Raw genomic sequence first — 57,379 nt, 5'->3', positions numbered from 1 at the left:
GTCGCGCCGGGTGGGCGACGGCTGTACCCGGCCATGCCCTACCCGTCCTACGTCAAGCTCAGCGACGACGATGTGCGGGCGCTCTATGCGTTCTTCATGAAGGGCGTGCAGCCGGCCGCCGAGGCCAATGTCCCCAGCGACATTCCCTGGCCGCTGAACCTGCGCTGGCCCATCGCCCTGTGGAACGGCCTGTTCGCGCCGACCAGCGCCTATGCGCAGAAGGCCGACCAGGACCCGCTGTGGAATCGCGGCGCCTACATCGTCCAGGGCCCCGGCCACTGCGGCAGTTGCCACACACCTCGGGGCCTGGCCTTCAACGAGAAGGCCCTGGACGAGAGCGGCGCACCGTTCCTCGCCGGCGCCCTGCTCGATGGCTGGTACGCGCCGAGCCTGCGCCAGGACCACAACACCGGACTCGGGCGCTGGAGCGAGCCGGAGATGGTGCAGTTCCTCAAGACCGGACGAAACAAGCACGCGGTGGTGTACGGCTCGATGACCGAGGCGTTCAACAACTCCACGCAGTTCATGAGCGACGACGACCTGAACGCGATCGCCCGCTACCTCAAGTCGCTGCCCGGCGACCCGGGGCGTGACGGCGCACCCTGGCAGTATCAGGCGGTAGCCGCGGGGCTCGACACGCCGGGGGCGCATACCTACGCGACCCGCTGCGCCAGCTGCCATGGCCTGGACGGCAAGGGCCAGACCGAGTGGATGCCGCCGCTGGCGGGTGCCACCTCGATGCTGGCCGCGGAAAATGCCTCGGCGACCAACATCACCCTCAACGGCTCGCAGCGCATCGTCGCCGCCGGGGTGCCGGATGCCTACCGCATGCCGGCGTTCCGCGAGCAGTTATCGGACCAGGAGATCGCCCAGGTGCTGAGCTTCGCCCGCAGTGCGTGGGGCAATCACGGCGGCGCGGTAGAGGCCAAGGCGGTGGGCGCGTTGCGCGGGCATACCGACCCGGCCAGCAGCAGCCCGATCATCCTGCATATGCGCTGAGCAGCGCTGTGGGAGCGGGTTCACCCGCGAAGCCGGTGACGCGGTGGATGGCACCGGCTCTGCCGGTGTTCGCGGGTAAACCCGCTCCCACAGGGATCGTGTCAGCTTTTAGACATTGAGCAAGACCGTTGCTCCCACAGGCACTCGGCAACACGAGGTTTCATACACCATGGAAAGCATCGACCTGCTGGTCCTGCGCACCACCCATGACTGGCTCCAGGCCGGCCACCGCGTGCTGCTCGCCACCGTCGCCCGCACCTGGGGCTCGTCGCCGCGTCCGGTCGGTTCGATGATGGCCCTGCGCAACGACGGTCGGGTGGTCGGCAGTGTATCCGGCGGTTGCATCGAGGACGACCTGATCCACCGCTACACCACCGCCTACGGCGGCCCCGGCCTGCCCGAAGGGGCACCCGAGGTGATCCGCTACGGCATCAGTGCCGACGACGCCCACCGCTTTGGCCTGCCGTGCGGCGGTACGCTGGAGCTGATCCTCGAGTTCATGCCCGCCGCCGCCTCGCTGCGACAACTGCTGGGGCAACTCGACAACGGCCAGCTGATGCGTCGCCAACTGACCCTGGCCGACGGCGCGGTCAACCTCGAACCCACCGCCACCCCGGAACAGTTCCGTTTCGACGGCCGGCAGATGACCAACACCCTCGGCCCCGGCTACCGCATGCTGCTGATCGGCGCCGGGGCGCTGGCCGAGTACCTGGCGACCATGGCCCTGTTCAACGGCTTCCGGGTGGCGGTGTGCGACCCTCGGCCCGAGCACATGGCCACTTGGTCGGTCGCCGGCGTCGAATACCTGAAGGGCATGCCGGACGATGTGGTACGCGACTTCAAGGCCGATCTGCGCACCTGCATCATCGCCGTCAGCCACGATCCCAAGCTCGACGACCTGGCGCTGCTAGAGGCCCTGCATGGTCCGGCATTCTACATCGGCGCCATCGGCTCGCGACGTAACAGCCAGCTGCGCCGCGAACGGCTGATCGAGCACTTCGGCGAAACCGAGCAGTCGCTCGAACGGCTGCATGGGCCCATTGGCATCTACATCGGCAGCAAGACCCCGGCGGAAATCGCGGTGAGCGTGATGGCCGAAGTGCTGGCGGCGAAGAACGCCGTGAGCTTGCCGGGGGCGGTGAGTGTGTCCAAGGCCAAGCGCGAGCGTGATCATCAACCTTTGTAGTGCCTGAACCGGCCTCATCGCGGGGCAAGCATTGGCCACACACCTGCCAACCAGTGTCTATGCTTCTTCTCGCATACACCCACCGGTATCGACCACAAGGAAGACAGGCCAATGACTGCCACCCTCGCACGCGCTGTTGCTTTCGCCTCGCTAGTGTCCGCCGCCAGCCTCACCGCCCACGCCGCCGAACTGCCCATCGCCAGCGAAGCGCTGGAAAGCCATGTCACCACTGAAGTGACCAGGATCGACCTGCCCAACCGCCAGGTCACGGTGAAGGGCCCCCACGACAAGGACGTGACCTTCCAGCTCACCGAACAGGCCAAGGCCCTGCCCAATCTCAAGGTGGGCGATCAGGTCGATATCAAAGTGACCCGTGCCATCGCCTATGTGCTCAACACCAATGTCGGCGGCGCTCCCAAGGCCTCCGAGGAATCGGGCACCATCCGCGCCACCAAGGACAACCCCAACCCGGGTGGCGAGGCGTTCCGTCAGGTCAAGGTCACCTCGCAGATCAAGAAGATCGACCTGAACACACACGAAGTCACCCTGCTGCCACCGGAAGGCAAGCTGCAGGTGGTCAAGGTCGAGGACCCCGAACTGCAGGCACGCATGAAGAATCTCAAGCTCGACCAGACCGTAGAAGCCATCTATACCGAAGTGCTGAGCGTGGAGACCTCGCGCCCAGCCCAGTAAAACCTTTGGCCGGCCCGCGCATCGAACATCATGTGAGCCCTTCCCCCCCTTCAGGAGGTTTCCCATGGCGATGCGCCTGGCCGTGCCGTTTTGCTGCTGCCTCACCCTCGTGCTCATGGGCTGCACCAGCGCCCGCGATGAGCCGCCGCCCACCACGCAGCAGGTCGAACTGCAGCGCTACCAGGGCACCTGGTACGAACTGGCGCGCCTGCCGATGTTCTTCCAGCGCCACTGCGTGCAGTCCGAGGCCCATTACGGCCTGCGCGAGGACGGCCGTATCGACGTGACCAATCGCTGCCTGGAGCAGGACGGCCAGTGGAACGAAGCCCTAGGCGTCGCCGAGCCGCAGGTGGCCGGACGCACCGACAAGCTCTGGGTGCGCTTCGACAACTGGCTCAGCCGCCTGGCACCGAACCTGACAAAGGGCGAGTATTGGGTGCTCTACCACGACCCGGACTATCGCGTGGCACTGGTCGGCCACCCGAACCGCGAGTACCTGTGGCTGCTGTCGCGCTCAGCGACCGTCAGCGCCCAGACCCGAGAACAGCTGCTCGAGCTGGCACGCCGGCAGGGCTATCCCACCGACCAACTGATCTGGCGACAACCAGCCCCCCAGTGACGGCCGCCATCCGCCCCTGTAAGGTGAGCCACCCGGCTCACCCAAAGGATTGCGTGCAATGATCACCTGCCACCTCAAGTACATCATCGACCCCTACCAGATCCCGGCCTTCGAGGCCTACGGCAAGCTGTGGATCGGCCTGGTCAACCGCATGGGCGGCACCCACCACGGCTACTTCCTGCCCAGCGAAGGCGCCAACAATGTTGCCTACGCCCTGTTCAGCTTCCCCAGCCTGGCCGCCTACGAGCAGTACCGCACAGCCTCGGAAACCGATCCGGAGTGCATCGCCGCCTTCGCCCTGGCCAACGAGCAACGCTTCATCCTCAGCTACGAACGCAACTTCCTGCGGCCAGTGCTCGATTGACCTTCACAGGCCCGCGAAAAACCTGGTACGCATCACCGGCGTGCAGGCCCGGCGCAGGGTTTCAATAACGCGCTTTCGGCTGCCAACCCTGGAGGGTCTCGATGAAACTGTCCAAAGGCAGGCGCAGCGCAGGCCAGTCCTCCCTGTAGTGGTGTTCGATCACCACGGCGTCCTCTTCGAAGGCAACGTGGTAGGCGTTGCCGCTGTAGGCCTCCACCACTCGGTTGCGACGTGCGGCCAGGGCCTTCTCGAGCAAATGCTCAAGTGCCACGGCCGTCACCTCGTCGTCGAGAAACTGCTGCAGGCCTGGGGGGCGGGGATTGGACATGAGCAGGCTCCTTTGCCAGGGATACGGAAGAGCCGGGCATGATGCCCGGCCCTGGTGAGGGTGACGCAGGATCAGTAGTCAGGATAGGCGGTGGTCACCACCGTGCCAGCCCCATTCAGATATCCGACGATGTTGAACGATGCGCCAGGGTTGCCCGCCACGCAATGCGCCCCCGACGGCCCGCGGAACTCGTTGCCGTTCAGCGAGGTGCGGTTGTTGTAGGCATTCTGGATGGCCGCCACCACATTGGCTTGCGAGCAGCTGTCCGGGAACATGGTGGAGATGGACTTGCTCGCGGTCACGCCGTTCTGGGTGATGTTGAAGCTGCGCAGGACATAGATCCCGGCCGGCCCGACCGGCGTATTGGTGGTCGCCGCGGTGAAGGCCACGGTGGCGGGCAACTGTCCGCCAGGCCTGCTGTGGAAGCCCTTGGCCCGGTTGTTGGCCACCTCGCCGCAGAACACATGCTGTTGATTGACCGCCGGCACGCCGCCCGAATTGGGCTGTGGGCATGCCACGGCGGCCTGGGCGGACGCCACCGGCACCAGGCTGAACGCCAGGCTGCCGATGACCGCCAGCCCAGCCAGCGCGACGCGTGCATGTGGGAACACGAAAGTCTTTTTCATCATGAAGCTCCTTTTTTACGGTGACAGGACGTTGTTGTCCTCGGGTTCCGCCGCTGCCGGCGAAAAGGGGGAATGGGGTTCAGCCGACCAGCAGCCACCTGGCCCGGGCGAGGTACGCGGCGCGGTCGTCCAGGCCGTTGAAACCGCCATTGACCCGGCGGGTAACCTCACGCAGGTCATCCTTGTCGGCCCAGTCGTTGAGCTTGCGGTTGGCCCAGAACCAGCCGGCGACGTCCACCGCCAGGGCCGGGTCGCTGCTGACCAGGGAGGGGTCGTCCTTGTTCTCGAAATCGCGCTTGCAGTACTGGCCGTACTGGCGGTAGTTGGCGCGACCGGTCAGCTGGATCAGCCCGCGCCCCTTGAAGCGCGGCCCGTCGCCCGGTTGCAGGTTGCCCAGGTCCTTGCGGCCCTCGTAGGCACTCCCGCTGGCCAGCTCCTCGGTGTAACGCAGGCAGCCGCTCTCATGGGCGATCTGGGCAAGGAAGTGGGCGATGCGCAGCGGCGTGTCTATGCGGTAGCGGGTCAGCACGTCGAGCACCGGCTGGTGGAAGGCATCGATACGTGTGCCGCTGGCATTGATCAGCGCCAGCCACAATTTGGGCGCGACCAGCCCACCGGGCAGGCCCACGCGCAAGGCGGCCAGGGTCGCATCGCCCGGCGCCACCGGCTTGCCCTGCGGGCTGCCGATAAGCTGCTGGAAGTTGTCCAGCGCACTGCGCGTGCCGCCCCCCCACAGGCCATCGATGCCAAGCGCGCAGCTGAAGCCGCGTTGACCGCTGTTGAGGTTGAGCAGCAGCTGCAGGCTGCGCACATCGGCGGTGGCGTTGTTGCCGCCCGTCCCTACGGTGTTGGTGATGCACATGGTCAGCTCCTTTTTTCGGGCAAGCCGCTCCCCGTGGGGCAGCGGCCAGGCCGTGCCTTGATGGCGAAGCGAATGGATGTCGGTTGCTTGTGGCGGCTACCTGGCGGGCGGCACCAGGGTGGCGCTGTAGGCGAGCTTGTTGGCCTGGGTGAACAACTGGATCTGCAGGCCGTCACTGCCCTGGCGACTCTGCAGGTAGCCCAGGGTCAGCGGCCCGCAGCGGCCCGCCCCACCGCCTTTGAGGCTGTAGCTGCGCTCCGGCCCGTCTGCGCCGTTGAACTCCAGGGCGAAATCGCACGCCCATCCCGCGCCGAAGCGCACCTTGCCGGCGTTCTTGCCCAAGCCCGCGCCAGGATCGATGTTCAGCAGCACCGGCACGTTGGTGCCGTTGTCCTTGAATGTGCCCTGGTACTCGTCGGCCCACGCCGATCCCAGGCCGGCCAGTGCAAGGGCACCGGCCAGTGCGGTTGCCAGATGTCTCATGGTGACTCTCCTTGTTGGGTGATTCATGGGTTCAGAACGCCAGCACCAGCCCCGCCCACTTGGCGATGGCCAGGGCCAGGTCGGGCTGGATCGCCCCCAACGCCACCAGCGCCGACAATGCGGCCGCGCCGATGGCGCACAGCACGCGTTTGCCGGTGGACATCCGAGCCGGTTGGCCTGGTTTGTTCTTGAGAATCGTGCGCATGGTTCGGGTCTCCTGGGTTGAAAGCAGCAAACGCATCGAGCGCTCAGTCGGCCTGGCCATCACCGGGCCTCCCGTAGTGGCCGAACAGCTCGCCATCGAGGCAAACGACAATCGCCTCACCGGCATCGCCGGGCACGTTGATACTCAGCTCATGCAAGGTTTCATTGCGCCGTGGCGCGCGACCGACACGCAGCGCCAGACTCCCCGGCGCATCGCCGGGCTCGAGGGTGGCGGCCAGCACCACCTGCATCTCTGCGATCCGGATCCCCGGCCAGCGTTGCCCGGTGGCGTGCCGCGCGCACTGCACGGCGCCGCCCAGCGCGTGGACGAACTCTGCGAAGTGGTTCATCACGAGGCCTCCTGTTCGTCGGCCAGCCAGAACGGCCGACGGGCGAAGCCCACGTGGTAGATGAGTGACTGCAGCACCACCTGGTGCTCGCCGATGTTGAGCAGGTTGAAGGTTTTCTCGATGCCGACGATGCGCCCCTTGGGCGGTTCGCTGAGGCAGCGGTTGAGCAGCGCGGTCTGCGCCTGGATCAGCTCGTGCGACGTCAGCTTCTCCGGATCGGTGCTGCCGACGACGATGCGTTTCACATATCCCACGTCCGTTAGATCGAACATCACGGAACTCCTTTCCGGAAAAGTCTGACGGCCAACCCCTGGCTAGCGCTCACACGACCACAGGGCTGGCATTGGGCCGATCACCGCTTACTGCTGGGTGATGGCTTTGGGCGCGACCGACTGCGAGATCATGTCCAGCACCCGGGCCAGTCCTTCCGGCATACCGTCGTCGGCCGCGTGGACCTCGACGTGATACTTGGCCGACTGGTCGGTCGAACGGGTGTTCTCCTTGTGCGAAGACACCGAGCCGGAGATGTTGACCTTGGCGCTGAACGGCCCCCAGCCCACGCTGGCCTCGGCCGACATCGCCGCCTGGGCGTCGGTGGCTTCGCGCGATTGCTCGGAGTTCTTCACCTCCATGTCGAAGGTGATGTCGACCTTGTTGATCGACAGGTTCGGCACCTTGACCACCGCCAGCAGCGGGACTTCGAGCTCCACCCGTTCCATCGGGATGGTGCCGTCGTCGGGCTTGCTGGTGGACGGACGGTCGAAGCGGAAGCTGACCGTGCGTACATCGCCCACCGCGTTGGGGTCGGTCGGGTTGTTGGGGTCAGGCAGGAAGCCGATTACCTTGATGAAGTCGGCGGTGGCATTGGCCAGGCGGACCTGGGCGTCGCAAGCGGCTGTGAGAGGACCGCCGATCAGGTCGCCCATAGGCAGGCCGCGGAACTGGTCACCCATCGAGAAGTTAGCCATTTGTGTTTCTCCTAGATCAATTTATCGAGGTTTTGCAGCAGCCGAGCCATCCCCTCCGAAGGGGGCTGGGTTTCGACTTTGAGGGTGACGCGCGCCAGTGGCCCGCCTTCACCATTGCGGCGAACGCCCAGGTCGACGTTCAGAGCCTTGTGGGTCTCGCTCGGCCAGCCCGAGTCGTCATCACCGGCAGTCGCCGGGCCGACGTTCGCGGCCGAACCGTCATCGGCGTTCAGCCCTACCTCGAACGAGATTTCCATGTCCTTCACGGCCATCAGCCGCGCCCCCACCAGCGACAGCAGCGGGACCCGTACCACGCGCTCCTCGCCGTCCCTCGCCTCGGGCGAATGGGACGGCAGGCGCACATCGATGCTGACCGGCCGGTTGTCCTCGTCGAAGTACTGGCGCACGGTCGATACCTGGAAGCGCTGGATCTTGTCCTGCGCCTCGGCGACCGCGCCGGCGATGCTCTGGATGAGGTGATGGAGGGATTGATTCGCCACGACCGACGCTCCTTGTCTCATGCGGTGCCGATGCCGTCCGGGTGGCTTCGGTATGCCCCACGCGTTGCAGGGTTCAGGCCCTGACGACGGCACCGGGTTGGATGGATGGTTGGGTTACCAGGTGAGTCCAGATTACGGATGGGCCCGGGGGGTGTCCCGGGGCGTGCGTCCCGAAAACAGGGTCAGCCGTCCCGAATCAATGACTGGCCAACTCGCGTAGCCAACGCGCCATCGAGGGCGGCTCGCCAACCCGCGCATCCGCGCAGGCCAGCTCGCCCCGCTGCAAGGCGGTACGCGCCGCGCGTGGAGACAGGCCGAAGGCCTTGCGGAACACCTTGCGCAAGTGCGCCTCATCGGTAAAACCATGGTCGTAGGCCAGGTCGCCGATGCGCCGCCCGGCATTGCCGGGCTCGCCCAACGCTTGCAGGTAGCGGCGCAGGCGCCGTTGCAGCAGGTAGTGGCGCACCCCGCCGAATCGCTCGAATGCCCGATACAACTGACTGCGCGAGGTACCCATGGCCTTGGCCAGCACCGTCGGGGTAAGGTCGTTGCGTTGCAGGTTGCGCTCGATGTAGCTGCGCGCCCGTCGGCCGAGGTCGCCCTGTGTGGGCGAGGCCCTGACCTGGCGGCCAGCTGCCGCGCTGATCAGGCAGGCACCGATCACTCCCACCAGCGGCTGGCCCAGGTGTAGCAATTGGTCCTGGGTCAGTTGCGGCGCGGCCGTGGCGAGCGACGACAGCAGGCTGGCGAGCAGGCGCCCCATCGGGCTCTCCCGTCCCAGGCGCAGGCCATGCAACTGCCATGTGGGGTGCGCCAGCGCGGTACGGGGTATCACCAGGCTCAGGCCTTCGCCGCCGGCCATGGCAAAAGCCGCCGGCTGTGTCAGGTCCAGCACCACCACATCCCGCGCCCGCACGCGCATGCCATTGCCAGCGGCCAGGCCACGTTGCAGCGGCAGGTACAGCACATAGTGATCGAGGTCGCACCCGTCCAGACGGTGCGCGTCACGGCCATAGCGGGCGCCCTCCAGGTAACCACGGCACAACAAAAATCGCTGGCAATGAAAGACCTCGAGCGAGGCACTGAATGCATCGCCTGCCCTGGTCGCCGTGCTGAAGAGCACGTCGACCGCCAGGCGCCAGGCACGCAAGTGCTCCGTTGTGATGTGCAGGAGGGGCAGTTGCGTGTCGCGGGGGGCAGTGCTGGTGCGCTCGGCTTGCGTTACGTGAATATCCATGTGTTTCGGCTCTTCTATCCATAGTCGAGCCGGAAAAGTGGTTCACTTCCGATTAGCCTGTAGCCTTTTGCCATTATTCGTGTCAGGTATCTGCCATCAACCTGTCGTCGAGAAACACGGCAATTTTCACAAAACAACACCTGCTCCCCGCGAAACAGATATTTTTTCTGTAACGAAAATGTAAAATTCGTTTTCGCATACCTATAACAAGTTGGGAGCTTCACATGTTTGCCTTCTTCCGCCCTGCCGCGCACCAGGCGCCGCTGCCCGACGAGCGCGTCGACAGCACCTATCGCCGCCTGCGCTGGCAAATCTTCGCCGGGATCTTTTTCGGCTATGCCGGCTACTACCTGCTGCGCAAGAACTTCTCCCTGGCCATGCCCTACCTGATCGAGGAAGAGGGCTACACCCGTGGCCAGCTGGGCGTGGCGATTTCCGCCATCGCCATCGCCTACGGCCTGTCCAAGTTCCTCATGGGCCTGGTCTCGGACCGCTCCAACCCGCGCTACTTCCTGCCCTTCGGCTTGCTGATCTCGGCCGGGGTGATGTTCATTTTCGGTTTCGCGCATTGGGCCACATCCAGCGTGACGATCATGTTCGTGCTGCTGTTCATCAACGGCTGGGCCCAGGGCATGGGCTGGCCGCCGAGCGGGCGGACCATGGTGCACTGGTGGTCGCAGAAAGAGCGCGGTGGCGTGGTCTCGGTGTGGAACGTCGCCCACAACGTCGGCGGCGGCCTGATCGGCCCGCTGTTCCTGCTGGGCCTGGGCTGGACCAACGACTGGCACGCCGCCTTCTACGTGCCCGCCGCCGTGGCGGTGCTGGTGGCCGTGTTCGCCTTCGCCACCATGCGTGACACCCCGCAGTCGGTCGGCCTGCCGCCGGTCGAGCAGTACAAGAACGACTACCCGGAAGGCTACGACGAAAGCCACGAGCAGGAGTTCAGCGCCAAGCAGATCTTCGTCGAGTACGTGCTGCGCAACAAACTGCTGTGGTACATCGCCCTGGCCAACGTGTTCGTCTACCTGCTGCGCTACGGCGTGCTCGACTGGGCGCCGACCTACCTGAAGGAAGCCAAGCACTTCAGCGTCGACACCACCTCGTGGGCGTACTTCTTCTACGAGTGGGCCGGCATCCCCGGCACCCTGCTGTGCGGCTGGATGTCCGACAAGATCTTCCGCGGCAACCGCGGCCTGACCGGCATCGTGTTCATGGCCCTGGTGACCGTCGCCACCCTGGTGTACTGGCTCAACCCGCCGGGCAACCCGACCGTCGACATGATCGCGCTGTTCTCCATCGGCTTCCTGATCTACGGACCGGTGATGCTGATCGGCCTGCAGGCGCTGGAGCTGGCGCCGAAGAAAGCCGCCGGCACCGCGGCCGGCTTCACCGGCCTGTTCGGCTACCTGGGCGGCTCGGTCGCGGCCAGCGCGGCGATGGGCTACACCGTCGACCACTTCGGCTGGGACGGCGGCTTCGTGCTGCTGGTGAGCGCGTGCGTGCTGGCGATCGCGTTCATGGTGCCAACCCTTTGGCACACCAAGGCGGCAAGTGCCAGTCGTGAGGCGGTGGCCTGATCACTGTGGGGCGCGCCTTTGAATTGGCCCGGATGAGCGGCCTTGCGCGCTTCACTTGAGAAAGGTTTGTCGTTTATCGGGGCCGCTTTGCAGCCCTTCGCGGGCAAGCCCGCTGCCACAGCGGTTCGCGCAATACCTGTGGCAGTGGGCTTGCCCGCGAAAATGATGTTTGACCGCGCTACAGGTTCGAGACGGGTAGCTTCTCGATCTCATCCAGGCTGGGGTTGCTCCGCTCGATCTCACTGCGCATCTTGTCGAAGGCCGCCTGTGTGGCTGGCGGTTGTACCTCGCGTACTTCGACCACTGCGCCTACGACCTCGTCTATCGACTCACTTGTGAACAGTCCATCCGATACGGTTCTGGATATCACTCGACCGTCACTTATCAATTCGGCCTCCTTTCCGGGCGGCAGCGCCGCTTTGAATTGCGCGAACTCAGTATCGAAGGTTGCCTTTCGTATCCTGGGGATCTTGACGAACTCCGGCTCCGCCCAGCGCGGTCCGAAGTGATACACCGCGCCATACATGACCTTGGCTTGAGTCTCGCCGATTCCAGCGGCTCTCATGCCCGTATAAAAAGCCCTATGGGTATCCTGCCAGCTCCTCGTTCGCTTCACGCACGCCACATCGTGGATGATGGCCGCCTGCCGATACTGGCCATCCAGCGGCCCCCCAACCACGCCCCAGGCTACTTTCGGTATCGAAGCGCCATCGGATATCGTGTCTTTGGGCGCCAGCCAGAACAGTTTCCCCGGCCTGGGCCCGGTATAGGTGAAGTCCTGAAGCAAGCGAATATCTCGATTGGTCTTCATTAACTCGACATTGAGGGGGCTGGAAAACTTGCCCCAATCCTGGGCGATAGCACCTGAGCTGAGCACGAGCATCACAGCCAGTAGTTCCACTCTCATCTTGACACCTCCCTGTTCATGCGGACTGACAGACCCTTCCAAGAATAGAATCAAAAAGCCACCACTGCCTTTTCGCCGCCAGCCGGCCTCTCGGATTAGCCAGGCATATCGGGCTTCGCCGCATCCGGCGCCTGCGCCGGCGCGCTGTACCAGCGCTCGGGCGGCACCCACTTCTCCTGTGCCGGGTCGCCCAGGTAATGCGGCGACATGATCTGCACGCCGTATTCGTTGAACACATCCTGGATATTGGCGTGCAGCAGGCTCAGCAGCTCCGCCCGCGGCCTCGGCTCGCTCGGCACCGCCTGGGCGACCAGGCGGTATTCCGGGTAGAAGTCCGACAGCCCGGTCTGGAACACCTGCGGCCTGGGACTGGCGAGGATGCCGTCGGTGCGCCGCGCCGCCTCGGCCAACATCGCCTCCACCTGGCGCCAGGGTGTGTCGTAGCCGATGGTGACCACGGTATCGACGATATAGCCCAGCCCCTGCACCGCCCGTGAATAATTGCGGGTCACGGAACCTGTGATCATCGAGTTGGGCAAGGTCAGCACTTCCCCCAGCCCGGTGCGGATGGTGGTGTTGAACATCCCCACCTCGGTCACCGTCCCCTCGTGCTCGCCGACCCGCACATACTCGCCGGCCTTGAGCGTGCGCGAATAGGTGAGGATCAACCCCGCCGCCGCCTGGCCGACCACGCTGGAGGCGCCCAGGGAAATCATCAGGCCCAGTAGCACCGACAAGCCCTTGAACGCATCAGTGCCCGAGCCCGGCAGGTACGGGTAGGCCATCACCAGGGCGAACAGCCAGATGGCCAGGGAGGTCAGGCGCGTGGTCGGTTGCAGGGTCTCGCCGGTCAGCCAGGGCACGCTGCCGGGGCGCGCCAGGCGCTCCAGCAGGCGGCGACTGAAGCTGCTGATGCCACGGGCGATGAAGAAGATGGTGATCGCCACGGCGATGCCCGGGATGGCATGGACGATCCCGTCGAGCAGGTAGCGCAGCAGGTCGAGCAGGTGCAGGTTGAGGCTCTCGCCCCAGGGGCGGGTGTAGGGGAATCGCGACAGCACGAAGCTCAGCCACTGGTAGCTGAACAGCGCCACCAGCAGCCAGTAGAACAGGCGCAGCAAGCGGTCGACCAAGGCATAGACGTACTGCATGTCGAACAACGGCAGTTGCCCCACCTTGAGCTGGTAGGCCCGGTTGCGCATCAGCCTGGGCAAGAGGCCAGTGAGCTTGCGCCGGGCAACATGAGTGGCCTTGAGCAGCGCGGGGTAGATCAGCGTGGCCAGCAGCGAGTAGCCCAGGGCCACGAACAGGAAATGCAGGCTGCGCGCCTCGCCGGTTTCGTCCACCACCTGGCGCAACACCATGGCGGCCAGCTCGGCGGCCGCCCGGGTATCGCCCGAGCCGCCCGGCAGGTCCTGCGGGGCGACGATGAAGGCGCGCCGGTCACCAATCAGGACCAGTTGGCTGTCCATCATCGGATCGACCCGCACCTGCAGCCCCTCGGCACCGCGCAGGGCCTCGTCGACCACCGCCCGGGCGCGCTGCGCTCGCACTGTCGGGGGTTCGCCGAGCACGCTGGCGTGGAAGGTGAAGACCGTGCGGTTGGCCACCGTCAACTGCGCCGCGACAGGTGCTGTGCCATCGGCGTCGTCGGCCATGGCGGCGGGGATCAGCGACAACAGCGACAACAGCAGGTAGTACAGGCATTTCATCAGGCAGCTCCCTGGCCTTGCGTGACCTATAGCACGCAAGCGTAGCTGCTCGTTGCGGGGGCTTCAGGCTGCCTGGTGTCCGCCGCAAGCCTTGCAGCGCCTATCAGATCGAGCGCCGCCCGCGCGGCGCATCGCGACGCAAGGCCGCTCCTACATTTGTTGCAACGTGCCGAACCTGTCAGGCCATGGTTGCCCGCCTTGGCGCATGCCTTGAGACAGGTGGGACGGCAACGATGCCCACACTGAAACCGCGTCGTGCCAACAAGGCGGCCCAGGTAATGGCACAGGATTGACTGGCCCGAAACAGATGTAGGAGCGGCCTTGCGTCGCGATGCGCCGCGCGGGCGGCGCTCGATCTCACAGGCGCTGAAAGGCTTGCGTCGGACACCTGGCGGCCCTTACTCGGTCCATGTCATAGAGCATGGCCCGCCGCAGGCGGATTGCGGCATCCATCCGTCTCAGTCCATGGCTACCGGCCACAGCACCGCCTGGGCAGCCACTACATATCCCTTGCTGCTATCGAAGGTCACACTGGGCGAACCATAAAGCTGATAGCCCAAAGCCAGGCTCTCGGAAATACGCTGGCAGAAACTGGCGTCGTCCTTGCCGGTGATCAGGCGATAGACCGGCAGGCCGTTGGGTGGGGTCGAGGGCATCTGAGTATTCCTTTCATGGCAGGCGTCTATCGCGTGCGCGGCCGGGCATCATGCCATAGCTGCCACGTCGATTCGCCTCGGTGGGGCCTGAGCGGGCATGCTCCATACGGATGGCACCGGCTGCGCCGGTATCGCGGGACAAGCCCGCTCCTACAGGGTCTTTGCTTGGCTGGAAATCCTGTCTCAGACACTGCACAGCACCTGTAGGAGCGGGCTTGCCCCGCGATAGCGCCAGCGCGGCCACCCACGCAGCCAACGTCAATCATCGCCAGACATGCCCACTTCAACCACTGCATCCCACGCCGGATGCGCAAACTCAATGGTGTGTCTGCACCTGTGCTGGCACCTGCGCCAACGCGCAGTCCAGCAGCGCGCGTACCGTTTCCATCTCGTGCACCGCCGTCAGCGCCAGCGTTGCACCAAGCGAATGCGGATGTGAGGCCAGCACCGACTGATGGGCCACGATCAGGGCGCAGCGCACGTATTCCGCTGCCTGGATCAGGGTGTCTTCAATGTGATGAGGGGAAGGATTGGATGGCGGTGGATCGGGGACGATCTTCAACATGGCGCTGCTCCCTTTGCTTGGAAGATGCCGCCATTCACTACCTTGCAAGTAATGGTGGCGGTCGTGTGCAGGGCTGCAAGACCGGGGCAATAGGAGAAAACCCGGCTGGCCCGAGGGCCACCCACACACAACCGCCATAAATCAGCCACAGACATACGTCGGCGGCCTAGCAGTTAGCGCTAGGCTCTGTACGAAATGTATCTGCACTCGCCCATACTGCGTTGAAACGGGGCTCGGAATGCTCATGTACTCCAGTACACTCCGCTTCTTCCCCCCGTTTCGCCTTGTCTGGCCTTCGCGCAGACACATTTCGTACAGACCCTAGGCTTCCTATCACACACAGGCTTGCAGACCCGGTCGCTGAATTGGCAACGACCGAAGGAGCGTAGATTGCTGAGAAAACCGTAGCAATGGCTGGGGAGGGGCCAAAGGATGATTCGGAAATGGACTACAAGCAATGAGGAAAATCTGATCGTTCTGCGGATGTAGGATTAACTTTCAGGCAGCTAAATTGTGGCTTTCACCTGCCTGTTCGGGTATCCAGCATGGATGAAACGACAGTAGCGGCAAGCTGATCCACCATAGTAGCGTCTTGCCTCTAACGCCCGGATGGGTGAGCACGCACTGGAGCGCAAATGGAATTTGTAGAACGTCTCAACGCGATGGCCGCCAAGGTCAACCAACTGGCTTCGAGCATTCAAACTGAAGAAGCCACTAAAACGGCATTCATCATGCCCTTTATCCACTCCGTCCTGGGCTACGACGTTTTCGATCCGTCCGAAGTTGTTCCAGAATACGTCTGTGACGTGGGCACAAAGAAGGGTGAGAAAATTGATTATGCCATTTTGAAAAATGGTGAAATCCAGATCCTCATCGAAACGAAGAAAATTGGCGAGCCCCTCAACATCAACCATGCGAGCCAATTATTCCGCTACTTTCACGTCACAACGGCCAGAATTTCAATACTGACGAATGGGCGGCATTACCGCTTCTTCACAGACCTTGACGCACCGAATAAAATGGATGAAAAGCCATTTTTGGAAATCGACCTTCTCGATATTGATGAGCACGTTATCCCGGAGCTGCAGAAACTTACAAAATCAGCCTTCGACGTTGACTCAATAATCAATGCGGCAGGAGAGCTCAAATACGTCGGGCAGATCAAACGGGTCATCGCGTCACAATTCAGCCAACCTGACGATGACTTCATAAAATTCTTCGCCTCACGCGTCTACGATGGCGTCATCACTCAAAAAGTAAGAGAGCAGTTCAGTTTGCTGACTCGCAAGGCAGCATCTCAATTTTTGAATGACCAGATCAACGATCGCCTGAAGTCAGCCATGAGTGGTGTTTCTTACCCAACCCCTGCTGAAAAGGTTGTTACCGAAACCCAGAGCGAGTCCTCGGATAATGCAGAAGATCGCATTCAAACCACAATGGATGAGTTGGAAGGTTTCCACATAGTCAAAGCTATTGTCCGTACCACTGTGGACTCCAAACGTGTCATCCACCGAGATACACAGAGCTATTTCGGGATTCTACTAGACGACAACAACCGGAAACCGATCACCCGGCTTCACTTCAACCGCTCACAAAAATACATCGGTATTTTCGACAAAGATAAAAATGAGACACGCCACCCCATTAACTCATTAGACGACATCTACGAATTCGCTGATCAGTTAAGGGACACCGTGGGCTACTACGAGTAAAGAAAAGACGCCCTCGCCACTGGAGTGCAGCCAGGGCAAAGGCAACCCTACCTTCTCACCATCAACTGCTCCCCGCCCGATCCCGCACCGGACACTGCGCCCGGTGCAGGTTCAACGCCGTATTGATGATCCCGATATGGCTGAACGCCTGCGGGAAATTCCCCAGCATGCGCTTCCCCGCCGGGTCGTACTGTTCGGCCAGCAGCCCCACGTCATTGCACAAGCCCATCAATCGTTCATACAGCACCTGCGCCTCGTCCTGCCGCCCCAGCAGCACATACACATCCGCCAGCCAGAACGAACACACCAGAAACGTCCCCTCCCCCGGTGTCAGGCCGTCGCTGCAATTGTCGCTGTCGTAGCGCAGCAGCAGGCCGTTGCGCAGCAGGCGCCTTTCGATCTGTTCCAGGGTGCGCAGAAAGCGTGGATCGTCGGCCGGCAGAAAGCCGGTCAGGGCGATCTGCAGCAAGCTCGCGTCCAGCTCCGCCGAGCCGTAGGCCTGGACGAAGTGCCGACCGCCGGCGTCCAGCCCGCGCCGGCAGACCTCGTCACGGATCTCGTCCGCCACCTGGCGGTAATGCCGGCTGCGCTCACGCCCTTCCTCGGTGGTATCGGCCAGACCCGCCGCCCGGTCGAAGGCGACCCAGGCCATGACCTTGGAGTGCACGAAGTGCTGGCGACCGCCCCGTACCTCCCACAGGCCCTCGTCCGGCTCGCGCCAGATGCCTTCCAGGTACGGCAGGATCGCACGGGCGATGGCCGCGCCGCGCGGGTGGCGCGGCAGGCCGCCCTTGATCGCCTGGGTCATGGCGTCGGCCAGTTCGCCGTAGATGTCCAGCTGCAACTGGCCGGCGGCGGCATTGCCGACCCGCACCGGCTGCGAGCCCTCGTAACCCGGTAGCCAGGGCAAGGTAAATTCGGGCAGGTCACGTTCCCCCGCCAGGCCGTACATGATCTGCATCTGCTCGGGATTGCCGGCCACCGAGCGCAGCAGCCATTCACGCCAGGCCTGGGCCTCGTCGAAATAACCCAGGTTCATCAGCGCCAGCAGGGTCATGGTGGCATCGCGCAGCCAGCAGTAGCGGTAGTCCCAGTTGCGCTCGCCGCCGACACGCTCGGGCAGCGACGTGGTGACGGCGGCGACCATGCCGCCGGTAGGCGCGTAGGTCATGGCCTTGAGGGTCAACAGCGAACGACGCACCCGGTCGGTGTAGGGCCCGACATCAGGGCAGCGGGCGGCGAAGGCCCGCCACTGCTCGAGAGTCTGTTCGAAGTCGTGGTCGATATCGCAATCAGGCTGCACGGGCAGGTGCGAGGCCTGGTGGCAGAGGCTGAACACCTGGCGCTGCCCTGCGCACACGCGAAAACGGGCGACGCTGTGGTGGTCGCGGCCATGGGTTTCGGTGCTGCTGCGCAGGATCAGCCGATCAGGACCGGCGACGGCGCTCAGGGTCAGCGGATCGATCTTTTCCACCCAGGGCACGCTGCGGCCGTAGTCGAAGCGCAGCACCAGGTCCATCTCGAAGGCCGTCTCGCCGGCCAGGCCCTCGACGATGCGCAGCACGGCGTTGCGCTCGCCCAAGGGCATGCAGTCGAGCACCCGGGCGCGGCCACTGGCGGTGGTCCAGGTGGTTTCCAGTACCAGGGTGTCGTCGAGGTAGCGGCGAGTGCTGTGCTCGACGGGGTCGCTGGGGGCGATGCGCCAGCGGCCGTTTTCCTCGTTGCCCAGCAAGGCGGCGAACACCGCGGGGGCGTCGAAGCGCGGCAGGCACAGCCAGTCGAGGGCGCCGTCGCGGTTGACCAGGGCGGCGCTGCGGCAGTTGCCGATGAGGGCGTAGTCTTCGATCGGGGCAGGCATCGGGGATCCTCTGGCGGGTTGGCCTGGGTTTGGATGCTTCGCTGCGGCTGGTCGTTCCACTGAGCATTGGTTTAAGCCCTGCGCTGCGAAAAATCCTACATGAAATCAAGACCGTTCCTGTTGGGAGGTCTCCGCCCGCTTCGCCCTAGAGTAAGAACGCCGACGCCTAATGCCAGTCAGTTAGCGCTTCATCGCACTTGTTGGGGCTGCTTTGCAGCCCTTCGCGGGTAAACCCGCTCCCACAGGATTGCGCAAACGCTGAATCGAGCGCTGTACCTGTGGGAGCGGCTTTAGCCGCGAACACCGGCATAGCCGGTGCCAGGCACCGCAGCGCCTGCTTCGCGGGCAAGCCTGCTCCCACAGAGATAACAGTTCCCTACGCGATCTCCTATGGAACAACACGTAACTCAGCACTTGAGTTGTGCCGCTGGCGACACGCAGGAACATTGATCCACGGCATTGGTTCGCGAATACCCTGTGCTAGAAATATGCCAGTCAGTAGGCGTCACCGGGGCTGCTACGCAGCCCATCGCCGGCAAGCCGGCTCCCACGGATACAGCGCAGGCTCAGGGAATGCACGCGCCCTGTGGAAGCCGGCTTGCCGGCGAAAGGTCGCAGAGCGGCCCCCTTTCGCTTGACTGGCAAGCATCAGGCCAATGGCTGCTTACAAGGATGAGCACGCCTCCACTCATGCGCACATACCGCGCAGGATCAACCCCCTCAACAAGGACGTTATATGAAGATCGTCGGACTTTCCGCAATACTGCCGTCACGCCAAGTCACCAACCAGGACGTCATCGACCTGGTCGAACAACACTCCAGGGACACCTTCCAGGAGGACTTGCCGAAAACCTTGAAGACCATCGGCAAGTTGCTGGAAAAAAGCGGCAGCGACACCCGCCATTGGCTGGCGGCTGACGAGACGCCGATGGCACTGATGGAAGCAGCGTTCGACGCGGCGCTGGCCCAGGCCAATATCAGCAAGGCCGACCTGGACCTGCTGATCTATCCCAACGTTACCCGCGGCTTTATCGAGCCGGCCAACAGTACCTTCATCGCCAAGGCGCTGGGCCTGAACTGCCGCAACTTCGATGTGGTCGATGCCTGCAACGGCTGGGTGACGGCCATGGACGTCATCAACAGCAAGATGCAAGCCGGTGAAATCCGCTACGCCGCCATCGTCAACATGGAGTTCGGCATGTCGGAAGGCGGGCCGGTGATGCCCAAGAATTTCTCGCTGCAGTCGCCAGCCGAACTGGCCTACAAGTTCCCGAGCTTTACCATTGGCGAGGCCGCTGTCGTCACCATCCTGAGTAACGAGGCACCGGGGAACTTCAAGTTCTCCTATATCAACCGACCTGACCTGAGTGACTTGTCGACGATCTCCTTGCCGGACTGGAAGCTGTTCTGCAACGAGGCCGATATCGCCAAGATCGAACCGACCGGTGGCCAGTACCAGTTCAACTCCTATGCCGCCGCCTTGCACGAAGACGGGCGCAACGAAGCTATAAAAGTCTTCAACATGCAAAACCTCACCGCGGACGACGTGCACAAAGTGTTCATCCATACCGGCTCGCCAAAGATGTGGGAACACATTGGCCAGATGATTGGCGTCGATCACAAGTTGCATCACGTCGGGCACAAGACCGGCAACATCATTACCGCGTCGATCCCCTTCGGCATCTTTGATGCCATGAGCCGCGGCGAAGCCGAGCCAGGCCAGTTCTGCATGGGCTGGGCGGGCAGTGGCGGGATGGTGTTCTCGGCGCTGTCGTTTACCTTGTAGGGCTGCTCTGAAGACCTGCCGCCGTGCTGCAACGGCGGCAGGTCGCTATCCCCGCTGGCGTCACCCCAGCGTGTGCCACTCGCGCTTGTCCCGCGCCAGCAGCTCGTCGCCGGCCTCGGGGCCATCCTCCCCCGCCGCATACCCGTGCACTTCACCGCCCTCGGCCGCCCAGGCATCGAGGAACGGTTGCACCGCGCGCCAGCCGTTCTCGATGTTGTCGGCACGCTGGAACAGGGTCTGGTCGCCGGTGAGGCAGTCGTAGATCAGCGTCTCGTAACCGGTCGCCGGGGTCATCTTGAAGAAGTCCTTGTAGGCGAAGCCCATCTCGACATTCTCCATCACCAGCTCCGGCCCCGGGCGCTTGGCCTGCAGGTCGAACCACATGCCCTCGTTGGGCTGGATCTGGATCTTCAGGTAGTTCGGCTTGGGCCGCTCCAGCTCGCTTTCGCGAAACTGCGCGTAGGGCGCCGGCTTGAAGCAGATGGCGATCTCGGTGTCGCGCACGCTCATGCGCTTGCCGGTGCGCAGGTAGAACGGCACCCCGGCCCAGCGCCAGTTGTCGATCATCACCTTGAGGGCGACGTAGGTCTCGGTCTGGCTGTGCGCGGCGACGTTGGCCTCCTCGCGGTAGCCGGGCAACTGCTTGCGGCCCTGCTTGCCGGCGCTGTACTGGCCACGCACGGAATTGCGCAGGGCCATCTTCTGCGACCAGGGGCGGATGGCGCCGATCACCTTGGCCTTTTCACCGCGCACGGCGTCGGCGCCGAAGGCCGCCGGTGGCTCCATGGCGACCATGGCCAGCAGCTGGAACAGGTGGTTGGGCACCATGTCGCGCAGGGCGCCGGTGTTGTCGTAAAACGCCCCGCGCGTCTCGACGCCGACGGTCTCGGCGGCGGTGATCTGCACGTGGTCGATGTAATGATTGTTCCAGAACGATTCGAACAGGCCGTTGGAGAAACGGCTGACCAGGATGTTCTGGACGGTCTCCTTGCCCAGGTAATGGTCGATGCGAAAGATTTGCCGCTCGTTCATCACCTTGAGCAGGCGGGCGTTGAGCGCCTCGGCGCTGGCCAGGTCAGTGCCGAAGGGCTTTTCCACCACCACCCGGCGAAAGCCTCCGCCCGACTCGTCGAGCAGGCCGGCATCGCCCAGCCGCTGGGCCACCTCGGGGAAGAAGCGTGGCGAGGTGGCCAGGTAGAAGATGGCGTTGCCGTGGCGCGTCTTGTCGATGCGCCGGGCCAGGGCCTGGTAAGTCTGCGGATCGAGGAAATCGCCGGTCTGGTAGTCCAGGCGCTTGGCCAGGCGTGCCCAGAGCTTCTCGTCCAGGCACTTGCCGGCGTCGCGCTCGGCCATGAAGGCATGCAGGCGCTCGGCGAACGCCTCGGCCGTGGCGGCGTTGTGGTCGACCCCGACGATGCGCATGTTGCGATCGAGCAGGCCGTCACGGCTGAGGTTGTACAGCGCCGGCATCAGCAGGCGCTTGACCAGGTCGCCGCTGGCGCCGAACAGGAACAGGGTGCAGGGCGGCGCAGCGGGGATGGTCGATTTGCTCATTCAGTCCTTCTTCTTCTCGACGTGGCCGCCAAAGCCCAGGCGCATGGCGGAGAGGATCTTGTCACCGTAGGTGCCCTGCTGTTGACGCGAGCGGAAGCGGGCGAACAGCGCGCTGGACAGCACCGGCACCGGCACCGCCTGCTCGACGGCGGCGTCGATGGTCCAGCGGCCTTCGCCACTGTCGGACACCGAACCGCTGAATTCGGTCAGCTGCGGGTCGGCGACCAGCGCGTCGGCGGTCAGGTCCAGCAGCCAGGAGGTGACCACGCTGCCACGGCGCCACACTTCGGCGATCTCGGCGACGTTGAGGTCGAAGCGCTGGTCTTCCGGCAATTCCGGGCCGCCCTTGCTGCGCAGCAGGTCGAAGCCTTCGGCGTAGGCCTGCATCAGGCCGTACTCGATGCCGTTGTGCACCATCTTCACGTAGTGGCCGGCACCGGGCGGGCCGGCGTGGATGTAGCCGTGCTCGGCGCGCTCATGCTCGCCGCTGCGGCCCTGGGTGCGCGGAATGTCGCCGACGCCCGGGGCAAGGGCCTTGAACAGCGGTTCCAGGCGCTCGAACACGGCCTTCTCGCCGCCGATCATCATGCAGTAGCCACGGTCCAGGCCCCACACGCCGCCGGAGGTGCCGACGTCGAGGTAGTGCAGGCCACGCTTGCCCAGCTCGGCGGCGCGGCGCACGTCGTCCTTGTAGAAGGTGTTGCCGCCATCGATGATGGCGTCGCCCGGCTTGAGCAGGTCGGCCAGCTGGGCGATGGTCTGCTCGGTGATTTCGCCCGCCGGCAGCATGACCCACACGGCCCGTGGCGCCTCGAGCTTATCCACTAGTTCTTTCAGGGTATCGGCGCCCACCGCACCTTCGCCTTCCAGGGTGGTGATGGCTTCGCGGTTGCGATCGTGGACCACAGTGCTGTGACCTGCGCGCATCAGGCGCCTTGCGATATTGCCGCCCATGCGGCCAAGCCCGATGATTCCCAGTTGCATGTGACGACGCTCCCGTTGGTTTTGCTTTACAACAATTGACGATTTCAGATTAGTCCAGCGTTCTGGCGTAGGGTTCACCGACGAACGGGGCGACAACGATAAACAAAAAAGTTCCCAAGGGCCTGCGAAGAATTCAGAATGCGCGCCGCGCGAAGCGACTACGCTTCAAATTGTCACCAGCCATGCGAGGTGTGCCATGGGTACCCTGATGCCAGCCACTCCCACCCAGACCCTCTACGTCACCGTGCGCCGCGACGAGCTGCGCCAGTTGAAGGACGAACGTGACCAGCTGCGCCAGCAGGTTGCCCAGCTGAACCTGCTGCTGGAACAGGCCCGCGTGCAAGGCAAGGCCGCCGGTCTCTGATTCACCCTTCCCGTGTGGGAGCGCCCTGGCTCCCACCCTCTCGCTGACGCCCTTTCCTGTTGCCGTATCGCGCCCGTCGCGGGTCGAACCCGTTGCGTTGCGCTGCGACCCTCATATTTTGCAACAACTCGCCAACGTTTGCGCGGACAAACGCCCTCGAGAAAAATGACCAACGGGTCACTTTTCTCGCATTTCGTCTCCTACACTCCAGTTTCGGCCCGCGTTTTGCTCATAAAAAAGTGACGTAAAAAAGTCGAACTTTGCAGAACACGGGCAGGTCAGGACTTAAGTGGGCCGACGCAAAAGGACTTCCTCACGTCAGGCCCGCCCACCCCAACCAGTTCATACGTCTTTCGGCCGGAATGCCGAACGTGCCGTGCCTGCGCGCACGTATCTGGGGCAAGGACCGCACTACGAAGATGCAACAACGATCAGAGAGCACACCCACGAGCCAACGTTAAGCACACACCAGAACAAGGGACGGAGAGAAGTATGATCAGTGCCGCTGTCGAACCTCACGTAGAGTCATTCAACCCGGATAGCCGCGAGCCGCTGCCATCGGCGCTCGCCCCGACAGTCAAGGCACCCGGCGCCCAGCGCCAGCACAATCCGAACAAGCGCAAGATCCTGTTCGTCACCTCGGAGATCGCCGACCTGGTCAAGACCGGCGGCCTGGGCGACGTGTCCTCCGCCCTGCCCCGCGCCCTGGCGCACCTGCACGACGTGCGGGTGCTGATCCCCGGTTACCGCCAGGTGATGGAAAGCGACAACCCCATCCATATCGTCGGCGAACTGGGCGGCCATGCGGCCCTGCCACCGTGCAAGATCGGGCGCATGGACCTGGCCGACGGCCTGGTGATCTACGTGCTGATCTGCCCCGAGCTGTACCAGCGCGACGGCACGCCCTACGGCGCCAACAACGGCCGCGACTGGCCCGACAACCATATCCGCTTCGCCCGCCTGGGCCTGGCGGCGGCGGAAATCGCCGCCGGCGAAGGCATGGCCCACTGGCGCCCCGACCTGGTGCACGCCCACGACTGGCCGGCCGGGCTGGCCCCGGCCTACATGCACTGGCGCGGCCTGAGCACGCCGACCCTGTTCACCATCCACAACCTGGCCTACCAGGGCGTGTACAGCCGCGGCTGCAGCCCGGAGCTGGCGATCCCCGACCACGCCATGCAGCAGGAAGGCATGGAGTTCTACGGCAAGCTGTCGTTCCTCAAGGCCGGGCTGGCCTACTCCAGCCACATCACCACGGTCAGCGCCACCTACGCCCGTGAGATCACCACCCCCGAGTTCGGCTGCGGCCTGGACGGTTTCCTTGCCAGCAAGGCCCAACAAGGGCTGCTCGGCGGCATCCCCAACGGCATCGACGAAAGCTGGGACGCGGCCACCGACCAGCACCTGCACCACAACTTCAGCCTCAACGACTGGGCCGGCAAGGCGCGCAACGCCCAGCAGGTGCGTGAGCTGTTCGAACTGGAGCCGTCGGACGGGCCGCTGTTCGCCGTAGTGTCGCGGCTGGTCTACCAGAAAGGCCTGGACCTGACCCTGGGAGTGGCCGACTACATCGTCCAACAGGGCGGTCAGATCGCCATCATCGGCCGCGGCGAACCCGAGGAGGAACAGGCCATGCGCGAGCTGGCCCTGCGTCATCCGGGGCGTATCGGCGTGCGCATCGGCTTCAACGAGACCGACGCCCGGCGCATGTTCGCAGGCAGCGATTTCCTGCTGATGCCATCGCGCTACGAGCCCTGCGGCCTGAGCCAGATGTACGCCCAGCGCTACGGCTCGCTGCCGGTGGCGCGCAACACCGGCGGGCTGGCCGACACCATCGAGAACGGTGTAACAGGCTTTCTGTTCGACGACTCGACCGTCGACAGCTACCGCGAGGCCCTGGCCCGCGCCTTCTATGTGTACGGCAAGAAGAACCTGCTGAACGCCATGCGCTGCCTGTCGATGACCCAGCCGTTCAACTGGTGCCAGGCGGTGGAGCCCTATGCACGCCTATACGAGGACTTGGTCAAGCAGGCGCGGCACGTCCACTACTGAGCGGAGAGCTGGCGATGCACAAGCATGGCGCACAGTTGATGGACGCCACGTCGGCGCGCTTCGCCCTCTGGGCGCCGGATGCGCGCAGCGTGAGCGTGGAACTGGAGCATCAGCCGGCGATCGAGCTGTTGCCCGACGGTGACGGCTGGTACACCGGCGTGGCCCCGTGCCGGGCCGGTGACCGTTACCACTACCGTATCGACGGTGCACTGAAGGTGGCCGACCCGGCCTCGCGCTACCAGCCCGATGGCGTACAGGGGCCAAGCCAGGTGGTGGATGTGGCCAGCTACGCCTGGCGACACCCCTGGCAAGGCCTCCCCTGGCACGAGGCGGTCATCCAGGAGCTACATGTCGGCTTGCTCGACGGCTATGTCGGGGTGGCCCGGCACCTGCCGCGTCTGGCCGAACTGGGCATCAGCGCCGTCGAACTGATGCCGCTGGGACAGTTCCCTGGCGAGCGGAACTGGGGTTACGACGGCGTGCTGCCCTATGCGCCGCAAAACACCTATGGCAGTCCCGAGCAATTGTGTGAGCTGGTCGACCAGGCACATGGCCATGGGCTGATGGTGCTGGTCGATGTGGTGTACAACCATTTTGGCCCCGACGGCAATTACCTGCAGCAGTACGCCAGCCCATTCTTTCGCGAGGATCGGCAGACTCCCTGGGGTGCAGCCATCGACTTCCGTCGCCCGCAGGTGCGCGAGTACTTCATCCAGAACGCCCTGATGTGGTTGTGCGACTACCGCTTTGATGGGCTGCGCCTGGATGCCGTGCACGCCATCGACCAGCCCGACTTCCTGATCGAGTTGGCACAAAGGGTACGCGCGGCTGTGGAGCCGGGCCGCCACGTATGGCTGGTGCTGGAAAACGAGCACAACCAGGCCGCGCTGCTGCAACAGGGCTTCGACGCGCAGTGGAACGACGACGGCCACAACGCCCTGCATGTGCTGCTGACCGGCGAGACCGAAGGCTACTACGCCGACTACAAGGAGCGGCCGATCGACCAGCTGGCCCGCTGCCTGGCCGAAGGCTTCGTGTTCCAGGGCCAGCCCGACCGCCACGGCACACCTCGGGGCGAGCCCAGCGGCCACTTGCCACCGAGCGCCTTCGTGCTGTTTTTGCAGAACCACGACCAGGTCGGCAACCGCGCCCTGGGCGAACGCCTCACCCGCCTCTGCCCGCCGCCGGCCCTGCGCGCTGCCACCGCGCTGTTGCTACTGGCGCCGATGATCCCGCTGCTGTTCATGGGTGACGACGACGGCAGCCGCGAGCCGTTCCTGTTCTTCACCGACTTTCACGATGAGCTGGCCGACGCGGTGCGTGAGGGGCGGCGCGGCGAGTTCGCCCATTTCGACGCCTTTGCCGACCCGCACAAACGCGAACAGATCCCCGACCCGAATGCCGAGGCGACCTTCACCTCGTCCCGGCCCCGGCACCAGGATGTGCTGGCCGGCTGGCACGGCCTGTACCAGCAACTGCTCGACCTGCGCCGGCGCCATATCATCGCGCACCTGCCCGGCACCCGCGCCCTCGGCGCCGAGGTGCTCGGCGACCAGGCGCTGACCGCCCGCTGGCGCCTGGGCAACGGCTGCGAGCTGCGCATCGACCTCAACCTCGCCGCCCAGCCCCAGCCGGTCGCGCTGCCCGCCCTGCAACGGCGCCTGTATGACAGCAGCGACAACGCCCACCCCGATTCGACCCTTGCCGCGCACAGCTGCGTGGTCAGCCTGCTACCCCCCGACCAGGAGACGCCATGAGCGAACAGCCCCTCCACCGCCTGGCCGCGCGGGTCGGCCTGGCCCGCGACTGGATCGACGCCAACAACCGCCCGCAGCAGGTCAGCGACGAGGCATTGCGCCGGGTGCTAGCAGGCCTCGGCTACCCGGCCGACGATGCCGCCGCCATCGCCGCCAGCCTGCGCGCCGTCGAGCAGGCCGAGGACAGCGAACACCTGCCGCCGCTGCTGACCGTCGATGTCGGCCAGCCCCTGGACCTGCAGCGCTATTTCAGCGCCGGTCGCCAGGCACATTGCACCCTGGAGGACGGCAGCCAGCGCAACCTGGCCCTGGACGCCCAGGCGCGCCTGCCGGGCGAGCTGCCATTGGGCTACCACCGCGTGGACATCGATGGCCGCAGCTTCAGCGTGGCCGTGGCGCCGCCGCGCTGCCATGCCCTGGCGGACCGCGTCGAGCAGCAACCGCCGCGCTGCTGGGGCATCGCGGCGCAGCTGTACAGCCTGCGCCGCCCCGGCGACGGCGGCTACGGCGACTGCCTGGCCCTGGAGCAACTGGCGCGCAACGCCGCCGAGCGCGGCGCCGATGCCCTGGCGATCAGCCCGATCCACGCCCTGTCGGCGTTCGACCAGCGCCACTTCAGCCCCTACTCGCCGTCCAGCCGGCTGCTGCGCAACGTGCTCTATGCCAGCCCCGGTGTCGTCTTTGGCGAGCGCGAGGTGCGCATGGCCATCGAGGCCTGCGACCTGCAGGCGACCCTCGACACGCTGGAGCAGCAGGCGCTGGTGGACTGGCCACGGGCCGCCGATGCCCGCCTGCGCCTGCTCGAGGCGCTCTACCGGCAGTTCAGCCAGGGCGAGCACCCGCTTCGCCAGGACTTCGACAGTTTCCGCGCCAGCGCCGGCGAGCAGCTGGAGCACCATTGCCGCTTCGAAGTGCTGCAGGCCGAAGCGGTCAGCACGGGCCTTGGCGCCGACTGGCGCCGCTGGCCCAAGGCCTGGCACGATCCCTATCACCCTGAGGTCGAGGCCTTCGCCAACGCCTACCCGGCGCGGGTCGAGTTCCACGCCTTCTGCCAGTGGTTGACCGAACGCAGCCTGCAACGGGCCCAGGACGCGGCGCGCGGCAACGGCATGGCGGTGGGTCTGATCGCCGACCTGGCGGTGGGGGCCGACGGCGCCGGCAGCCAGGCCTGGAGCCGCCAGGACGAACTGCTGGCCGAGCTCAAGGTCGGCGCGCCGCCGGACATCCTCAACCGCTCCGGCCAGGACTGGGGCATCTGCGCCTTCTCCCCCGAGGGCCTCAGGCGCAAAGGCTACCGCGCCTTCATCGAGATGCTGCGGGCCAACCTGGCCCATGCCGGCGGCCTGCGCATCGACCATGTGATGGGCCTGCGCCGGCTGTGGCTGATCCCCCGTGGAGCCACACCCAGCGAAGGCGCCTACCTGGACTATCCGCTGGACGACCTGCTGCGCCTGCTGGCGCTGGAGTCGGCGCGGCACCAGGCGATCATCCTCGGCGAGGACCTGGGCACCGTGCCCGAGGGCCTGCGCGAACGCCTGGCCGACAAGGCCGTGCTGGGCATGCGCGTGCTGCCGTTCGAGCAGGCCGCGCCCGGGCAGTTCAAGCCGATCCTCGACTGGCCGGACAACGCCCTGGCCACCACCGGCACCCATGACCTGGCGCCCCTGGCCGGCTGGCTGGCAGGCCGCGACATCGACTGGAGCCACCGCCTGCAACTGATCGACGCCGCCACCGAACTGCACTGGCGCCATACCCGGGCCCTGGAACGCGATGGCCTGCGCCGCACCCTGGAGCAGAACTACGGGCCACTGCGCGGCGACGACGCGCTGATCGACGCGGCGATCCGCTACATTGGCCATACCCGCGCGCCGCTGGTGCTGGTGCCGCTGGAGGACCTGCTGGGCTGCGACGAGCAGGCCAACCTGCCCGGCACCACCGAAGGCCACCCCAACTGGCGCCGGCGCTTCCAGGCGCCGGTACGCGACCTGCTCGACGACGAGGACGCCGCCCGCCGCCTGGAGCTGCTGGCCCAGGCCCGCGAACAGGCCTGGGAGCGTGATCGATGAAACCGTTGACCGCTACCCTGCGCCTGCAGCTGCACAGCGACTTCACCCTGGATGACGCGGTGCCGCTGGTGCCCTACTTCGCCCGGCTAGGCGTCAGCCATCTGTACGCTTCGCCGATCCTCACCGCCCGCGCCGGCTCCCGGCATGGCTACGACGTGGTCGACCCGACCCGGGTCAACCCGGAGCTTGGCGGCGAGGCGGCGCTCAAACGTCTGGTGGCCGCCCTGCGCCAGCACGGCATGGGGCTGATCCTCGACACCGTGTCCAACCACATGGCCGTGGGCGGCGCCGACAATCCCTGGTGGCAGAGCCTGCTGGCCTGGGGCCGGCGCAGCCCCTATGCGGAATTCTTCGATATCCAGTGGCATTCCAGTGATCCGTTGCTGGCCGGGCAGCTGTTGCTGCCGTTCCTTGGCAGCGACTACGGCGCGGCTCTGAAGAGCGGCGAAATCCCACTGACCTTCGACGCGCCACAGGGGCGTTTCGAGGTGACCCACCATGAACATCGCTTCCCGATCTGCCCGCTGGACTACGGGCGCATCCTCGGTCAGGCCGAGGACCCACGCTTGCAGGCACTGGCCGCGCACTTCAGTGCCCTCGGCGAGACCGACGACCCGCTGGCCGAGGCCCTGCCCCTGCACCGCGAACTGACCCGCCTGAGCGCTGCCGGCGCGAACCTGCAACCTGCCCTCGACGCCTTCGACAGCCGCACCGAGGCCGGCTTCAAGCGCCTTCACCTGCTGCTGGAACGCCAGACCTACCGCCTGGCCAGCTGGCGCACCGCCGCCGACGACATCAACTGGCGGCGCTTCTTCGACATCAACGAACTCGGCGGCCTGCGCGTGGAGCGCGCGGTGGTGTTCGAGGCCACCCATGCCAAGCTGTTCGAGCTGATCGAACGCGGCCTGGTGGACGGCCTGCGCATCGACCATATCGACGGCCTGGCCGACCCGCGCCGCTACTGCCGCAACCTGCGCCGCCGGGTCGACCGCTTGCTGGCGCGACGGCCACTGGATGCCGCGCTGGCACACTTCCCGATCTATGTGGAGAAGATCCTCGGCACCGACGAACACCTGCACCGTGACTGGCTCACCGACGGCACCACCGGCTACGAGTTCATGAACCAGGTGTCGCTGCTGCAGCACGATCCCGCTGGCGAGGGGCCGCTGGGCGAGCTGTGGAGCGCCGTCAGCGAGCGACCTGAATTCACCGAGGAGGTGCGCAGCGCCCGCCACCTGATGCTCAACGCCAGCCTGGCCGGCGACTGCGAGTCGGTGGCCCAGGCCCTGCTGCAGGTGGCCCGCGACGACCTGATGACCCGCGACCTCACCCTCGGCGCCATTCGCCGGGCGCTGCAGGCGCTGGTCGAGCACTACCCGGTGTATCGCACCTATATCAACGCCTGTGGCCGCCCCGCCGAGGACGAGGCGTTTTTCCAGCAGGCGCTGGCCGGGGCGCGCCAGTCGCTGGGCGAAGCCGACTGGCCGCTGCTCGAGCAGCTCGAGCGCTGGCTCGGTGGTCAACCGTGGCGCCGCCTGCCGCCGGGCCGACCGCGCAAGCACCTGCGCCATGCCTGCGTGCGCTTCCAGCAACTGACCGCGCCCAGCGCCGCCAAGGCCGTCGAGGACACCGCGTTCTATCGCTCGGCCCGCCTGCTGTCGCGCAACGACGTGGGCTTCGACGCCGAGCGTTTCAGCGCCGCGCCGACCTGGTTCCACAACGAAGCCCAGCGCCGCCTGCGCGATTTTCCCGACAACCTGCTGGCCACCGCCACCCACGATCACAAGCGCGGCGAGGACTGCCGGGCGCGGTTGGCCGTGCTCAGCGAGCACGGCCCCTGGCTGGCCAGCCGCGTCGAGCACTGGCGCGAGCTGGCCGCGCCGCTGCGCGAGGCACTGGACGATGGCGAGGCGCCCAGCCCTGGCGACGAACTGCTGCTGTTGCAGACCCTGCTCGGCAGCTGGCCGCTGACCCTCGACCTGCAGGATCCGGCGGCCCTGCGCGCCTATGCCGAACGCATCCGCCAATGGCAGCGCAAGGCCCTGCGCGAAGCCAAGCTGCGCAGCAGCTGGGCCGCGCCGAACGAACGCTACGAGCAGGCCTGCGCAGCCTATGTCGACGGCCTGCTGCTGGACGACGAGAACCAGCAACTGCGCCAGTCCCTGCACGAAGCGGCGCGCCGCCTGGCCTGCCCCGGCGCCCTGAACGGCCTGGCGCAATGCCTGCTGCGCATGACCACGCCTGGGGTGCCGGACCTGTACCAGGGCAACGAGTACTGGGACTTGTCCCTGGTCGACCCGGACAACCGCCGCCCGGTGGACTACCCTGCAAGACGCGCCAGCCTGGACGACGCCACGCCGCTGGCCGAGCTGCTCGCCCACTGGCGCGACGGCCGTGTGAAGCAAGCCCTGGTAGCCCGGGTGCTGGACGCCCGCCAGGCCCACCCCGAACTGTTCCAGCGTGGCGCCTACCTGCCGCTTGCCGTGCGCGGGCGCCATGCCGACAAGGTGCTGGCCTTCGCCCGCCTGGGCGAGGACGCCCGCGCCATCATCGTCGTACCGCGGCTGGCCAGCACCCTGCTGGGCCCGGCCGCCACCCCGTTGATCCCGGCACAGAACTGGGACGATACCCGGCTTGTCCTGCCGTTTGCCTTGTCGCCTGCCAACTGCTCGGGACTTTTCGGCGGCGGTGCTGTCACCCCTTCAAGGGAGCTGATGTTGAGCGCCGTGCTGATGGAGTTTCCAGTCAACCTGTTGATTGAACATGCCTAACTGCATTCAGGAGCGTCGAGATGAGTGTCGAAGAAAAGCGTATTCGCGAGTTTGCGTATCAGATCTGGGAGTCGGAGGGTAAGCCGGCGGGCCAGGAGGACCGTCATTGGCAGATGGCACGCAAGCTGGCCGAGGCCGAGGCATTGGCGCCAAAGGCTGCGCCGCGCAAGAAGGCGGCGGCCAAGCCGAAGGTAGCGGCGCCGGTGGAGAAACCGGTGGCAGCCAAGAAACCGCGGGCGGTGAAAAAGCCCGCTGCCGGCTGATTACTCCACTGGCCTCTTCGCGGGTAAACCCGCTCCCACAGGGGAGTTGCATGCACCTGTGGGAGCGGGTTTACCCGCGAAGAGGCCCGCATTGACACCCAGGCAACGCCCCGGACCATGAGGACCGCCATGAGCCCCCGCACCCCGAAGAAGACCCGCTCCGTCGCCCCGTCGCGCATCCGCGAAGGCCTGCCCTTTCCGCTCGGCGCCACCTGGGACGGCCTGGGGGTCAACTTCGCGCTGTTCTCGGCCAACGCCACCAAGGTCGAGCTGTGCTTGTTCGATCCCAGCGGCGAGGAGGAAATCGAGCGCATCGAGCTGCCCGAGTACACCGACGAGATCTACCACGGCTACCTGCCCGACGCCCACCCGGGCCTGGTCTACGGCTACCGTGTGCACGGCCCGTACGAGCCCGAGAACGGCCACCGCTTCAACCCCAACAAACTGCTGATCGACCCCTATGCCAAGCAGCTGGTCGGCACGCTGAAGTGGTCCGAGGCGCTGTTCGGCTACACCATCGGCCACCCCGACGCCGACCTGTCGTTCGACGAGCGCGACAGCGCGCCGTTCGTGCCCAAGTGCAAGGTCATCGACCCGGCCTTCACCTGGGGCCGCGACCAGCGCGTGTCGATCCCCTGGGAGCGCACGATCATCTACGAGGCCCACACCCGCGGCATCAGCATGCGCCACCCGGCGGTGCCCGAGCACCTGCGCGGCACCTTCGCCGGGCTTGCCAACGACGAGCTGCTGGCGCATATCAAGGAACTCGGCGTGTCGAGCATCGAGCTGCTGCCGATCCACGCCTTCGTCAACGACCAGCACCTGCTGGACAAGGGTCTGAACAACTACTGGGGCTACAACAGCATCGCCTTCTTCGCGCCCCATCCGCGCTACCTGGCCAGCGGCAAGATCGCCGAGTTCAAGGAAATGGTCGCGCACCTGCACGACGCCGGGCTCGAGGTGATCCTCGACGTGGTCTACAACCACACCGCCGAGGGCAACGAACGCGGCCCGACCCTGTCGATGCGCGGCATCGACAACGCCTCGTACTACCGCCTGATGCCCGACGACCGGCGTTTCTACATCAATGATTCGGGCACCGGCAACACCCTCGACCTGAGCCACCCCCGGGTGCTGCAACTGGTCACCGATTCGCTGCGCTACTGGGCCGGCGAGATGCACGTGGACGGCTTTCGCTTCGACCTGGCGACCATTCTCGGCCGCTATCACGACGGCTACAGCGAGCGTCACGGTTTTCTCGTCGCCTGCCGCCAGGACCCGATGCTCAGCCAGACCAAGCTGATCGCCGAACCTTGGGACTGCGGCCCGGGCGGCTACCAGGTGGGCAACTTCGCCCCCGGCTGGGCCGAGTGGAACGATCGCTTCCGCGACACCGTGCGCAGCTTCTGGAAGGGCGACGAAGGCATGCTCGCCGACTTCGCCTCGCGCATCACCGCCTCGGGCGACCTGTTCAACAACCGTGGCCGGCGTCCCTATGCCTCGGTCAACTTCGTCACCGCCCATGACGGTTTCACCCTGCGCGACCTGGTGTCGTACAACGACAAGCACAACGAGGACAACGACGAGAACAACCAGGACGGCACCAACAACAACCTGTCGTGGAACTGCGGCGTCGAAGGCCCCACCGACGACCCGGCGATCAACGCCCTGCGCATGCGCCAGATGCGCAACTACTTCGCCACCTTGCTGCTGGCCCAGGGCACGCCGATGATCGTCGCCGGCGACGAGTTCAGCCGCACCCAGCACGGCAACAACAACGCCTACTGCCAGGACAGCGAGATCGGCTGGGTGAACTGGGACCTGGATGAGGATGGCAAGGCGCTGATGGCCTTCGTCAGGCGCCTGACCCGCCTGCGCCTGGCCTACCCGATCCTGCGCCGCTCGCGCTTTCTGGTCGGCGACTACAACGAGGCGATCGGGGTCAAGGACGTCACCTGGCTGGCCCCGGATGCCAGCGAGATGACCGTCGAGCAGTGGGAGGACCCGCACGGGCGCTGCCTGGGCATGCTGATGGACGGCCGCGCCCAGGTCAGCGGCATCGCCCGGCCGGGCGCCGAGGCAACCATGCTGTTGATTGTCAACGCCTATCACGACGTGGTGCCGTTCACCCTGCCGGCGGTGCCGGAGGGCGACTACTGGAGCTGCCTGGTGGACACCGACCGACCCGAGCTGCGCAAGCCGCAGCACCTGGCGTTCGACACAGTGTTCGAGGTCAAGGGGCGGTCGTTGCTGTTGCTGGTGCTGCAGCGGGAGGAGGAGTGAACCTGCAATGGGCGTTTTCGGTCCTACACTCATGACTTTCAAGGTTTTTGCGATTTTTGGGGATGACCAGTCCAGTTCAAGATTGCCGGGGCTGCTTTGCAGCCCTTTCCGGCCGGTCCGACGCCTCGGCAAGGCCGCTCCTACAGGCGACCGCGTACCCTGTAGGAGCGGCCTTGTGCCGCGAAAGGGTCGCAAAGCGACCCCGGCAAGTCCAAGCCGGACGCCAATTATCAACACTTGAAAGGGCTGGGACCCACAAAGCCCGCTCCCACAACGTGACTTACCAGCAGGAGCCGTCGTGAGCAGTCCAGGTTTCGCCAACGTCAACCAGGCCCCGGCCGTGCATCGGGTCAAGGTGCTGACGGTCAACACCCACAAGGGCTTCACCGCCTTCAACCGGCGCTTCATCCTGCCGGAGCTGCGCGAGGCGGTGCGCAGCACCGAGGCCGACATCGTGTTCCTCCAGGAAGTGCTCGGCAGCCACGACCGCCATGCCGCGCGCTACCCCGGCTGGCCACGGACCTCGCAGTACGAGTTCCTCGCCGACAGCATGTGGAGCGACTTCGCCTACGGCCGCAACGCAGTCTACCCAGACGGCCACCACGGCAACGCGCTGCTGTCCAAGTACCCGATCATCGAGCACCGCAACCTCGACGTGTCGATCACCGGCCCCGAGCGCCGCGGCCTGCTGCACTGCGTGCTGGACCTGCCCGGGCAGCGCCAGGTGCATGCCATCTGCGTGCACCTGTCGTTGCTCGAGCGCCACCGCCAGCAACAGCTGCACCTGCTGCGCCGGCTGCTCGACGCCCTGCCCGCCAACGCCCCGGTGATCATCGCCGGCGACTTCAACGACTGGCAGCTGCGCGGCAACCACACCCTCGGGCTGCAGCACGGCCTGCACGAGGCCTTCGAGCGCCACCACGGCCTGCTGGCCCGCACCTACCCCGCGCGCCTGCCGCTGCTGCGCCTGGACCGCATCTACCTGCGCAACGCCGATAGCCACGCACCGAGAATCCTCGGCAACAAGCCCTGGACCCACCTGTCCGACCATCTGCCGCTGGCGGTAGAAGTGCGGTTGTAGCAACGATTCGGCATAGCCGCGAGGCGGTAAATCACCATTATCGATATGCGTCTTTCAAATTTACGCAAATTCAACAAGTTAAATAGTCAAACAGGCATTTTTCGATCCTTTCACGCTTTCTTGACGCAAGCGCCGTCCTCTCCTTAGCTGAACAGTAATCACCAGACGTAAAAACTCGTGCCGGGCCTCTAGCGCGCGCCCTCGTGCGCTCTGCAGAAGGCTGGTGCGCTGGTACCTGTCGCCCCCTGTTCTTGTCGTACAGCTCGTGACATCAGGCCAGGTCTTGGGCTGTTCACTCATACATCAACAGGAGATCCGCCATGAAAAGCACCTCGAATCCCTCGCGCTTCGACGCTTTTTTCTGTGCGGTTTCCACGTCGCTGCTCTTGGCAACCCCGGTGGAAACCTTCGCCTTCGAATCGCAGGAGGGCGAACCCTTCGCCCCTGTCCTGGCGCAGCCCGAGGTGCCACGATTGTCGCTCGATCCGGTCAGCGTCAGCGGCCTCAACCAGGGCCTGCTCAGCGCCTTCTCCGAGCGCATGGGTGAACGTCATGGCCAGCCCGACAGCGACCATATCGCCAGCCAGTGGGCGCAGTTCTTCCCCGGCGCGCCGCGCCCGGGCGCCCAGCCGCCGGCGCAGGTGGAGGCGCCCAGCCAGCAGATGATGATCGGACCGGACTTGTTCGTGCGTGAAACCAGCGGCGGCAACGTGCACCGCGCGGGGATCTTCGTCGGCCACAACAACCTGCAGAGCACCTTCAACGGCATGCGCCCGCTGCTGGGCGACAAGCAGCGCGACGCGGTCAACCTCAGCGGCGAGAGCCTGGGCGTGTACTGGAGCATGACCCACGAGCAGGGCTGGCACGTGGACGCCGTGGCCATGGGCACGCGCATCGACGTCAACGGCCGCTCCCAGGCCGGCCAGCGGCTCGATGACAGCGGCCACGCGATGACCTTCTCGGTGGAAGGCGGCTACCCCATCGGCCTGGGCGCCGGCTGGGTGATCGAGCCCCAGGCGCAGTTGATCAACCAGCAGTTCTTCCCCGGTAGCCAGGTGCAGGAGGAAACCCTGCAGGCCTTCGACAGCCAGCCCAGCTGGAGCGGCCGGGTCGGTGCCAAGCTGTCGGCGCGCTACGAAGTGCGCGGCATGCCCATCGAACCCTATGTGCGCACCAACGTCTGGTACGACTTCAGCAACGCCGACCCGGTGAAGCTGGACCAGGTCGACAAGATCTCCAGCTCGCGCAGCGCCGCCACGGTGGAACTGGGCTTGGGCCTGGTGGCGCGGGTGACGCCGAACGTGGCGCTGTTCGTCAGTGCCGACTACAGCTCCGATGTGGATGACAATGACCTGAACGGGTTGATTGGCAGCCTTGGGGTCAGGATGCGTTGGTAGACGACCACCGCACTCCTGTAGGAGCGGCCTTGTGCCGCGAAAGGGCCGCAAAGCGGCCCCAGGATTTCAGCGTTGATGCATCAATCGCCGGGGCTGCTTTGCAGCCCTTTCGCGGCACAAGGCCGCTCCTACAGGGAGAGAGGAAACCATCAGGCCGGCTTCATCACCAACACCCCCAACGGCGGCAGGTTCAGCGCCAGCGACAATGGCTGGCCATGGCTGGCGATCGCTTCGCTGGCTACCGCCCCCAGATTCCCCACATTCGATCCGGCATACAGCTCGGCATCGCTATTGAGCAATTCTTGCCAGTGCTCGCCAAACGGCACGCCAATGCGGTAACCCTCCCGCGGCACCGGCGTGAAGTTGGCCACCACCAGCAGTGGCTCGCCCTGGCTGCTCCAGCGCAACCAGGCGTACACGCTGTTATGCGCGTCGTCGCCGATCAGCCACTGGAAGCCCTGGGGCTGGCAGTCCAGCTCGTGCAACGCCGGCAGTTCGCGGTACAGGCGGTTGAGGTCGGCCACCAGCTTCTGCACGCCCTGGTGCTCGGAGTACTGCAGCAGGTACCAGTCCAGTTGCTGGTCATGGTTCCACTCGCGCCACTGGCCGAACTCGCAGCCCATGAACAGCAGCTTCTTGCCCGGGTGGGTCCACATGAACGCCAGGTACGCCCGCAGGTTGGCGAACTTCTGCCAGCGATCGCCGGGCATCTTGTCGATCAGCGAATGCTTGCCGTGGACCACTTCGTCGTGGGAGATCGGCAGGATGAAATGCTCGGAATAGGCGTAGATCAGCCCGAAACTCATCTCGTTGTGGTGGTAGGTTCGGTGCACCGGATCGTTCTGGATGTAGTGCAGGGTGTCGTGCATCCAGCCCATGTTCCACTTGTAGGCGAAGCCCAGGCCGCCCTGCTGCACCGGCTGGCTGACGCCGGGCCAGGCGGTGGACTCCTCGGCGATGATCAACGCGCCCGGCGCCTCATGGGCGGCGACGCCGTTGAGGTGGCGGATGAAGTCGATGGCCTCGAGGTTCTCGCGCCCGCCGTGGCGGTTGGGCACCCATTCGCCGGCCTTGCGCGAATAATCGCGGTAAAGCATCGAGGCCACCGCGTCCACGCGCAGGCCGTCGATGTGGAAGTGCTTGAGCCAGTGCAGCGCCGAGGCCAGCATGAAGCCGCGCACCTCGTTGCGACCGAGGTTGTAGATCAGCGTGTTCCAGTCCTGGTGGAAGCCTTCCAGCGGGTTGTCGTACTCGTACAGCGCGGTGCCGTCGAAGCGCGCCAGGCCATGCTCGTCGGTGGGGAAATGCGCCGGCACCCAGTCGAGGAGCACGCCGATGCCGCCCTGGTGGCAGGCATCGACGAAGAAGGCGAAGTCCTCGGCGCTGCCATAGCGCGAGGTCGGCGCGAACAGCGACAGCGGCTGGTAGCCCCAGGAGCCGCCGAAGGGGTGTTCCATGATCGGCATCAGTTCGATATGGGTGAAGCCCAGCTCCTGCACGTAGGGCACCAGGCGCTCGGCCAGCTCGCGCCAGTTGTAGAAGCGCGCGACTTCGCCGGCATCGTCCAGCTCGCAGCGCCAGGAGCCGACGTGCAGTTCGTAGATCGACAGCGGCGCGCTGTAGGCATGCCGTTGGGCGCGCTGCTCCATCCATTGGCCATCGCGCCAGTCGTGGGCCAGGGCACCGGCCACCTTCGAGGCGGTGCTCGGCGGCAGTTCGGTGGCACGGGCCAGGGGGTCGGCCTTGAGTGGCAGCACGCCGTCCGCGCCCAATACTTCGAACTTGTAGGTCTCGCCCACGCCGAGCCTGGGCACGAACAGCTCCCACACCCCGGCACCGTGGCGCAGGCGCATGGGGTGACGGCGGCCGTCCCAGTTGTTGAAGTCGCCGACCACCGACACCCGCCTGGCGTTGGGCGCCCAGACCGAGAAACACACCCCCGCGATGCCTTCCACTTGCGTCGGCTGGGCGCCGAAGCGCCCGGCCAGGTCGCGGTGGTTGCCTTCGGCGAACAGATGCATGTCCATGTCGCCCAGTTGCGGGCCAAAGCTGTAGGGGTCCTCGGTCACCTGCTCGCCGCCGGCCCAGCCGATCTGCAGCAGGTAGGCCTGTGCCTCATCGAGGTGCGCGGTGAACAGCCCCGGCACGCTGCCCTGCACCATTTCGGCAAGCACTTGCCCATCCTGGCGCGTCAGCAGTCGTGCATTCAGGGCATTAGGCAGGAAAGCGCGGACGAACAGGCCGCCCGCACCGTCGCCATGGGGACCCAGCACGGCAAATGGGTCGGCGTGCTCGGCGCGGACCAGGGCGTCGAGGTCCCGTTGCCGAAGGCCGCCGTTGTCACGCGTGGTTGCATTCATCTCACTGCCCCTTATCAAATTATTCAATGCTGCCCATCCGGGCCTCTGTGGGAGCGGGCTTGCCCGCGAAGCAGGCGACTTGGTACATGGCACCGGCTTTGCCGGTGTTCGCGGGCAAGCCCGCTCCCACAGAGATTCGTGTTCAACCTGGAATGGCTCACCCCTCCCCCCAGGTACTGATCAGTCCATGCAGACCATGCAAAGGCACGGCCAGCCAACTTGGCCGGTTTTCGGCTTCATAGGTGATTTCGTAGGCGGCCTTCTCCAGGCAGAACAGCTCCAGCGCCGCGCGTTCGCCCTCGGCCTGCTGCCAGGCGTGGGGCATGGCAGCGGTAGCCAGCCCGTAGGCTTCGACGAAGGCGTGACGCGACTGATGCAGGTACTGCCGGGCGACCCGCTGCCGGGCCTGGCGCGCCGCGTCGGACAGGTCGACCGCCGAGGCGCTGCGCAGGATCATCGCAGCAGCATAGTCGAAGGAGCGCAGCACGCCGCTGACATCCTTGTACGGGCTGTGTTTCGCCCGGCGCTCGTCCAGCGGGCGCGCCGGCTCGCCCTCGAAATCGATCAGGTAGGCGTCGCCCTGCACCACCAGCACCTGGCCCAGGTGCAGGTCGCCGTGCACGCGCATCAGCAGGCCGCCCCGGGCCTGCCGGGCGAGGTTGTCGACGTGCTGCTGCAGGCCTTCACGCTGTTGCTGCAGGTCGTCGACCAGGGCCTGGCTGTCGCGGTCCAGGGTATGGCGGTGCTGGGCCAGCAGGTCGAGGGCACGGGTCAGGTCGGCGCTGATCTGCCGGCTCCAGCGCTCGCTGTCCTGGGCATCGCTCGGACGAGACTGGAACGCCTTGTCGTCGCTCGGCGCGGCCAGCAGCAGATGCATCTCGCCCAGGCGTTGGCCGAGCAAGGCGGCGAAGCCGGTCAGCTCGGCCAGGGCATCGGTATGCGCCTCCTGTTCGACGCTACCCGGTTCCATCTGGTCGCGAATCGCCCGTTCCAGGGTGTTCTGCGTCCAATCCCAGGCATCGCCCTGGTTGCTCAGGTAGCCCTGGGCGATCATCAGCAGATGGGGCTGGCCACTGTCATCGACACGGCTGATCCAGGCCAGCAGGGGCGAGATATTGGCAAAGCCCGCAGCGGTCAGGTAGGCGCTCATCTCAAGCTCCGGATGCACCCCCGGGTTCACCCGGCGGATCAGCTTGAGCACCAGGCTGCCGCCGACCACCACCGAGCTGTTGGACTGCTCGGCGCCCAGGTAGCGCACCTCGCTCTGCTCATCGAGCTGCAGCGCGGCCAATGCCTCGGTGCGATGGAAATGCAGCTCGCCCAGGCCATCGCCACAGGGCAGGCGCAGGCCCTCCTGGCAGCCCTTGAGCACGGCGCGAATGAACGGTTCGAGCACGAAGGCATCGGTGATCAGCCCCACCTGGCGGCCACGGCGCACCCGCGACAGCGCCAGTTGCTGAGGCAGCGCCGCGTTGATCTGCTCCTCCGGCAGCAGGCCGAAGGGCAACTGGTAGTGAGTGACGACGCCCTCGCTGTACACCTCCAGCTCGGCGAGCAGCACCGGCAGCGCCGTGGTGGCGAAGCGCACGCCATAGCTCAGGCGTACCTGGTCAATGGGCCCTTCCTTGCCGGCAAACCAGCGGCGCTTGGGCAGGTATTGCGGCAGGATGGATGCCTGCAAGGTCTCGCGCGATGGCGACTCGAGCAGCTCCTCCATGCGCTTGCGCAGCACCAGGGTGGTCAGCTCGGGCAGACCCTCGGCAGGCTGGACATGCCAGCTTGGCATGCGGTCGTGGCTGGCCAGCAGGAACCAGTAGAAACCATAGGGCGGCAGGGTCAGCAGGAACGGCAGCTGGCCGATGGGCGGGAAGGCGCTGCCGCCGAGCATTTCCACCGGCACCTTGCCGGCGTACTGCGACAACTCCAGTTCCGCCGCCTGGGCCGCCCGCGAGACATTGGCCACGCACAGCACAATCTCGCTGTTGCCGTCGGCATCGGTGTATTCGCGGATATAGGCGAGAATCCGTCGATTGCTCGGCGTCAGCATCTTCATGCTGCCCCGGCCAAAGGCTTTCTGCTGGCTGCGCACCGCCAGCAGGCGGCGGTTCCAGTTGAGCAATGAATGCGGGTCGTGGGCCTGGGCCTCGACGTTGATGGTCTGGTAGCCGTACAACGGGTCCATGATCGGCGGCAGCACCAGGCGTTGCGGATCGGCCCGGGAGAAACCGCCGTTGCGGTCCGGCGACCATTGCATGGGCGTGCGCACGCCGTCGCGGTCGCCCAGGTAGATGTTGTCGCCCATGCCCAGCTCGTCGCCGTAGTACAAGGTCGGGGTGCCGGGCATCGACAGCAACAGGCTGGTCAGCAGTTCGATGCGCCGCCGGTCGCGCTGCAGCAACGGCGCCAGGCGCCGGCGGATGCCGAGGTTGATGCGCGCGCGGCGGTCCTCGGCGTAGTAGTTCCACAGGTAGTCGCGCTCGCGGTCGGTGACCATCTCCAGGGTCAGTTCATCGTGGTTGCGCAGGAAGATCGCCCATTGGCAATTGGTCGGGATCTCCGGGGTCTGGCGCAGGATATCGGTGATCGGGAAGCGGTCCTCCATGGCCAGGGCCATGTACATGCGCGGCATCAGCGGGAAGTGGAAGGCCATGTGGCACTCGTCGCCGTCGCCCTCGCCGAAGTACGGGCGGGTGTCCTCCGGCCACTGGTTGGCCTCGGCCAGCAGCATGCGGTCGGGGTAGTTGGCGTCGATCTCGGCGCGGATGGCCTTGAGCACGGTGTGGGTTTCGGGGAGGTTCTCGTTGTTGGTGCCGTCGCGCTCGATCAGGTACGGGATGGCATCCAGGCGCAGGCCGTCGACGCCGATGTCGAGCCAATAGCGCATCACGCCGATCACCGCTTTCAACACCTGTGGGTTGTCGAAGTTCAGGTCCGGCTGGTGCGAGTAGAAGCGGTGCCAGAAATACTGGCCGGCGACCGGGTCCCAGGTCCAGTTGGACTTCTCGGTGTCGAGGAAGATGATCCGTGTGCCGTCGTACTTTTGCTCGTCGTCGGACCACACGTAGAAGTCCCGGGCCTTGCTGCCGCGCCTGGCGTGGCGGGCGCGCTGGAACCAGGGGTGCTGGTCGGAGGTGTGGTTGATGACAAGCTCCGTGATCACCCGCAGGCCGCGCTTGTGGACCTCGGCGATGAAGCGCCTGGCATCGGCGAGGCTGCCGTAGTCCGGGTGCACGGCCTTGTACTCGGCGATGTCGTAGCCGTCGTCGCGCCGGGGCGAGGGGTAGAACGGCAGCAGCCAGAGGGTGTTGACGCCAAGTTCGGCGATGTAGTCGAGCTTGCCGATCAGGCCTGCGAAATCGCCGATGCCGTCGTTGTTGGAATCGAAGAACGATTTCACGTGCAACTGGTAGATCACCGCGTCCTTGTACCACAGCGGATCGTCGATGAAGGCTGCCGGGCGGTAACGCTTGGCCATGTGCGACTCCTTTCATTTTCCGGTTCGGCACACTCCCTGTAGGAGCGGCCTTGTGCCGCGAAAGGGCTGCGTAGCAGCCCCAGCAATCTGTCATGTCGCTAAGAACCTGGGGCCGCTTCGCGCCCCTTTCGCGGCACAAGGCCGCTCCTACAGGGGATTAGCGGAGCTTCTCGATGCGCCAGATGCCAAACGGCTGGTGCCACGGTTCGATGCGCATCCACTGGGTCTTGCCATGCCAGGTCCAGCGGTGGCCATTCATCAGGTCCTCGCCCTGGGTGTCGGCGTTGTCATCCAGCCCCAGCTCCCACAGCGGCAACTCGAAACTGGCCTCCTGGGCGTTGTACGGATCGAGGCTGATGGCCACCAGGATGACGTTGTCACGCTCGGGCGTGCGCTTGGCGAAGTACAGGATCTGATCGTTCCAGCAGTTGAGGAACATCACCCCCAGGTGGGTCTGCAGGGCACGGTTCTGCCGGCGGATGCGGTTGAGCTGGGCGATCTCGGCAACGATGTTGCCGGGCTGGGTGAAATCGCGCGGGCGGATCTCGTACTTCTCCGAATCCAGGTACTCCTCCTTGCCCGGCAGCGGCGTGCCTTCGCACAGCTCGAAGCCCGAGTACATGCCCCACAGGCCCGAACCCAGGGTTGCCAGCGCGGCGCGGATGAGAAAGCCGGGGCGGCCCGAGGTCTGCAGGAAGTACGGGTTGATGTCCGGCGTGTTGACGAAGAAGTTGGGCCGGTAGCACTGGCTCCACGGCGGCTGGTTGAGCTGCTCGAAGTATTCGCGCAGCTCCTGTTTGCTGTTGCGCCAGGTGAAGTAGGTGTAGCTCTGGGCGTACCCGACCTTGCCCAGGCGCGCCATCATCGCCGGGCGGGTGAAGGCCTCGGCGAGGAAGATCACCTCGGGGTGGTGGCTGCGAACATTGGCGATCAGCCATTGCCAGAACGGCAGCGGCTTGGTGTGCGGGTTGTCGACGCGGAAGGTCTTCACGCCCTCCTCCACCCAGCCGACCACCACATCGCGCAAGGCCAGCCACAGGCTCGGCACCGATTCGGGGGCGTAGAAGTCGACGTTGACGATGTCCTGGTACTTCTTCGGCGGGTTCTCGGCGTAACGGATGCTGCCGTCGGGGCGCCAACTGAACCAGCCGGGGTGCTCCGTGAGCCAGGGGTGGTCCTGGGAGCACTGGATGGCGAAGTCCAGGGCGATCTCCAACCCATGCTCGGCGGCGGCGGCGACCAGCCGGCGGAAGTCCTCGCGGCTGCCCAGCTGTGGGTGTATGGCGTCGTGCCCGCCCTCGGGGCTGCCGATGGCGTAAGGGCTGCCGGGGTCGCCGGGCTCGGCCTGCAAGGCGTTGTTGCGGCCCTTGCGGTGCTTCATGCCGATGGGGTGGATCGGCGGGAAGTACAGCACGTCGAAGCCCATGTCGCGGATCATCGGCAGGCGCTGGTGCACGTCGTCGAAGGTGCCGTGGCGTTCGGCATCGTCAGTGATCGAGCGCGGGAACAGTTCGTACCAGCTGGCGAACAGCGCCGCCTCGCGGTCCACATCCAGGGGAAACTCGCGGCTGCGGGTGAGGTAGCTGCGGTGCTCGGCCTCGGCCATCAGCTGGGCCGCCTCAGGGTGCAGCAGCAACATCACCTGGTCATCCACCGGCAAATCCGGCAGGCGCTGTTGCAAGCTCTCGAGTTGCTCGCGCAAAAGCCCGTCGCTGCGCTCGATGCCCTGGCCCAGCAGCAGCCGGCCCTCCTCCAGTTCGAGTTTCACGTCCACACCGGCGGCGTACTTCTTCTCCAGGTCATGGCAGTAGGTGGCGAAAGGGTCGATCCAGGCCTCTATGCTGAACAGGTGCAAGCCCAGATCGGTGGGGGTGAAGTCCGCCAGCCACAGGTCGTTGCCCGGCGAGTGCATCGCCACGCAGTGCCAGCGCCGGCTGTGGGCCTGGCGCCAGTTCAGGCTCACCGCCAGGCGGTCGTGGCCATCGCTGTAGACCTTGGCCGTCACCTCGACCTTGTGCCCGCGCACCGCCTTGGCGGCGAAGGTGCCACCGTCGAGCACCGGGCTTGCGTCCTCGATCACGATGCGCGGCGCCAGCAGCGCCTGGGACAGGCTGATGGCCTGGTCCGGGTGATCGTTGGCCATGGGCACGCTTTCGAACGGCTCTTTACCAGACATCGACCTGCTCCCCTGGGCTGGTGGCGGTAAGGGTTCAGAGCCGTGATCGGGCGCGGGGGTTCAAAAAAAATGAGCGTCGGGCGCAGGCCTGGGTCAAAGCCTGCGACACCTCTTCATTCATCCCGCGAGGCCAGGCCCATGAACATTCCCATTCCACCGGAGACACCCGACCCGAACATCGACGACCCGGCCCTGCCGCCGCCGCTGCCCGAGGAGGATCCGGACGAGCAGCCGATCAAGCCGACCCTGCCGCCGACCGTGGGCGACCCGCCGAGCGAGGAGCCGCCGGTGAAAGGTAGAGGATAGACAAGGTGTGGCGGGATAGATGGGGCCACCTGCTATTTCTGCCAGTATCAAAGCGCGCTCCATAAGCCTACAACGCTCATATCACTTATATGAGGACGGTGGTATGACACAGGTTGAAGAACGACTGAAGAAAGTCATCGTGGAAAAACTTGGTGCTGAAGCAAGCAAAGTCATTCCGCAGGCAAACTTCAAAACTGACCTCTTGGCGGACGATTTGGATATGACTCAAGTATTCATTGCCACCGAAGAAGAGTTCGAAATCACTTTCGATGAGGATCAGATCGAAAAAATCGAAACGATGAGGGATCTCATCACGCTTATTAATAAAAAATCCAAGAAATGATCTTTTCGAACCAATGAATGTCCCGCACCTGTGCGGGACACTCCAATCACAACCCAGACAATCGCACACCTGGTATTTTTACCAGTAGCACAATCTCCCAGCGCCGCGTACAGAGAGACTCTCCTCTCTGACGGCAGCCCCAGGCATGCGCTCGCGCCTCTACATCGCCTTCCACCTGCAATGGATCCTCGCCGGCTTCCTCGAACAGAGCCTGCACCGGATCCGGCCGAACATCGCCATGGACGAACTGGGCGCCGACAGTTTCGACGTGGTGGAACTGCAAGCCATCGTGGAGGAGACATTCGGCATCTTCATCCCCCACCAAATCCAGACGTACACCACCTTTGCCGAGCTGATCGACCTGGTCTACAAGGCGATGCCTAGCCCCCCAGTTCCTCCACGCTGATTTCGCGCATCCGAAACTTCTGCACCTTCCCCGTCACCGTCATCGGAAACTCATCGACAAAACGGAAATGACGCGGCGCCTTGAAATGCGCCAGCCGTGCCTTGCACCACTGCTGCAGTTCCTCGGCACTGGCGCTGTGCCCGGGGTGCAGGCGAATCCACGCCACCACCTCCTCGCCATACCTGCTGCACGGAATCCCCACCACCTGCGCCTCGGCCACCGCCGGGTGGGTGTGGAAGAACTCCTCGAGCTCACGCGGATAGATGTTCTCGCCGCCGCGAATGATCATGTCCTTGTTGCGCCCGACGATGCGCACATAACCGTCATCGTCCATCACCGCCAGGTCGCCGGTGTGCATCCAGCCGGCCGGATCGATGGCGTCATGGGTGGCCTGCAGGTTGTCCCAGTAGCCGAGCATCACGCTGTAGCCCCGGGTGCACAGTTCGCCGATCTCGCCCCGGGCAACGATGCGCCCGTCGGCGTCCACCAGCTTGGTCTCCAGCTGCGGCTGGGTGCGGCCCACGGTGGTCACGCGAAGCTCCAGGCCGTCGTCGGGTCCGGTCTGCAGCGACACCGGGCTGGTCTCGGTCATGCCATAGGCGATCTGCACCTCGGCCATGTGCATCTGCTCGATGACCTTGCGCATCACCTCGATCGGGCAGGTGGCGCCGGCCATGATGCCGCTGCGCAGGCTGGACAGGTCCAGCGCGGCGCGGCTGGGGTGGTCGAGCATGGCGATGAACATGGTCGGCACGCCATAGAGGATGCTGGCCCGCTCCTCGGCCACGGCGCGCAGGGTGAGTTCGGCGTCGAAGGCGTCGTTGGGGTAGATCAGGGTGCTGCCGTGGGTGATGCAACCGAGATTGCCCATGACCATGCCGAAGCAGTGGTACAGCGGCACCGGGATCACCATGCGGTCCTGCTCGGTCAGGCCCAGGCTCTCGCCGACCATGTAGCCGTTGTTGAGCAGGTTGTAGTGGCTCAGGGTCGCGCCCTTGGGCGCGCCGGTGGTGCCGGAGGTGTACTGGATGTTCACCGGCTGGTCGAACTGCAGGCCCTGTTGCCGGGCCTCGTAGGCGGCGAGTTCCACCTGCCCTGCCCGCCCGGCCAGCGCGGTCCAGGGCAAGAAGCCCGTGGGCGGCTCGACGGCCAGGCTGATCACCCCGCGCAGATCGGGCAGGCGTTCGCTGGCCAGCTCGCCCACGGCATGGGCCGCCAGCTCAGGCACCAGCTCCTGCACCATCGCGTGGTAATCGGAGGTCTTGAAGGCATCGGCGCACACCAGCCAGCGGCAGCCGGACTGGCGCAGTACGTATTCCAGCTCGCCCACCCGATAGGCCGGGTTGATATTGACCAGAATCCCGCCGACCTTGGCCGTGGCCAATTGCAGGATGCACCACTGGGCGCAGTTGGGCGCCCAGATGCCGACCCGCTCGCCCACCTCCACGCCCAGCGCCATCAAGGCCCGGGCATGCACGTCGACCTCGGCGGCCAGCTCGCGCCAGCTGTAGCGCACGCCCTGGTGGCGCACCACCAGCGCCTCGCGCTCGCCATGAAGGGCGACGGTGGCATCGAAGGCCTGGCCGATGGTCAGGGTGAGCAATGGTTTGTCTTGACGGCCGCGCGTGTAGCTTGGTTGAGGCATGGTTGTCCCTTCTTGTGGTTGTTCTGGGCATGACTGAAGCAGGCGGCAATTACTCTGGCGCAGATTTACGTTTACGTAAAGGTGACGTTCCGATTGACACGCTCGAGAGGCAGGTTTACGTTAACGTCAACCACGCATCACGCCGACCCTGTAGGAGCGGGCTTGCCCCGCGATGAGGCCGGACCAGGCAGTACTGCTGGCCGTTCTGACGGGCATCGCGGGGCAAGCCCGCTCCTACAGGGCCGGCGTGGTACCTCGAATTTCAAGAACAAGAAGGTGCCTCCCATGCATTACCCCAGCCTGAACTTCGCCCTGGGCGAAACCATCGACATGCTCCGCGACCAGGTGCGCACCTTCGTCGCCGCCGAACTGGCCCCGCGCGCCGCGCAGATCGACCACGACAACCTGTTCCCCGCCGACATGTGGCGCAAGTTCGGCGACATGGGCCTCTTGGGCATCACCGTGCCGGAAGAATACGGCGGCGCCGGCCTGGGCTACCTGGCCCACGTGGTGTCGATGGAAGAGATCAGCCGCGCCTCGGCCTCGGTGGCCCTGTCGTACGGCGCCCACTCCAACCTGTGCGTCAACCAGATCAACCGCAACGGCACCCACGAGCAGAAGCTCAAATACCTGCCCAAGCTGATCAGCGGCGAGCACATCGGCGCCCTGGCCATGAGCGAGCCCAACGCCGGCTCCGATGTGGTGTCGATGAAGCTGCGCGCCGAAAAACGCGGCGACCGCTACGTGCTCAACGGCAGCAAGACCTGGATCACCAACGGCCCCGACGCCAACACCTACGTGATCTACGCCAAGACCGACCTGGACAAGGGCCCCCACGGCATCACCGCGTTCATCGTCGAGCGCGACTGGAAAGGCTTCACTCGCAGCAACAAGTTCGACAAGCTCGGCATGCGCGGTTCCAACACCTGCGAGCTGTTCTTCGATGACGTCGAAGTACCGGAAGAAAACATCCTCGGCCAGCTCAACGGCGGCGTGCGCGTGCTGATGAGCGGCCTGGACTACGAGCGCGTGGTGCTCGCCGGCGGCCCCACCGGCATCATGCAGAGCTGCATGGACCTGGTAGTCCCGTACATCCATGACCGCAAGCAGTTCGGCCAGAGCATCGGCGAGTTCCAGCTGATCCAGGGCAAGATCGCCGACATGTACACCCAGCTCAACGCCAGCCGCGCCTACCTGTACGCCGTGGCCCAGGCCTGCGACCGCAGCGAAACCACCCGCAAGGACGCCGCCGGGGTGATCCTCTACACCGCCGAGCGCGCCACGCAGATGGCCCTGGAAGCGATCCAGATCCTTGGCGGCAACGGCTACATCAACGAGTTCCCGGCCGGCCGCCTGCTGCGCGACGCCAAGCTGTACGAGATCGGCGCCGGCACCAGCGAGATCCGCCGGATGCTGATCGGCCGCGAACTGTTCAACGAAACCCGCTGAGCACAAGGAACCGGCGTCCATGGCTACCTTGCATACCCAGATCAACCCGCGCTCGGCGGAATTCGCCAGCAATAGCGCGGCCATGCTCGAACAGGTCCAGGCCCTGCGCGGCCTGCTCGCCCAGGTCAGTCAGGGCGGTGGGCCGAAGGCCCAGGAGCGGCACACCTCCCGCGGCAAGCTGCTACCCCGCGAGCGTATCGACCGCCTGCTCGACCCAGGCTCGGCGTTTCTCGAGATCGGCCAGCTGGCCGCCCATGAAGTCTACGGCGAAGACGTGCCGGCCGCCGGCGTGATCGCCGGCATCGGCCGCGTCGAAGGCGTGGAGTGCATGATCGTGGCCAACGACGCCACGGTCAAAGGCGGCTCCTACTACCCGCTGACGGTGAAAAAGCACCTGCGCGCCCAGACCATCGCCCTGCAGAACCGCCTGCCGTGCATCTACCTGGTGGACTCCGGCGGCGCCAATCTGCCGCGCCAGGACGAGGTGTTCCCCGACCGCGAGCACTTCGGGCGGATCTTCTTCAACCAGGCCAACATGAGCGCCCTGGGGATACCGCAGATCGCCGTGGTGATGGGCTCGTGCACCGCCGGTGGCGCCTATGTGCCGGCCATGGCCGACGAGGCGATCATGGTGCGCCAGCAGGCGACCATCTTCCTCGCAGGCCCGCCTTTGGTGAAAGCCGCGACCGGTGAAGTGGTCAGCGCCGAGGACCTCGGTGGCGCCGACGTGCACTGCCGCACCAGCGGCGTGGCCGACCATTACGCCGATAACGACGAGCACGCCCTGGCCATCGCCCGGCGCAGCGTCGCCAACCTCAACTGGCACAAGCAGGGCAAGCTGCAGTGCCAGGCGCCGATCGCGCCGTTGTACAACGCCGAGGAGCTGTACGGTGTGGTCCCGGCCGACGCCAAGCAGCCGTTCGACGTGCGCGAGGTGATCGCCCGCCTGGTCGACGGTTCGGTGTTCGATGAATTCAAGGCGCTGTTCGGCACCACCCTGGTGTGCGGCTTCGCCCACCTGCACGGCTACCCGGTGGCGATCCTGGCCAACAACGGCATCCTTTTCGCCGAGGCCGCGCAAAAAGGCGCGCACTTCATCGAACTGGCCTGCCAGCGCGGCATCCCGCTGCTGTTCCTGCAGAACATCACCGGCTTCATGGTCGGCAAGAAGTACGAGGAAGGCGGCATCGCCAAGCACGGCGCCAAGCTGGTGACCGCGGTGGCCTGCGCCCAGGTGCCGAAGTTCACGGTGATCATCGGCGGCAGCTTCGGCGCCGGCAACTACGGCATGTGCGGCCGCGCCTACGACCCGCGCTTCCTGTGGATGTGGCCCAACGCCCGCATCGGCGTGATGGGCGCCGAACAGGCGGCCGGGGTGCTGGCCCAGGTCAAGCGCGAGCAGAGCGAGCGCAGCGGCGAGGTGTTCAGCAGCGAAGACGAGAAGAAGCTCAAGCAGCCGATCCTCGACCAGTACGAACGCCAGGGCCACCCCTACTACTCCAGCGCCCGGCTGTGGGACGACGGCGTCATCGACCCGGCGCAGACCCGCGACGTGCTCGGCCTGGCGTTGTCCGCCGCGCTGAACGCCCCGATCGAACAGAGCCGCTTCGGCATTTTCCGGATGTGACCCATGAGCGAATTCGCCACCCTTGAACTGGTCAAGGACCCTCGCGGCTTCGCCACCCTGTGGCTGAGCCGGGAAGACAAGAACAACGCCTTCAATGCGCAGATGATCCGCGAACTGATCGTCGCCCTCGACCAGCTGGCCGAAGACGCCAGCCTGCGCTTCGTGGTGCTGCGCGGCCGTGGCCGGCACTTCAGCGCCGGCGCGGACCTGGCCTGGATGCAGCAGTCGGCGCAGCTGGACTTCAACACCAACCTGGACGACGCTCACGAGCTGGGCGAGCTGATGTATGCCCTGCACCGGCTCAAGACGCCGACCCTGGCCGTGGTGCAAGGCGCCGCTTTCGGTGGCGCGCTGGGGCTGATCAGCTGCTGCGACATGGCCATCGGCGCCGAGGACGCGCAGCTGTGCCTGTCGGAAGTGCGCATCGGCCTGGCCCCGGCGGTGATCAGCCCGTTCGTGGTCAAGGCCATCGGCGAGCGCGCTGCCCGCCGCTATGCCCTCACCGCCGAGCGTTTCAGCGGCGTGCGCGCCCGCGACCTGGGCCTGCTGGCCGAGGTATACCCGGCCGCCGAGCTGGACGCCCAGGTCGAAGCCTGGGTCGATAACCTGCTGCAGAACAGCCCGCAGGCGCTGCGCGCCACCAAGGACCTGCTGCGCGAGGTGGACGCCGGCGAACTGAGTCCGGCCCTGCGTCGCTACTGCGAGAACACCATCGCCCGCATCCGCGTCAGCGCCGAAGGCCAGGAGGGCCTGCGCGCCTTCCTGGAAAAACGCCGCCCCGCCTGGCAAGACAACAAGGAGCCGCGCTCATGAGCCGACCCACGCTGACCACCCTGCTGGTCGCCAACCGCGGCGAGATCGCCTGCCGGGTGATGCGCACCGCCAAGGCCATGGGCCTGACCACCGTGGCCGTGCACAGCGCCACCGACCGCGATGCGCGCCATAGCCGCGAAGCCGATATCCGTGTAGACCTCGGTGGCACCAAGGCCGCCGAAAGCTACCTGGTGATCGACAAGCTGCTCGACGCCGCCAAGGCCAGCGGCGCCCAGGCGATCCACCCGGGCTATGGCTTCCTGTCGGAGAACGCCGGTTTTGCCCGCGCCATCGAACAGGCCGGTCTGATCTTCCTCGGCCCACCGGCCAGCGCCATCGACGCCATGGGCAGCAAGTCGGCGGCCAAGGCGCTGATGGAGTCCGCCGGCGTGCCGCTGGTGCCGGGCTACCACGGCGAGGCCCAGGACCTGGAGACCTTCCGCGCCGCCGCCGAGCGCATTGGCTACCCGGTGCTGCTCAAGGCCAGCGCCGGGGGCGGCGGCAAGGGCATGAAGGTGGTCGAGGACGAGAGCCAGCTGGCCGACGCCCTGGCCTCGGCGCAACGCGAGGCGCAGTCGTCGTTCGGCGATGCGCGCATGTTGGTCGAGAAGTACGTGCTCAAGCCGCGTCATGTGGAGATCCAGGTGTTCGCCGACCAGCACGGCAACTGCCTGTACCTCAACGAGCGCGACTGCTCGATCCAGCGCCGCCACCAGAAAGTGGTCGAGGAAGCGCCGGCACCGGGCCTCTCTCCCGAGCTGCGCAAGGCCATGGGCGAGGCCGCGGTGCGCGCCGCCCAGGCCATCGGCTACGTGGGCGCCGGCACTGTCGAGTTCCTGCTCGATGCCCGCGGCGAGTTCTTCTTCATGGAGATGAACACCCGCCTGCAGGTGGAGCATCCGGTCACCGAGGCCATCACCGGGCTCGACCTGGTGGCCTGGCAGATCCGCGTGGCCTGCGGCGAGCCGCTGCCGATCACCCAGGAGCAAGTACCGCTGATCGGCCATGCCATCGAGGTGCGGCTGTATGCGGAGGATCCGGCCAACGAGTTCCTGCCGGCCACCGGCACCCTGGCGCTGTACCGCGAGTCGGCACCGGGCGAAGGCCGCCGGGTGGACAGCGGCGTCAGCGAAGGCGACGTGGTGTCGCCGTTCTATGACCCGATGCTGGGCAAGCTGATCGCCTGGGGCCAGGACCGCGAGCAGGCGCGCCTGCGGTTGCTGGCGATGCTCGATGAGTTCGCCATTGGCGGGCTGAAGACCAATATCGCCTTCCTGCGTCGCATCCTTGCGCACCCGGCGTTTGCCCAGGCGGAACTGGACACCGGGTTCATTCCGCGTCATCAGGACGTGTTGCTGCCTGCGCCCCAGGCGCTGCCGGCGCAATTCTGGGAAGCCGCCGCCGAGGCGTGGCTGCAAGGCGAGCCAGCGCTGCAGCGCCAGGACGACCGCGCTTCACCGTGGGCGGCCCGTGATGGCCTGCGCCTGGGCTTGCCGGCGCGCAGCAGCCTGCATTTGCAGTGCGACGGGCATGAACAGGCGGTGGCACTGGAGCGCAGCGCGCCTTCGACTTATCGCCTGGAGGGGGAGCAGCTGTGTCATGACGTGGACGGCCTGCGCCGTCGTCACCTGGCGGTGCGTCGGGGCGGCACGCTGTACCTGCAGTGGCAGGGTGAGTTGCATGCGGTCAGCGTCCATGACCCGATTGCGGCGGCGGAAGCCAGCCACAGCCATCAGGGCGGGCTGGGTGCGCCAATGAACGGGAGTATCGTGCGGGTACTGGTGGAGCCGGGGCAGGTGGTCGAGGCCGGTACCGCGCTGGTGGTGCTGGAGGCGATGAAGATGGAGCACAGCATTCGGGCGCCGCACTCCGGGACGGTGAAGGCGCTGTTCTGCCAGGAGGGGGATATGGTTAGCGAAGGGACAGTGCTGGTGGAGTTGGAGGGGGCGTAACGGCGGCAATGTGTTCGCCGAAAGGGTTGTTTCGCCTATGAGATCGAGCGCCGCCCGCGCGGCGCATCGCGGGACAAGCCCGCTCCCACATCTGTTGCAACGTGCCAAACCTGTCAGGCCATGGTTGCCAGCCTTGGCGCATGTCTTGAGTCATGTGGAGCGGCGGTAGCGACCACGCTAAAACCGCGTCGTACAAACAAGGCGGACCAGGTAATGGCACAGGATTGACTGGCCCGAAACAGATGTGGGAGCGGGCTTGTCCCGCGATGCGCCGCGCGGGCGGCGCTCGATCTCAAGGGCGCTGCAAGACTCCCGCCTGGCACCTCGCAGCCCCAACACGATCTGCGCGCGAACCTAGAGCACCCCGTGCATCCGCACCACAACACCAAGGAACTCGCAGCCCTCCTCGCACACCAAAGTCGGATAGACATTGTTGAGCGCCTTCAGATACCGCTGCCCACCCTCCTCGGTCAACTGCCGAAAGATCGCGGACTTGCCTGGCAGCCGGGCAATCACCAGACGCCCCGGCTCGGCGGGCACACCATCATCGACCAGGATTCGAACCCCCTCGGGCACGCTCCTGCCACTGGCGGCACTCATGGTGTCGTTCTCGACCGTCAGCCAGAACGCCTTGCCCTGGGCCAGGTAGTCAGTCTGCTCGAAGACCTCCGGCGCTTCCTGCTCCTGCTGACCCAAGGTGCTCCAGTCACGTACCGGATAGCGGAAACACACGAAGTATTTCGCCAGCCCGTCGTCATCGTCGTCCTCGAGGCCATAACGCGCCCGCTCCTCACCCACCTGCCCCAGCACACGCAGTTGCATGCTGACCTGGTAATGCGGCATGCCCAACTCGATGAACGTGCGGTTCATCGAGTCGACCCGAGGCTGACGGCGTTTCTTCAGCCAATGGCCGATGCTGCCCTGGGAAACCCCAACGCGTTCGGCAAGCTGCTCCTGGGAGATATCGAGCTCCTCGATCCGTTCCCGGACCAGAGCTATCCATTTGTCCATATTCATCGCAGGCACGATACGGACTGCCTCCCTGCGTTCAATACACATCAAGTAGTATTTGCCTAAACACATTTCAATACTTTAGGTATTAGAATCGGACTTCACCTTTCACCTATTGGTATTCGCAGGTAATCAGGATGAGCATCTCGAAAGAAACGGAAACAGATCTCGACGAAGAAGCAGCCCGCCGCGCCCTCGATTTCTACCTCAACCCCACCCCCACGCCCCGCGACCTGGAGCGTTCGCTATGGACCCTGCGCGATGGCGTCAGCAACGCCCAGGCTTGCGACCATGCCATGGCCCTGCTGCGCTGCGCGTCGGCCACAGCACAGGAAACCGGCAACCATCTGCAGGGCACGACGCGGGAAGTAGTGTTTGCGCTGATGCACATGGTCAACATGGCCCGCGCCCTGCTCGAGCAGTGCCACGCCACGGAAAAGGCATCGATCTGAAGGACAGCCCTTTCAAGGTGCTGATAATTGGCGTCCGGCTTGGATTTGCCGGGGCTGCTTTGCAGCCTTTTCCGGCCGGTCCGACGCCTCGGCAAGGCCGCTCCTACAGGGGCGCGCGGTCTCCTGTAGGAGCGGCCTTGTGCCGCGAAAGGGTCGCAAAGCGACCCCGGCAATCTTGAATAGGAACAGCCATATCCCAAAAATCGCAAAGCTTGAAAGGGATGGCTGTGAAGGGAGAACGTGATAGCCGACGAACGGCAAAAGCCCCGATTGCCGGGGACGAGGTGTGCGTCAGTTAGATATTTTTTTGCCAATCGCGGAAAAATCATTTGACTGGCAAATGATAACGATTATTATTGCACTCAGCAGGTCGCGAGACCCGCTGGATAACCTGCAACGTCCTCAGGTCGGACGCTCAGATTATCTCCTCATCAGGCTAATCACGGTTTTTGACCCGGCTTTTTGCCGGGTCATTTTTTTTGGCTCTTCAGGCTAATGAAGATCGTTGATGGCGGCGATGATAGCAAAACTGTGTCAGGACGTGAACGCTCATTACAAATCTTTGCGGAATCAGCACTTGAGAATCAATCTCGTTTAGCTTAAGCTGATTCTGCATCAAGGAAGATGCCCCCACCCCTTTCCTTAATGAGCAAGGAGCTGTCCATGACCCGCCTGCTGCTGCCCCTCGAGCACGACCCGCGCACCGCCGAACAGCATGGCGAGGACGCGCTGCTGCATGCGCTCAAGCGCCTGCCGCGCCGGGTCCAGCAAGTCTTCCTGCTCAACCGCCTCGACCAGCAGGGCTTCGCCGCCATCGCTGAACGCCTGGACCTGCCGCTGATCAGCATCGAGCGCCACATGAACCAGGCCCTGCAGACCGCCCGCGCCCCCGGCGACGCGCTGGCCAGCATCGCCGGCCAATGGTACGTGCGCCTGCAGAGCCCGCAGGTGACCGCCAGCGAACGCATCGACTTCCGCCGCTGGCTGGATGCCGACCCCGACCACCTGCGCGCCTTCCACGAAACCGAACTGCGCTGGCGCAGCCTGCTTGCCCCTGCCCGACAATTGGGCCATGACGGCTGGTACCGGCAAGGGCGTGCGGCGTTATCGCTGGGTGGCTGCTCGATTGCCGTCGGGCTTGGTGTTGCTGCGCTTGTAGCGCTGGGGCTACTGGCCTGAAGAGTCTGGGGCTGCGCTGCAGCCCTTCGCGGCAAAAGGCCGCTCCTACAGGAAACCGCGCACTTCTGTAGGAGCGGCCTTGTGCCGCGAAGGGGGCGCAGAGCGCCCCCAGTCCAATTAACCTGCGCACCCCCGCCGCCAAGCGGTGTAGAGTACAGTCACAACAACGCCAACAGGAGGCTGGCAATGACCGTGACGCTCTCCCCGCTGCACATCGACTGCGATTTCGACTCCGGCAACATCCTGGTCCTGGACGCCAGCAACCCTGCGCACGTCCACCTGAACATCCGCAAGGACAGCCACAGCGACCACTTCCAGTGGTTCCACTTCAAGGCCAGCGGCCTGACCCCGGGCCAGGTCCATCGCTTCAGCCTGGACAACGCTGCCGAGTCCTCCTACAAGAACGCCTGGACCGGCTACCACGCCGTGGCCTCCTACGACCAGCAGACCTGGTTCCGCGTGCCCAGCCAGTTCGACGGCAAGGCCCTGAGCTTCGACTTCAAGGCTGAACAGGCGCAGGCCTGGTTCGCCTACTTCGAGCCCTACCCTCGTGCGCGCCACAACCAGCTGATCGAGCGCGCCAAGCAGATTCCCGGCGTCGAGCTGCTGGCCAGCGGGCGCAGCGTGCAAGGGCGCGACATTCCCCTGCTGCGTGCGGGCGACGGTGCGACCGGCAAGCGTAAGCTATGGATCATCGCCCAGCAGCACCCGGGCGAGCACATGGCCGAGTGGTTCATGGAAGGCGTGATCGACGCCCTCGAAGCCAACGGCCCGGTCATCCAGCAACTGCTGGCCAAGGCCGACCTGTACCTGATCCCCAACATGAACCCGGACGGCGCCTTCCTCGGCCACCTGCGCACCAACTTCAAGGGCAAGGACCTCAACCGCGCCTGGCAGGACGCCAGCGTCGAACTGAGCCCCGAGGTGTTCTTCGCCCAGAGCCAGATGAAGCTGCATGGCGTGGATGCGTTCATCGATGCCCATGGCGACGAGGAGATCCCCCATGTGTTCACCGCGGCCTGCGAGGGCAACCCCGGCTACACGCCACGCATCGCCAAACTGGAAGAGCAGTTCCGCAGCACCCTGTGCAGCCTGACAAAGGACTTCCAGACGAAATACGGCTACACCCGCGACGAACCGGGCCAGGCCAACATGACCCTGGCGTGCAATGCCGTGGGCCAGGCCCATGACTGCCTGTCGCTGACCCTGGAGATGCCGTTCAAGGACCATGACGATGCGCCGAATCCACGCACCGGCTGGTCGGGCGAACGCTCGAAGGCGCTGGCCGGGGCGGTGCTGGAGACGTTGCTGAAGATGGTCGGCGATCTGCGCTGAGCAGCACGCTTCCCTGTGTAGGAGCGGCCTTGTGCCGCGAAAGGGCTGCGGAGCAGCCCCAGGATCTCAGCGTCGCGGCAGGTATT

General features: G+C 65.3%; 49 protein-coding genes (1 of these 49 cut by a window edge). 27 read left to right on the top strand and 22 right to left on the bottom strand.

Features of this window, described 5'->3' with window-relative positions; translation table 11 throughout:
* The 5 genes from NMG10_RS15835 to NMG10_RS15815 form a co-directional block, all read left to right on the top strand.
* Positions 1-999: the 3' portion of a cytochrome c gene (locus NMG10_RS15835; RefSeq protein ID WP_254464673.1), read on the top strand. 336 nt of this gene lie to the left of the window's left edge; 999 of the gene's 1,335 nt are visible here — the last part of the coding sequence; the start codon falls outside the window, past its left edge; it ends in the stop codon at positions 997-999.
* A gap of 169 nt (positions 1,000-1,168) precedes the next feature.
* Complete coding sequence (locus tag NMG10_RS15830) at positions 1,169-2,185, top strand: XdhC family protein (RefSeq protein WP_232856918.1); 1,017 nt, start codon at positions 1,169-1,171, stop codon at positions 2,183-2,185.
* Positions 2,186-2,296: 111 nt separating this feature from the next.
* Positions 2,297-2,878, top strand: coding sequence for a hypothetical protein (locus tag NMG10_RS15825; protein WP_203647308.1), 582 nt, complete (start codon positions 2,297-2,299; stop codon positions 2,876-2,878).
* A gap of 64 nt (positions 2,879-2,942) precedes the next feature.
* Entirely contained in the window at positions 2,943-3,497 is a 555-nt protein-coding gene (locus tag NMG10_RS15820; RefSeq protein WP_232856920.1) for a lipocalin family protein, read from the top strand.
* A gap of 58 nt (positions 3,498-3,555) precedes the next feature.
* Positions 3,556-3,861: an NIPSNAP family protein gene (locus NMG10_RS15815; RefSeq protein ID WP_203647310.1), complete on the top strand. Its 306-nt coding sequence runs from the start codon at positions 3,556-3,558 to the stop codon at positions 3,859-3,861.
* A 61-nt stretch (positions 3,862-3,922) separates the two neighbouring features.
* Here the strand turns inward: NMG10_RS15815 and NMG10_RS15810 are convergent, their stop codons facing one another.
* From NMG10_RS15810 to NMG10_RS15765, 10 genes are all read right to left on the bottom strand, one after another.
* Entirely contained in the window at positions 3,923-4,189 is a 267-nt protein-coding gene (locus tag NMG10_RS15810) for a hypothetical protein (RefSeq protein WP_203647311.1), read from the bottom strand.
* 71 nt (positions 4,190-4,260) lie between these two features.
* On the bottom strand, positions 4,261-4,815 hold the full coding sequence (locus tag NMG10_RS15805; RefSeq protein WP_203647312.1) for an EndoU domain-containing protein: 555 nt from the start codon (positions 4,813-4,815) through the stop codon (positions 4,261-4,263).
* Between the two features lie 79 nt (positions 4,816-4,894).
* Positions 4,895-5,677, bottom strand: a complete 783-nt coding sequence (locus NMG10_RS15800; RefSeq protein ID WP_203647313.1) for a glycoside hydrolase family 19 protein — start codon at positions 5,675-5,677, stop codon at positions 4,895-4,897.
* 96 nt (positions 5,678-5,773) lie between these two features.
* Positions 5,774-6,160, bottom strand: coding sequence for a hypothetical protein (locus NMG10_RS15795; protein ID WP_186732609.1), 387 nt, complete (start codon positions 6,158-6,160; stop codon positions 5,774-5,776).
* Between the two features lie 31 nt (positions 6,161-6,191).
* Positions 6,192-6,365 carry a hypothetical protein gene (locus NMG10_RS15790; RefSeq protein WP_225933215.1) on the bottom strand — a complete coding sequence of 58 codons (174 nt, stop codon included), beginning with the start codon at positions 6,363-6,365 and terminating at the stop codon, positions 6,192-6,194.
* Positions 6,366-6,408: 43 nt separating this feature from the next.
* On the bottom strand, positions 6,409-6,714 hold the full coding sequence (locus NMG10_RS15785; protein WP_232856924.1) for a hypothetical protein: 306 nt from the start codon (positions 6,712-6,714) through the stop codon (positions 6,409-6,411).
* Positions 6,714-6,986, bottom strand: a complete 273-nt coding sequence (locus tag NMG10_RS15780) for a hypothetical protein (RefSeq protein ID WP_050706449.1) — start codon at positions 6,984-6,986, stop codon at positions 6,714-6,716. Before NMG10_RS15780 ends, NMG10_RS15785 begins: the two co-directional genes overlap by 1 nt.
* Before the next feature lie 87 nt (positions 6,987-7,073).
* A complete protein-coding gene (locus tag NMG10_RS15775) occupies positions 7,074-7,682 on the bottom strand; it encodes a DUF2589 domain-containing protein (RefSeq protein ID WP_050706450.1) in 609 nt (202 codons plus the stop codon).
* Between the two features lie 11 nt (positions 7,683-7,693).
* Positions 7,694-8,182 carry a DUF2589 domain-containing protein gene (locus tag NMG10_RS15770; protein ID WP_050706451.1) on the bottom strand — a complete coding sequence of 163 codons (489 nt, stop codon included), beginning with the start codon at positions 8,180-8,182 and terminating at the stop codon, positions 7,694-7,696.
* A gap of 196 nt (positions 8,183-8,378) precedes the next feature.
* Positions 8,379-9,419 carry a helix-turn-helix domain-containing protein gene (locus NMG10_RS15765; RefSeq protein ID WP_254464672.1) on the bottom strand — a complete coding sequence of 347 codons (1,041 nt, stop codon included), beginning with the start codon at positions 9,417-9,419 and terminating at the stop codon, positions 8,379-8,381.
* Between the two features lie 224 nt (positions 9,420-9,643).
* Here NMG10_RS15765 and glpT point away from each other — a divergent pair, with 224 nt between their 5' ends.
* Positions 9,644-10,996, top strand: coding sequence for a glycerol-3-phosphate transporter (gene glpT / locus NMG10_RS15760; RefSeq protein WP_203647318.1), 1,353 nt, complete (start codon positions 9,644-9,646; stop codon positions 10,994-10,996).
* Between the two features lie 178 nt (positions 10,997-11,174).
* Here the strand turns inward: glpT and NMG10_RS15755 are convergent, their stop codons facing one another.
* From NMG10_RS15755 to NMG10_RS15740, 4 genes are all read right to left on the bottom strand, one after another.
* Positions 11,175-11,903, bottom strand: a complete 729-nt coding sequence (locus NMG10_RS15755) for a DUF1353 domain-containing protein (RefSeq protein WP_254464671.1) — start codon at positions 11,901-11,903, stop codon at positions 11,175-11,177.
* Positions 11,904-11,998: 95 nt separating this feature from the next.
* On the bottom strand, positions 11,999-13,561 hold the full coding sequence (locus tag NMG10_RS15750; protein WP_254464687.1) for a mechanosensitive ion channel family protein: 1,563 nt from the start codon (positions 13,559-13,561) through the stop codon (positions 11,999-12,001).
* A gap of 512 nt (positions 13,562-14,073) precedes the next feature.
* Complete coding sequence (locus tag NMG10_RS15745; RefSeq protein ID WP_232855917.1) at positions 14,074-14,271, bottom strand: DUF1737 domain-containing protein; 198 nt, start codon at positions 14,269-14,271, stop codon at positions 14,074-14,076.
* 316 nt (positions 14,272-14,587) lie between these two features.
* Entirely contained in the window at positions 14,588-14,836 is a 249-nt protein-coding gene (locus NMG10_RS15740) for a hypothetical protein (protein ID WP_232855916.1), read from the bottom strand.
* A 635-nt stretch (positions 14,837-15,471) separates the two neighbouring features.
* On the opposite strand from NMG10_RS15740, the gene NMG10_RS15735 reads away from it, so the two are divergent.
* Positions 15,472-16,548 carry a type I restriction endonuclease gene (locus tag NMG10_RS15735; protein ID WP_232855915.1) on the top strand — a complete coding sequence of 359 codons (1,077 nt, stop codon included), beginning with the start codon at positions 15,472-15,474 and terminating at the stop codon, positions 16,546-16,548.
* A gap of 61 nt (positions 16,549-16,609) precedes the next feature.
* On the opposite strand, the gene NMG10_RS15730 is transcribed toward NMG10_RS15735, so the two are convergent.
* Positions 16,610-18,406 carry a glycoside hydrolase family 15 protein gene (locus tag NMG10_RS15730; RefSeq protein ID WP_232855914.1) on the bottom strand — a complete coding sequence of 599 codons (1,797 nt, stop codon included), beginning with the start codon at positions 18,404-18,406 and terminating at the stop codon, positions 16,610-16,612.
* Between the two features lie 736 nt (positions 18,407-19,142).
* On the opposite strand from NMG10_RS15730, the gene NMG10_RS15725 reads away from it, so the two are divergent.
* Complete coding sequence (locus NMG10_RS15725) at positions 19,143-20,192, top strand: 3-oxoacyl-[acyl-carrier-protein] synthase III C-terminal domain-containing protein (protein ID WP_254464670.1); 1,050 nt, start codon at positions 19,143-19,145, stop codon at positions 20,190-20,192.
* A gap of 60 nt (positions 20,193-20,252) precedes the next feature.
* Here NMG10_RS15725 and zwf read toward each other — a convergent pair whose 3' ends face one another.
* Positions 20,253-21,746: a glucose-6-phosphate dehydrogenase gene (gene zwf / locus NMG10_RS15720; protein ID WP_203647324.1), complete on the bottom strand. Its 1,494-nt coding sequence runs from the start codon at positions 21,744-21,746 to the stop codon at positions 20,253-20,255.
* Positions 21,747-22,766, bottom strand: a complete 1,020-nt coding sequence (gene gnd, locus NMG10_RS15715) for a phosphogluconate dehydrogenase (NAD(+)-dependent, decarboxylating) (RefSeq protein ID WP_274235410.1) — start codon at positions 22,764-22,766, stop codon at positions 21,747-21,749.
* A gap of 160 nt (positions 22,767-22,926) precedes the next feature.
* Between gnd and NMG10_RS15710 the strand changes: the two genes are divergently transcribed.
* The 9 genes from NMG10_RS15710 to NMG10_RS15670 all read left to right on the top strand — a co-directional run bounded on the left by NMG10_RS15710 (position 22,927) and on the right by NMG10_RS15670 (position 36,764).
* Positions 22,927-23,094, top strand: a complete 168-nt coding sequence (locus NMG10_RS15710) for a DUF6026 family protein (protein WP_220037411.1) — start codon at positions 22,927-22,929, stop codon at positions 23,092-23,094.
* Positions 23,095-23,586: 492 nt separating this feature from the next.
* Complete coding sequence (gene glgA / locus NMG10_RS15705; protein WP_254464668.1) at positions 23,587-25,146, top strand: glycogen synthase GlgA; 1,560 nt, start codon at positions 23,587-23,589, stop codon at positions 25,144-25,146.
* A gap of 14 nt (positions 25,147-25,160) precedes the next feature.
* Complete coding sequence (treZ, locus tag NMG10_RS15700; RefSeq protein ID WP_254464667.1) at positions 25,161-26,903, top strand: malto-oligosyltrehalose trehalohydrolase; 1,743 nt, start codon at positions 25,161-25,163, stop codon at positions 26,901-26,903.
* The gene (gene malQ / locus NMG10_RS15695; protein WP_254464666.1) at positions 26,900-28,969 is read left to right on the top strand and encodes a 4-alpha-glucanotransferase; all 2,070 of its coding nucleotides are present in this window, start codon (positions 26,900-26,902) and stop codon (positions 28,967-28,969) included. Before treZ ends, malQ begins: the two co-directional genes overlap by 4 nt.
* Entirely contained in the window at positions 28,966-31,740 is a 2,775-nt protein-coding gene (locus NMG10_RS15690; protein WP_254464665.1) for a malto-oligosyltrehalose synthase, read from the top strand. The genes malQ and NMG10_RS15690 overlap by 4 nt, the downstream gene beginning before the upstream one ends.
* Before the next feature lie 20 nt (positions 31,741-31,760).
* Entirely contained in the window at positions 31,761-32,003 is a 243-nt protein-coding gene (locus tag NMG10_RS15685) for a DUF2934 domain-containing protein (protein WP_203647330.1), read from the top strand.
* Positions 32,004-32,132: 129 nt separating this feature from the next.
* Positions 32,133-34,286 (top strand): glycogen debranching protein GlgX, encoded by a 2,154-nt coding sequence (glgX, locus tag NMG10_RS15680; protein ID WP_254464664.1) that lies wholly within the window; start codon positions 32,133-32,135, stop codon positions 34,284-34,286.
* 298 nt (positions 34,287-34,584) lie between these two features.
* Positions 34,585-35,367: an endonuclease/exonuclease/phosphatase family protein gene (locus NMG10_RS15675; RefSeq protein WP_254464663.1), complete on the top strand. Its 783-nt coding sequence runs from the start codon at positions 34,585-34,587 to the stop codon at positions 35,365-35,367.
* Positions 35,368-35,687: 320 nt separating this feature from the next.
* Positions 35,688-36,764, top strand: a complete 1,077-nt coding sequence (locus tag NMG10_RS15670) for an autotransporter outer membrane beta-barrel domain-containing protein (protein ID WP_232855908.1) — start codon at positions 35,688-35,690, stop codon at positions 36,762-36,764.
* A 149-nt stretch (positions 36,765-36,913) separates the two neighbouring features.
* Here NMG10_RS15670 and glgB read toward each other — a convergent pair whose 3' ends face one another.
* The 3 genes from glgB to NMG10_RS15655 all read right to left on the bottom strand — a co-directional run bounded on the left by glgB (position 36,914) and on the right by NMG10_RS15655 (position 44,775).
* A complete protein-coding gene (glgB, locus tag NMG10_RS15665) occupies positions 36,914-39,124 on the bottom strand; it encodes a 1,4-alpha-glucan branching protein GlgB (protein WP_232855907.1) in 2,211 nt (736 codons plus the stop codon).
* A 157-nt stretch (positions 39,125-39,281) separates the two neighbouring features.
* Positions 39,282-42,599 carry a maltose alpha-D-glucosyltransferase gene (gene treS, locus NMG10_RS15660; RefSeq protein ID WP_254464662.1) on the bottom strand — a complete coding sequence of 1,106 codons (3,318 nt, stop codon included), beginning with the start codon at positions 42,597-42,599 and terminating at the stop codon, positions 39,282-39,284.
* Between the two features lie 157 nt (positions 42,600-42,756).
* Positions 42,757-44,775, bottom strand: coding sequence for an alpha-1,4-glucan--maltose-1-phosphate maltosyltransferase (locus NMG10_RS15655; protein WP_254464661.1), 2,019 nt, complete (start codon positions 44,773-44,775; stop codon positions 42,757-42,759).
* 138 nt (positions 44,776-44,913) lie between these two features.
* Between NMG10_RS15655 and NMG10_RS15650 the strand changes: the two genes are divergently transcribed.
* The 3 genes from NMG10_RS15650 (at position 44,914) to NMG10_RS15640 (ending at position 45,830) form a co-directional block, all read left to right on the top strand.
* Positions 44,914-45,081: a hypothetical protein gene (locus tag NMG10_RS15650; protein WP_254464660.1), complete on the top strand. Its 168-nt coding sequence runs from the start codon at positions 44,914-44,916 to the stop codon at positions 45,079-45,081.
* 103 nt (positions 45,082-45,184) lie between these two features.
* Positions 45,185-45,424: an acyl carrier protein gene (locus NMG10_RS15645; protein ID WP_254464659.1), complete on the top strand. Its 240-nt coding sequence runs from the start codon at positions 45,185-45,187 to the stop codon at positions 45,422-45,424.
* A gap of 145 nt (positions 45,425-45,569) precedes the next feature.
* Positions 45,570-45,830, top strand: coding sequence for an acyl carrier protein (locus NMG10_RS15640; RefSeq protein ID WP_254464658.1), 261 nt, complete (start codon positions 45,570-45,572; stop codon positions 45,828-45,830).
* Here NMG10_RS15640 and NMG10_RS15635 read toward each other — a convergent pair.
* Positions 45,805-47,475 carry an AMP-binding protein gene (locus tag NMG10_RS15635; RefSeq protein WP_254464657.1) on the bottom strand — a complete coding sequence of 557 codons (1,671 nt, stop codon included), beginning with the start codon at positions 47,473-47,475 and terminating at the stop codon, positions 45,805-45,807. The two genes, NMG10_RS15640 and NMG10_RS15635, sit on opposite strands and share 26 nt — an antisense overlap.
* 285 nt (positions 47,476-47,760) lie before the next feature.
* Between NMG10_RS15635 and NMG10_RS15630 the strand changes: the two genes are divergently transcribed.
* The 4 genes from NMG10_RS15630 to NMG10_RS15615 are packed head-to-tail and all read left to right on the top strand — an operon-like array spanning position 47,761 to position 53,316.
* The gene (locus tag NMG10_RS15630) at positions 47,761-48,924 is read left to right on the top strand and encodes an isovaleryl-CoA dehydrogenase (RefSeq protein WP_050706477.1); all 1,164 of its coding nucleotides are present in this window, start codon (positions 47,761-47,763) and stop codon (positions 48,922-48,924) included.
* 19 nt (positions 48,925-48,943) lie between these two features.
* Positions 48,944-50,551 carry a carboxyl transferase domain-containing protein gene (locus NMG10_RS15625; protein ID WP_110733340.1) on the top strand — a complete coding sequence of 536 codons (1,608 nt, stop codon included), beginning with the start codon at positions 48,944-48,946 and terminating at the stop codon, positions 50,549-50,551.
* 3 nt (positions 50,552-50,554) lie between these two features.
* Positions 50,555-51,364 (top strand): gamma-carboxygeranoyl-CoA hydratase, encoded by an 810-nt coding sequence (locus tag NMG10_RS15620; RefSeq protein WP_232855901.1) that lies wholly within the window; start codon positions 50,555-50,557, stop codon positions 51,362-51,364.
* Positions 51,361-53,316: an acetyl/propionyl/methylcrotonyl-CoA carboxylase subunit alpha gene (locus NMG10_RS15615; RefSeq protein WP_254464656.1), complete on the top strand. Its 1,956-nt coding sequence runs from the start codon at positions 51,361-51,363 to the stop codon at positions 53,314-53,316. The genes NMG10_RS15620 and NMG10_RS15615 overlap by 4 nt, the downstream gene beginning before the upstream one ends.
* Positions 53,317-53,670: 354 nt before the next feature.
* Here the strand turns inward: NMG10_RS15615 and NMG10_RS15610 are convergent, their stop codons facing one another.
* Positions 53,671-54,375 (bottom strand): XRE family transcriptional regulator, encoded by a 705-nt coding sequence (locus NMG10_RS15610; protein ID WP_232855899.1) that lies wholly within the window; start codon positions 54,373-54,375, stop codon positions 53,671-53,673.
* A gap of 89 nt (positions 54,376-54,464) precedes the next feature.
* Here NMG10_RS15610 and NMG10_RS15605 point away from each other — a divergent pair, with 89 nt between their 5' ends.
* From NMG10_RS15605 to NMG10_RS15595, 3 genes are all read left to right on the top strand, one after another.
* Positions 54,465-54,779, top strand: coding sequence for a hypothetical protein (locus tag NMG10_RS15605; protein ID WP_203647340.1), 315 nt, complete (start codon positions 54,465-54,467; stop codon positions 54,777-54,779).
* Positions 54,780-55,442: 663 nt separating this feature from the next.
* Positions 55,443-55,958: a DUF4880 domain-containing protein gene (locus tag NMG10_RS15600; protein WP_232855898.1), complete on the top strand. Its 516-nt coding sequence runs from the start codon at positions 55,443-55,445 to the stop codon at positions 55,956-55,958.
* 186 nt (positions 55,959-56,144) lie between these two features.
* Positions 56,145-57,293: a M14-type cytosolic carboxypeptidase gene (locus tag NMG10_RS15595; RefSeq protein ID WP_232855897.1), complete on the top strand. Its 1,149-nt coding sequence runs from the start codon at positions 56,145-56,147 to the stop codon at positions 57,291-57,293.
* Positions 57,294-57,379: the final 86 nt, after the last annotated feature.

It is taken from the genome of Pseudomonas sp. DVZ6 (genome assembly GCF_024259445.1).
GTDB classification, from domain to species: domain Bacteria; phylum Pseudomonadota; class Gammaproteobacteria; order Pseudomonadales; family Pseudomonadaceae; genus Aquipseudomonas; species Aquipseudomonas peradeniyensis.
The sequence above is the reverse complement of the archived record's forward strand: the minus strand, read 5'-3'. Positions and strand labels throughout refer to the sequence as shown.

Bases quoted from the DNA above. Each gene is read 5' to 3' on its own strand.
- glgB (WP_232855907.1), bottom strand. From the start codon at position 39,124: ATGAATGCAACCACGCGTGACAACGGCGGCCTTCGGCAACGGGACCTC.
- NMG10_RS15595 (WP_232855897.1), top strand. From the start codon at position 56,145: ATGACCGTGACGCTCTCCCCGCTGCACATCGACTGCGATTTCGACTCC.
- NMG10_RS15615 (WP_254464656.1), top strand. From the start codon at position 51,361: ATGAGCCGACCCACGCTGACCACCCTGCTGGTCGCCAACCGCGGCGAG.
- NMG10_RS15830 (WP_232856918.1), top strand. From the start codon at position 1,169: ATGGAAAGCATCGACCTGCTGGTCCTGCGCACCACCCATGACTGGCTC.
- NMG10_RS15655 (WP_254464661.1), bottom strand. From the start codon at position 44,775: ATGTCTGGTAAAGAGCCGTTCGAAAGCGTGCCCATGGCCAACGATCAC.
- NMG10_RS15645 (WP_254464659.1), top strand. From the start codon at position 45,185: ATGACACAGGTTGAAGAACGACTGAAGAAAGTCATCGTGGAAAAACTT.
- NMG10_RS15825 (WP_203647308.1), top strand. From the start codon at position 2,297: ATGACTGCCACCCTCGCACGCGCTGTTGCTTTCGCCTCGCTAGTGTCC.
- NMG10_RS15670 (WP_232855908.1), top strand. From the start codon at position 35,688: ATGAAAAGCACCTCGAATCCCTCGCGCTTCGACGCTTTTTTCTGTGCG.
- NMG10_RS15605 (WP_203647340.1), top strand. From the start codon at position 54,465: ATGAGCATCTCGAAAGAAACGGAAACAGATCTCGACGAAGAAGCAGCC.
- NMG10_RS15735 (WP_232855915.1), top strand. From the start codon at position 15,472: ATGGAATTTGTAGAACGTCTCAACGCGATGGCCGCCAAGGTCAACCAA.
- NMG10_RS15790 (WP_225933215.1), bottom strand. From the start codon at position 6,365: ATGCGCACGATTCTCAAGAACAAACCAGGCCAACCGGCTCGGATGTCC.
- NMG10_RS15785 (WP_232856924.1), bottom strand. From the start codon at position 6,714: ATGAACCACTTCGCAGAGTTCGTCCACGCGCTGGGCGGCGCCGTGCAG.
- NMG10_RS15620 (WP_232855901.1), top strand. From the start codon at position 50,555: ATGAGCGAATTCGCCACCCTTGAACTGGTCAAGGACCCTCGCGGCTTC.
- NMG10_RS15710 (WP_220037411.1), top strand. From the start codon at position 22,927: ATGGGTACCCTGATGCCAGCCACTCCCACCCAGACCCTCTACGTCACC.
- glgX (WP_254464664.1), top strand. From the start codon at position 32,133: ATGAGCCCCCGCACCCCGAAGAAGACCCGCTCCGTCGCCCCGTCGCGC.
- NMG10_RS15755 (WP_254464671.1), bottom strand. From the start codon at position 11,903: ATGAGAGTGGAACTACTGGCTGTGATGCTCGTGCTCAGCTCAGGTGCT.
- NMG10_RS15750 (WP_254464687.1), bottom strand. From the start codon at position 13,561: ATGGCCGACGACGCCGATGGCACAGCACCTGTCGCGGCGCAGTTGACG.
- treS (WP_254464662.1), bottom strand. From the start codon at position 42,599: ATGGCCAAGCGTTACCGCCCGGCAGCCTTCATCGACGATCCGCTGTGG.
- treZ (WP_254464667.1), top strand. From the start codon at position 25,161: ATGCACAAGCATGGCGCACAGTTGATGGACGCCACGTCGGCGCGCTTC.
- NMG10_RS15815 (WP_203647310.1), top strand. From the start codon at position 3,556: ATGATCACCTGCCACCTCAAGTACATCATCGACCCCTACCAGATCCCG.
- NMG10_RS15725 (WP_254464670.1), top strand. From the start codon at position 19,143: ATGAAGATCGTCGGACTTTCCGCAATACTGCCGTCACGCCAAGTCACC.
- NMG10_RS15745 (WP_232855917.1), bottom strand. From the start codon at position 14,271: ATGCCCTCGACCCCACCCAACGGCCTGCCGGTCTATCGCCTGATCACC.
- NMG10_RS15730 (WP_232855914.1), bottom strand. From the start codon at position 18,406: ATGCCTGCCCCGATCGAAGACTACGCCCTCATCGGCAACTGCCGCAGC.
- NMG10_RS15690 (WP_254464665.1), top strand. From the start codon at position 28,966: ATGAAACCGTTGACCGCTACCCTGCGCCTGCAGCTGCACAGCGACTTC.
- NMG10_RS15600 (WP_232855898.1), top strand. From the start codon at position 55,443: ATGACCCGCCTGCTGCTGCCCCTCGAGCACGACCCGCGCACCGCCGAA.
- glgA (WP_254464668.1), top strand. From the start codon at position 23,587: ATGATCAGTGCCGCTGTCGAACCTCACGTAGAGTCATTCAACCCGGAT.
- NMG10_RS15795 (WP_186732609.1), bottom strand. From the start codon at position 6,160: ATGAGACATCTGGCAACCGCACTGGCCGGTGCCCTTGCACTGGCCGGC.
- malQ (WP_254464666.1), top strand. From the start codon at position 26,900: ATGAGCGAACAGCCCCTCCACCGCCTGGCCGCGCGGGTCGGCCTGGCC.
- NMG10_RS15610 (WP_232855899.1), bottom strand. From the start codon at position 54,375: ATGTGTATTGAACGCAGGGAGGCAGTCCGTATCGTGCCTGCGATGAAT.
- NMG10_RS15650 (WP_254464660.1), top strand. From the start codon at position 44,914: ATGAACATTCCCATTCCACCGGAGACACCCGACCCGAACATCGACGAC.
- NMG10_RS15635 (WP_254464657.1), bottom strand. From the start codon at position 47,475: ATGCCTCAACCAAGCTACACGCGCGGCCGTCAAGACAAACCATTGCTC.
- NMG10_RS15810 (WP_203647311.1), bottom strand. From the start codon at position 4,189: ATGTCCAATCCCCGCCCCCCAGGCCTGCAGCAGTTTCTCGACGACGAG.
- NMG10_RS15685 (WP_203647330.1), top strand. From the start codon at position 31,761: ATGAGTGTCGAAGAAAAGCGTATTCGCGAGTTTGCGTATCAGATCTGG.
- NMG10_RS15630 (WP_050706477.1), top strand. From the start codon at position 47,761: ATGCATTACCCCAGCCTGAACTTCGCCCTGGGCGAAACCATCGACATG.
- NMG10_RS15625 (WP_110733340.1), top strand. From the start codon at position 48,944: ATGGCTACCTTGCATACCCAGATCAACCCGCGCTCGGCGGAATTCGCC.
- NMG10_RS15740 (WP_232855916.1), bottom strand. From the start codon at position 14,836: ATGTTGAAGATCGTCCCCGATCCACCGCCATCCAATCCTTCCCCTCAT.
- NMG10_RS15820 (WP_232856920.1), top strand. From the start codon at position 2,943: ATGGCGATGCGCCTGGCCGTGCCGTTTTGCTGCTGCCTCACCCTCGTG.
- NMG10_RS15805 (WP_203647312.1), bottom strand. From the start codon at position 4,815: ATGAAAAAGACTTTCGTGTTCCCACATGCACGCGTCGCGCTGGCTGGG.
- NMG10_RS15765 (WP_254464672.1), bottom strand. From the start codon at position 9,419: ATGGATATTCACGTAACGCAAGCCGAGCGCACCAGCACTGCCCCCCGC.
- NMG10_RS15775 (WP_050706450.1), bottom strand. From the start codon at position 7,682: ATGGCTAACTTCTCGATGGGTGACCAGTTCCGCGGCCTGCCTATGGGC.
- zwf (WP_203647324.1), bottom strand. From the start codon at position 21,746: ATGAGCAAATCGACCATCCCCGCTGCGCCGCCCTGCACCCTGTTCCTG.
- NMG10_RS15640 (WP_254464658.1), top strand. From the start codon at position 45,570: ATGCGCTCGCGCCTCTACATCGCCTTCCACCTGCAATGGATCCTCGCC.
- NMG10_RS15800 (WP_203647313.1), bottom strand. From the start codon at position 5,677: ATGTGCATCACCAACACCGTAGGGACGGGCGGCAACAACGCCACCGCC.
- NMG10_RS15780 (WP_050706449.1), bottom strand. From the start codon at position 6,986: ATGTTCGATCTAACGGACGTGGGATATGTGAAACGCATCGTCGTCGGC.
- glpT (WP_203647318.1), top strand. From the start codon at position 9,644: ATGTTTGCCTTCTTCCGCCCTGCCGCGCACCAGGCGCCGCTGCCCGAC.